Source organism: Streptomyces canus, assembly GCF_001514145.1.
GTDB lineage: Bacteria > Actinomycetota > Actinomycetes > Streptomycetales > Streptomycetaceae > Streptomyces > Streptomyces canus.
This window is the reverse complement of sequence record NZ_KQ948691.1, coordinates 1-40,769: the sequence shown is the minus strand read 5'-3', so window position 1 is coordinate 40,769 and position 40,769 is coordinate 1. Positions and strand designations below refer to the sequence as shown.

37 protein-coding genes, 1 tRNA gene and 6 pseudogenes are annotated in these 40,769 nt (G+C 69.6%); 35 read left to right on the top strand and 9 right to left on the bottom strand.

Annotated features, from left to right (window positions below; genetic code table 11):
• From AQJ46_RS59570 to AQJ46_RS53715, 5 genes and pseudogenes are all read left to right on the top strand, one after another.
• Nucleotides 1–125 (top strand): annotated as a pseudogene (locus tag AQJ46_RS59570) (transcriptional regulator); the annotation flags it as partial.
• Entirely contained in the window at nt 122–262 is a 141-nt protein-coding gene (locus tag AQJ46_RS55970; protein WP_159064257.1) for a DUF397 domain-containing protein, read from the top strand. The pseudogene AQJ46_RS59570 and the gene AQJ46_RS55970, both read left to right, overlap by 4 nt.
• An 80-nt stretch (nt 263–342) precedes the next feature.
• A complete protein-coding gene (locus AQJ46_RS50035; RefSeq protein ID WP_059212029.1) occupies nt 343–1,149 on the top strand; it encodes an SAM-dependent methyltransferase in 807 nt (268 codons plus the stop codon).
• A 291-nt stretch (nt 1,150–1,440) separates the two neighbouring features.
• On the top strand, nt 1,441–2,274 hold the full coding sequence (locus AQJ46_RS50030) for a hypothetical protein (protein ID WP_225887663.1): 834 nt from the start codon (nt 1,441–1,443) through the stop codon (nt 2,272–2,274).
• Between the two features lie 362 nt (nt 2,275–2,636).
• Nucleotides 2,637–3,139 (top strand): annotated as a pseudogene (locus AQJ46_RS53715) (sugar nucleotide-binding protein); the annotation flags it as partial.
• Nucleotides 3,140–3,187: 48 nt separating this feature from the next.
• Here AQJ46_RS53715 and AQJ46_RS50025 read toward each other — a convergent pair.
• Nucleotides 3,188–3,262, bottom strand: a tRNA-Trp gene (locus tag AQJ46_RS50025).
• A 585-nt stretch (nt 3,263–3,847) separates the two neighbouring features.
• A complete protein-coding gene (locus AQJ46_RS58695) occupies nt 3,848–3,970 on the bottom strand; it encodes a hypothetical protein (protein ID WP_263972925.1) in 123 nt (40 codons plus the stop codon).
• Between AQJ46_RS58695 and AQJ46_RS58230 the strand changes: the two are divergent.
• The 9 genes and pseudogenes from AQJ46_RS58230 to AQJ46_RS49980 all read left to right on the top strand — a co-directional run.
• A pseudogene (locus AQJ46_RS58230) lies at nt 3,953–4,174 on the top strand (IS256 family transposase); the annotation flags it as partial. The gene AQJ46_RS58695 and the pseudogene AQJ46_RS58230 sit on opposite strands and share 18 nt — an antisense overlap.
• A 38-nt stretch (nt 4,175–4,212) precedes the next feature.
• Nucleotides 4,213–5,196, top strand: coding sequence for a GNAT family N-acetyltransferase (locus AQJ46_RS50015; protein ID WP_059212027.1), 984 nt, complete (start codon nt 4,213–4,215; stop codon nt 5,194–5,196).
• 422 nt (nt 5,197–5,618) lie between these two features.
• Nucleotides 5,619–5,993 carry a hypothetical protein gene (locus AQJ46_RS50010; protein ID WP_059212026.1) on the top strand — a complete coding sequence of 125 codons (375 nt, stop codon included), beginning with the start codon at nt 5,619–5,621 and terminating at the stop codon, nt 5,991–5,993.
• 147 nt (nt 5,994–6,140) lie between these two features.
• Nucleotides 6,141–6,362, top strand: a complete 222-nt coding sequence (locus tag AQJ46_RS55135) for a hypothetical protein (RefSeq protein ID WP_159064256.1) — start codon at nt 6,141–6,143, stop codon at nt 6,360–6,362.
• A 57-nt stretch (nt 6,363–6,419) separates the two neighbouring features.
• The gene (locus AQJ46_RS50005) at nt 6,420–7,673 is read left to right on the top strand and encodes an IS256 family transposase (protein ID WP_107117516.1); all 1,254 of its coding nucleotides are present in this window, start codon (nt 6,420–6,422) and stop codon (nt 7,671–7,673) included.
• 579 nt (nt 7,674–8,252) lie between these two features.
• Nucleotides 8,253–8,867: a toll/interleukin-1 receptor domain-containing protein gene (locus AQJ46_RS50000; RefSeq protein WP_059212025.1), complete on the top strand. Its 615-nt coding sequence runs from the start codon at nt 8,253–8,255 to the stop codon at nt 8,865–8,867.
• The gene (locus tag AQJ46_RS49995; protein WP_079072850.1) at nt 8,837–10,003 is read left to right on the top strand and encodes an outer membrane protein assembly factor BamB family protein; all 1,167 of its coding nucleotides are present in this window, start codon (nt 8,837–8,839) and stop codon (nt 10,001–10,003) included. The genes AQJ46_RS50000 and AQJ46_RS49995 overlap by 31 nt, the downstream gene beginning before the upstream one ends.
• 241 nt (nt 10,004–10,244) lie before the next feature.
• Complete coding sequence (locus AQJ46_RS58225) at nt 10,245–10,982, top strand: hypothetical protein (RefSeq protein WP_225887661.1); 738 nt, start codon at nt 10,245–10,247, stop codon at nt 10,980–10,982.
• 72 nt (nt 10,983–11,054) lie between these two features.
• Nucleotides 11,055–12,704, top strand: coding sequence for a S1 RNA-binding domain-containing protein (locus AQJ46_RS49980; protein WP_225887660.1), 1,650 nt, complete (start codon nt 11,055–11,057; stop codon nt 12,702–12,704).
• 597 nt (nt 12,705–13,301) lie between these two features.
• Here the strand turns inward: AQJ46_RS49980 and AQJ46_RS49975 are convergent.
• On the bottom strand, nt 13,302–14,204 hold the full coding sequence (locus tag AQJ46_RS49975; RefSeq protein ID WP_059212022.1) for a LysR family transcriptional regulator: 903 nt from the start codon (nt 14,202–14,204) through the stop codon (nt 13,302–13,304).
• Between the two features lie 206 nt (nt 14,205–14,410).
• On the opposite strand from AQJ46_RS49975, the gene AQJ46_RS55965 reads away from it, so the two are divergent.
• From AQJ46_RS55965 to AQJ46_RS49965, 3 genes are all read left to right on the top strand, one after another.
• Nucleotides 14,411–14,557, top strand: a complete 147-nt coding sequence (locus tag AQJ46_RS55965) for a hypothetical protein (protein ID WP_159064255.1) — start codon at nt 14,411–14,413, stop codon at nt 14,555–14,557.
• A 78-nt stretch (nt 14,558–14,635) separates the two neighbouring features.
• Nucleotides 14,636–14,947, top strand: coding sequence for an EthD family reductase (locus AQJ46_RS49970; RefSeq protein ID WP_059212021.1), 312 nt, complete (start codon nt 14,636–14,638; stop codon nt 14,945–14,947).
• A 108-nt stretch (nt 14,948–15,055) separates the two neighbouring features.
• Nucleotides 15,056–15,925 carry a PhzF family phenazine biosynthesis protein gene (locus tag AQJ46_RS49965; RefSeq protein ID WP_059212020.1) on the top strand — a complete coding sequence of 290 codons (870 nt, stop codon included), beginning with the start codon at nt 15,056–15,058 and terminating at the stop codon, nt 15,923–15,925.
• An 87-nt stretch (nt 15,926–16,012) separates the two neighbouring features.
• On the opposite strand, the gene AQJ46_RS59335 is transcribed toward AQJ46_RS49965, so the two are convergent.
• Genes AQJ46_RS59335 through AQJ46_RS49960 form a run of 3 tightly spaced genes read right to left on the bottom strand, consistent with a single transcriptional unit; the run spans nt 16,013 to nt 16,904 of the window.
• Nucleotides 16,013–16,108: a hypothetical protein gene (locus AQJ46_RS59335; protein WP_390671164.1), complete on the bottom strand. Its 96-nt coding sequence runs from the start codon at nt 16,106–16,108 to the stop codon at nt 16,013–16,015.
• Nucleotides 16,109–16,137: 29 nt separating this feature from the next.
• The gene (locus AQJ46_RS58690; RefSeq protein ID WP_263972924.1) at nt 16,138–16,245 is read right to left on the bottom strand and encodes a recombinase family protein; all 108 of its coding nucleotides are present in this window, start codon (nt 16,243–16,245) and stop codon (nt 16,138–16,140) included.
• A gap of 8 nt (nt 16,246–16,253) precedes the next feature.
• Nucleotides 16,254–16,904 carry a DUF6000 family protein gene (locus tag AQJ46_RS49960; RefSeq protein WP_059212019.1) on the bottom strand — a complete coding sequence of 217 codons (651 nt, stop codon included), beginning with the start codon at nt 16,902–16,904 and terminating at the stop codon, nt 16,254–16,256.
• A 620-nt stretch (nt 16,905–17,524) separates the two neighbouring features.
• On the opposite strand from AQJ46_RS49960, the gene AQJ46_RS49955 reads away from it, so the two are divergent.
• The gene (locus AQJ46_RS49955) at nt 17,525–18,073 is read left to right on the top strand and encodes a GNAT family N-acetyltransferase (protein WP_059212018.1); all 549 of its coding nucleotides are present in this window, start codon (nt 17,525–17,527) and stop codon (nt 18,071–18,073) included.
• Between the two features lie 17 nt (nt 18,074–18,090).
• Here the strand turns inward: AQJ46_RS49955 and AQJ46_RS49950 are convergent, their stop codons facing one another.
• Both AQJ46_RS49950 and AQJ46_RS49945 read right to left on the bottom strand, forming a co-directional pair.
• Entirely contained in the window at nt 18,091–19,386 is a 1,296-nt protein-coding gene (locus tag AQJ46_RS49950) for an MFS transporter (RefSeq protein ID WP_208617132.1), read from the bottom strand.
• On the bottom strand, nt 19,310–19,921 hold the full coding sequence (locus tag AQJ46_RS49945; protein ID WP_059212016.1) for an ArsR/SmtB family transcription factor: 612 nt from the start codon (nt 19,919–19,921) through the stop codon (nt 19,310–19,312). Before AQJ46_RS49945 ends, AQJ46_RS49950 begins: the two co-directional genes overlap by 77 nt.
• A gap of 1,055 nt (nt 19,922–20,976) precedes the next feature.
• On the opposite strand from AQJ46_RS49945, the gene AQJ46_RS49935 reads away from it, so the two are divergent.
• From AQJ46_RS49935 to AQJ46_RS49885, 12 genes and pseudogenes are all read left to right on the top strand, one after another.
• A complete protein-coding gene (locus tag AQJ46_RS49935; protein ID WP_059212014.1) occupies nt 20,977–21,375 on the top strand; it encodes a YunG family protein in 399 nt (132 codons plus the stop codon).
• A 151-nt stretch (nt 21,376–21,526) separates the two neighbouring features.
• Nucleotides 21,527–22,770 (top strand): annotated as a pseudogene (locus AQJ46_RS49930) (IS256 family transposase).
• The gene (locus tag AQJ46_RS49925; RefSeq protein WP_059212012.1) at nt 22,767–23,186 is read left to right on the top strand and encodes a VOC family protein; all 420 of its coding nucleotides are present in this window, start codon (nt 22,767–22,769) and stop codon (nt 23,184–23,186) included. The pseudogene AQJ46_RS49930 and the gene AQJ46_RS49925 overlap by 4 nt, the downstream one beginning before the upstream one ends.
• Before the next feature lie 411 nt (nt 23,187–23,597).
• Nucleotides 23,598–23,851: pseudogene (locus AQJ46_RS58220) on the top strand (SAM-dependent methyltransferase); the annotation flags it as partial.
• Between the two features lie 345 nt (nt 23,852–24,196).
• On the top strand, nt 24,197–25,264 hold the full coding sequence (locus tag AQJ46_RS49920; RefSeq protein WP_059212011.1) for an ABC transporter substrate-binding protein: 1,068 nt from the start codon (nt 24,197–24,199) through the stop codon (nt 25,262–25,264).
• 2 nt (nt 25,265–25,266) lie between these two features.
• A complete protein-coding gene (locus AQJ46_RS49915; protein WP_059212010.1) occupies nt 25,267–26,847 on the top strand; it encodes a sugar ABC transporter ATP-binding protein in 1,581 nt (526 codons plus the stop codon).
• On the top strand, nt 26,840–27,793 hold the full coding sequence (locus AQJ46_RS49910; RefSeq protein WP_059212009.1) for an ABC transporter permease: 954 nt from the start codon (nt 26,840–26,842) through the stop codon (nt 27,791–27,793). The genes AQJ46_RS49915 and AQJ46_RS49910 overlap by 8 nt, the downstream gene beginning before the upstream one ends.
• The gene (locus AQJ46_RS49905; RefSeq protein ID WP_059212008.1) at nt 27,790–28,755 is read left to right on the top strand and encodes an ABC transporter permease; all 966 of its coding nucleotides are present in this window, start codon (nt 27,790–27,792) and stop codon (nt 28,753–28,755) included. The genes AQJ46_RS49910 and AQJ46_RS49905 overlap by 4 nt, the downstream gene beginning before the upstream one ends.
• Nucleotides 28,752–30,083, top strand: coding sequence for a M20 family metallopeptidase (locus AQJ46_RS49900; protein ID WP_059212007.1), 1,332 nt, complete (start codon nt 28,752–28,754; stop codon nt 30,081–30,083). Before AQJ46_RS49905 ends, AQJ46_RS49900 begins: the two co-directional genes overlap by 4 nt.
• A complete protein-coding gene (locus AQJ46_RS49895) occupies nt 30,074–30,811 on the top strand; it encodes an MBL fold metallo-hydrolase (protein WP_059212006.1) in 738 nt (245 codons plus the stop codon). Before AQJ46_RS49900 ends, AQJ46_RS49895 begins: the two co-directional genes overlap by 10 nt.
• Nucleotides 30,808–31,626, top strand: a complete 819-nt coding sequence (locus tag AQJ46_RS49890) for an IclR family transcriptional regulator (RefSeq protein WP_059212005.1) — start codon at nt 30,808–30,810, stop codon at nt 31,624–31,626. The genes AQJ46_RS49895 and AQJ46_RS49890 overlap by 4 nt, the downstream gene beginning before the upstream one ends.
• 102 nt (nt 31,627–31,728) lie before the next feature.
• Nucleotides 31,729–33,006, top strand: coding sequence for a hypothetical protein (locus AQJ46_RS49885; RefSeq protein ID WP_059212004.1), 1,278 nt, complete (start codon nt 31,729–31,731; stop codon nt 33,004–33,006).
• 132 nt (nt 33,007–33,138) lie between these two features.
• Here AQJ46_RS49885 and AQJ46_RS58215 read toward each other — a convergent pair.
• A pseudogene (locus tag AQJ46_RS58215) lies at nt 33,139–33,639 on the bottom strand (DNA polymerase III subunit alpha); the annotation flags it as partial.
• Nucleotides 33,640–34,145: 506 nt separating this feature from the next.
• Here AQJ46_RS58215 and AQJ46_RS49875 point away from each other — a divergent pair.
• The 5 genes from AQJ46_RS49875 to AQJ46_RS49855 all read left to right on the top strand — a co-directional run bounded on the left by AQJ46_RS49875 (nt 34,146) and on the right by AQJ46_RS49855 (nt 40,726).
• Nucleotides 34,146–35,327 carry an ROK family transcriptional regulator gene (locus AQJ46_RS49875; protein WP_059212002.1) on the top strand — a complete coding sequence of 394 codons (1,182 nt, stop codon included), beginning with the start codon at nt 34,146–34,148 and terminating at the stop codon, nt 35,325–35,327.
• Nucleotides 35,328–35,746: 419 nt separating this feature from the next.
• Entirely contained in the window at nt 35,747–37,270 is a 1,524-nt protein-coding gene (locus AQJ46_RS49870) for a sugar ABC transporter ATP-binding protein (protein WP_059212001.1), read from the top strand.
• Nucleotides 37,267–38,295, top strand: coding sequence for an ABC transporter permease (locus AQJ46_RS49865; protein ID WP_059212000.1), 1,029 nt, complete (start codon nt 37,267–37,269; stop codon nt 38,293–38,295). Before AQJ46_RS49870 ends, AQJ46_RS49865 begins: the two co-directional genes overlap by 4 nt.
• Nucleotides 38,296–38,393: 98 nt before the next feature.
• A complete protein-coding gene (locus AQJ46_RS49860; RefSeq protein ID WP_059211999.1) occupies nt 38,394–39,443 on the top strand; it encodes a substrate-binding domain-containing protein in 1,050 nt (349 codons plus the stop codon).
• Between the two features lie 68 nt (nt 39,444–39,511).
• A complete protein-coding gene (locus tag AQJ46_RS49855) occupies nt 39,512–40,726 on the top strand; it encodes a Gfo/Idh/MocA family protein (protein ID WP_059211998.1) in 1,215 nt (404 codons plus the stop codon).
• Nucleotides 40,727–40,769 lie beyond the last annotated feature (43 nt).

The window sequence follows — 40,769 nt, the reverse complement described above, 5'->3', positions numbered from 1 at the left end:
CCATGTACCTGGATCAGCGCTCGGACGTGTCGGCGCATCTGGAGGCGCACAACCGCATGTCCCTGCTGGCGTCGGACGCGGACAGCAAGGCGCTGCTGAACCGCATGCGCAAGGAGTACTCATGACCACCGACTGTCACGTCTACAACGGGATGCCGGCCACCGCTCCGGCCGGACCCGCGCTGATCTACACCCCGCAGGAGATCGCCGCGTTCGTCACGGGCATCAAACAAGGCTTCGCCGACCATCTGGCGGCCAGCTGAATCCGGACCGGTGGGACTGAGCCGGCCTCCGGCCCACCTTCCCGGCACCCCCACACACAGCACCGAAAGGTTTGGACAGGATGACCAACTCGCACGCCGCGCGGGAGATCGACACGAGTCGGCCCCACTCGGCCCGGATGTACGACTACTACCTCGGCGGCAAGGACCACTTCGAGGTCGACAAGCAGGCGGCCGAGACCGTCGCGGCGGTCTACCCCGGCATCTTCACCTGCGCCCGGGAGAACCGCTCCTTCATGCACCGGGCCACCCGCGTCCTCGCCCGTGAGCACGGCATCCGTCAGTGGTTGGACATAGGCACCGGCATCCCGACCGAGCCGAACCTGCACCAGGTCGCCCAGTCGGTGGTGCCCGATGCCCGGGTGGTGTACGCCGACAACGACCCGCTGGTCCTCAGGTACGCCGAGCGTCTGATGCGGAGCACGCCCCAGGGCCGCACCACGTACATCGAGGCGGACGTCAACAACGCGGGCGCGCTGCTGAACGCGCCGGAGCTGGCCCAGGTGCTGGACACGGGCCGGCCCGTGGCCCTGTCCCTCAACGCGCTCATGCACTTCGTCACGGATGCGCAGGACCCGTACGGCATCGTGAGCCGTCTGCTGGAGGCGCTCCCCTCGGGCAGCGCGCTGGCCCTGAGCCACTGCACGCCGGACTTCGACCCGGGCACGTGGCAGAAGGTCACGGACATCTACATCAACGCCGGCACGCCCGTGCAGTTCCGCAGCCATGCGGAGGTCGCTCGATTCTTCGAGGGGCTTGAGCTGCTCGACCCCGGGGTCACGGTCGGTCACCGCTGGCGCCCGGACGAGGAGCCCATCGCCTCGGACGCCGAGGTCAGTCTCTGGACCGGCGTGGGCATTAAGCCGTAGCGCAGCAGCGGGCAGCCGCCGTGCGGGAGCTGGATGCACCCGCACGGCGGGGGCGGCTGGATGTCGAAGGGTGCCGCGTAGCCGATGTCGGTGCGATACCGGTGCCGGGCCCTGGAGCCTGGGGCTTCGCGGAGTGGGCGCGTCGCTGGCGTGACGGCGAAGGCTGGTGGGCAGGAGGCATTCGGCACTGGGCATCGCTGCATCTCGTCGGTAACCCGGTCTTGGCGTGTGCGGGTGAGTTTCCGGGGTGCATGGCCGACCTCTGCACGCTGTTCGCTAGCATCCCTGCGCATGACGATGCGGGGGTGGCGACTGGGTGTCGTGGCGGTGCTGGCAGCGATCTGTGTCTCCGGTCCAGGACGCCCGGAAGTCATCCGTACGGCGTCGGACCTCGGCCCCCTCCCGGCCGACCGCTACGACTTCACGCCGCAGGACTATCAGCGATCGCAGCGGGCATCGGCGTTGCTGGACCGGCAGTGCATGCAAAGGCGTGGCCACCCGGACTTCCCGCTCGACCCCCGCGACCCCAGCGACCCCTTCGTCATGACCGCGGTCAGCACCGACTACGGCGCCCTGGATCTCGCTACCGCCCGCCGCTGGGGCTACGGCTGGGACCCGGCAACGTCCCAAGATTTCCGGCCGAAAGGCCGCCGGATGACCAACGCCGAGTATGCCGACTTCCCCGCCTGCAACGCCGAGACGAACCGGCGGCTGATGCGCGGCATCGACCTCAAGCGGGACTGGCTCTACGCAAGTACACGGGCGATCGAGGTCGACAAGGCGGTCAAGCGCGACCCGCGCCTCCGCGCGGCATGGGCTGTGTGGTCCCGCTGTGTGGCGGAACAAGGATTCACGCGCTATACCGACCCCGTCGCGGCGTACACGGACTCAGCCTGGCAGCGGGGCAGCGACGGCAACACCCGCCATACGCAGCGGGAGCGGGCCACCGCCGCCGCGGACGTCACCTGCAAGCGCCGCCACCATACAGCCGAGGTCTGGCACGCTGCACGGGCGCGGAACCAGGCCGTGGACATCGCACGGCACCGCGACCGCTACGCCGCCGGACTGCAGGCGCTGCAGACGTATCGATCCAACATCGCCGATGTGCTGCGAAAGCTCGGCTAGCAGGCGCCGACGCACGACTGTGAGCCCGCGAGAGTTGACGGATATGCGGCCACCCCTCAGCTTGTCGATCAACCACAGGCGTTCGGCGGGGTCGCGGCAACGGTGGCCTGGGCGGTCCAAGACCCGGGGCCCGGGGAGGATCCCAGGTCACGTCGACGCGTACTTCGTGGAAGTCCTGTGCGAGTCCCACCACCATGGCCGCCGCGGCGGCCCGTGCCTCGTCTGGTCCGGCGTTGACCGGAACGTCGGCGAGCCGCCCGCAGAGCACGCCACCTTGAACGTCGCCAGCAGAACGATGCCCTTAGGCATGCCGAAGCGAGGTCGCCTCTTCATCTCCCGCTCTCGACTCAGCGGCATGACAAGGTGTCCGCCTCGTCCACGTGTCCAGTGATGCCGTGTTCTCCGGGGCCCGGGTCCACTACGAGGAGTCCAGGCTGCCTGACCCCATCGCCCCATACGGAGCGGCGAAGGCGGCGGAGACGAGGGTCCTCGCCGTGCACCCGGAAGCTGCAGTCGCCCGCACGTCGCTGATCATCGGCTGACGGGGGATCAGTCCATGAGCGCCTCGTACACGAACTCGCCGCCGGCCCCCGCGACGGCACCCTGTTCACTGACGAGATCCGCTGCCCGGTGCACCTCGCCGACCTGGCCGCCGCCCTCCTGGAGCTGGCTTCGGGCAACAGATCCGGCATCCACCACGTCGCTGGGCCGGAGCGGTGAGCCGCCACGAGCTCGGCGTCTCATCGCCAGGCGGGACGGCCTCGACGCCTCCCGACTGGCCAGCGAGCTGACAGTCCGCCATGTGCGCCTCGGCAGCTGGGCGACCCAGCGCCGCCTGAGCACCACGCTGCGCGGGGCGCTCGAGAGTTCTGCAAGGCTCCGCGCAGCGTGGTGCTCAGGCCGCTCCGCTGTGCAGGGGCGGCAGGATTTGAACCTGCGGCGTGCGGGTTTGGAATCCGCTGCTCTGGCCGGGCTGAGCTACGCCCCTTCGGTAGCTGGAGCCTGGCACGGCGGGGGGCCCGGCCGCGACCGGTTTTCGGGCGCCACGTCTGCGTCCTCGAGGGCACGGACGTCGGCGAGGGTCAGGAACGGGGGGCGCGTCTGGGGCCGTTCCATTGCCGCGCGGAGGGCCGGCGAAAGCACGCGTTCTCCACGGCGTCCCTCTGCCTGGGCTCGATCCTTGTGAGGCGGTTGTCGACGTCGATGGGGATCTCTGAAATCGGCTCTGGCCGCAGTTCCGTGACGGCCTACGCCCTCATGCCGAGTGCTGATGCTTGTGCAGTGCTGCGCCGGCCGGCGCAAGTCCTCCGGCTCAAGCCGTAGAGCGATACGGGCTTGCGCGGCCTCGGCTTGCGGATGGGTGGGTTTTGGCGAATTCATGGGTCCTGACTGCATGTCCAGCTCTCGGAGCCTCATGGCTGGGTGAGGATTCGGGTACGCAGGAGTTCGACCGAGGCTCGGCCATACATGGCTCGCTTGACCGCTTTCACCCGGTTCACGTGTCCTTCGGCGACGCCGGAACTCCAGGGGAGGGTGACGGCGTCGAGGTGGCCGAGGAAGCCGGCGAAACCCGTCAGGGCTTCGGTGCATCCTGCTCGGCCTGGCGGATCCACTCCAGCAGCAGGTATCTGCGTTGGTGGCGGAGCAGGTCGGCGAAGGACCGTGCGAGATCGCAGGCCCGGTGATGTCCGGGCATGCGAGCCGCCTGCGGACCAAGGTCACCCGAGGCGCCGGCTCCCGCACCGCCGCCCTGGCCATGGTCTTCAAGCCGGTCGAGTCCGCGCAGAAGCGGTGGCGGGCCGTGAACGCACCCCACGTCATCGCCCTTGTCGGCGCAGGAGTCCGCTTCGAACGCGGACAGCTTGTTGAACGGCCGCGCAGACGACCGCGGCATGAATAGGGTGGCGGACCTGCCTCGAAGTTCGAGACCATACGGTCATGTCGGATGGAGCGCCAGGACAGGACCTCCAGGTCGGCTTCGGGTTCCGGCCGTATCGCGGCGACGGAGACCACGGCGCCATGGCCGCGGTGCGGCTGGGGTGTGCTGAACGGGACCGGGTCGATGCTCATTCCGTTGTGGAAGGGCTCCCGACGGCGGCCGAGATCGCCGAAGCCTCTGCCAATCTGGAGGAGCCGTCCAAGAACCAGATCCTGGTGGTGCGCGACAGGAGCGTCGTCGGCTACTCGACGATCCGGTGGTGGCAAGAGCGGGACGACAGGTGGCTGTACCTGCACCGCGGCTACCTCTTGCCCGAGCATCGCTGTCAGGGCATCGGCTCAGCCATGCTGAGCTGGGCTGAAGAGCGGATCTGTCAGCTCGTCAAACAGCATGGCACGGCGCGGACGGCAGTGATCGGCGCGAATGCCATGGCCTCCGAGGAGGACGCCACGGCGCTGCTGCTCGCGGCCGGCTACCAAGGTGTCTTCAGTGTCGTCGAGCTGGAGCTGGGCGATCTGCAGCAGTTGCCCGAGCGGGGCAGCGAGCTGCCGGCCGGGATACGGACGGGGCCGATCGGGACAAGCCACTACCGTGCAGCCTGGAGGACGGTGGTCGATTCGTATGCGGACACCGGTTTCACTCAGAAATGGCCTTTCCGGGACTTCGTCGACACCGCCGACCCGGCATGCTGGAGGGCCGCATGGAACGGGCAGGACATGGTCGGCGTCGCCCTATGCTCCATCCGCCGTCACGACCACACCGTGGGCGAGGTCGAAGAGTTGAGTGTCCGGACGGACCAGCGACGCCTCGGAGTCGGCCGGGCCCTCCTGTTGGACGGGCTGCGAAACCTTCGCGAGCAGGGTGCAACGACCGCCCGGCTGTACACGGGCACGGCAAACCCGCATCGGTCCTACGATCTTTACGAGAGCGTGGGGTTCCGGCGGCAGAACGAGTACGTCCGTTACCGCAAGCCGTTTGCTTGACCGACCGGTCATTGGCCTGTTCGGTCAATTCACTTGGCAAGGCGGGCCGCTGGGGAGTACCTCGGGCACTCCCCAGCGGCCCAGGTCAGCGGCTCTCAAGCCAGTGGATGAACCACGCGTACACGCCGCTGGCCAGGCTTGTCCGGACAGTGGGAGCACGTACCCGTGGCTGGGGCGGCGTTCAGCGGCCCCACCAAGGCGACTCCAACTGGACCCGGTTCCAGGGTGATTGGTGATGATCAGGCGTCTTGATTTGGACCCGTGGGGCGTCCCGATTTGGGGCCTTCGCGGTGGCGGAGCGGTGCAATATGGCAGTGGTTGGGTGCCAGCGGCGGCATGATGGCCCGCGTGGCGGTGGTCACCGATGTGGGGAATGACAAGATCAACGTGCCAGATCAGGTGAGATGGGTGAGGAGCACGAAATGAGCGCCGAGGGTCCAAAGCCGGCTTCCGGCCGAACCGGCTGTGGTCAGTTCCCAGAGGTCCCCGAAGAGCGTCGCATCGCCGTCGAGCAGTTCCTCGCCGAGAGGCCCGAGCTCGTGCCGTATGCCAGCAACCTCCTGCGCCGGCCCGACATCGCGCCGCTCGCGGTCGAGATGTTGCTGAAATTTGCGGAGTTCGAGGCGGAGGAGCGGACACAGCGCGAAACCGCGCCCAAGACCCCGAGGTCTGCCGGCACTGGCAGAGGCAACACGTGGCTGGACTACGTTGATGCTTTGTCAGGCGACGACATCCGGCGCCTCGCCGTCGAACTGGACCGCGGGATCAGCCAGCACCGTGACACCACAGATCGATGATCGCCAGATGGTTGCGCTCGACATGAACCGCCACCTGCACCTCGGCCCGCTCCTCCCTCAGTAGCGCACCCCGTATGACAGCTCCAAGCCAACGTCGGACGCGACGACACCTTGATCCTTTCGATTCCAAGCCTGTTCAATCAGCAGATGACTGAGACCGTTGTCGACCTTGGCACCGTCAACGCGCCCTCCGGGATGCTCGTGCTGGGGATGGCGGGCTGGATCGACTACTGGCCGCAGGCCGGAGGAACACTGTCCGAGCGTGCCCGGATCGCAATAGCCGCAGGCGGCGGAGCAATGCTCAAGACCTGTGGATCGGCCTCGGGAGGGGTACCTCGCGGAATGCGGAGGGCGTACCTTCCCGAGTGATCGATTGATGGTCACCGAGTAGACCCGCGTTGCCCCGCGGGTCGGGAGGGCACGCCCTTGCTCAGCGTAGTCAACGACGAGGGAACCACCGAGACCGGATCCCTGATGGACGACATTGTCCGTGAGGGTGCCCGGCGGATGCTCGCCGCGGCCCTGGAGGCCGAAGTCAACCAGTACAGAGCCGAATTGGCCGGTGAGCGGGACGGGGCCGGTCGCCGTCTGGTGGTCCGCAACGGTCATCATCCCGAACGGAATGTGACCACCGCCGCCGGGCCGGTCGCTGTGAAGGTGCCTCGCGTGAATGACAAGCGTGTCGACGTGGAGACGGGTGAGCGCAAGCGGTTCTCGTCGAAGATCCTTGCGCCGTGGTGTCGGAAGTCTCCGAAGGTCAGTGAGGTCCTGCCCCTGCTCTACCTTCACGGACTGTCCTCCGGGGATTTCGTGCCCGCGATGGAGCAGTTCCTGGGCTCTTCGGCCGGCCTCTCGCCGGCGACGGTGACCCGGCTGACGAAGCAGTGGGCCGAGGACCACACCGCATTCCAGGCCCGCGACCTGTCGGATTCCGACTACGTCTATGTGTGGGCCGACGGCGTCCACCCCAAGGTCCGCCTCGGCCAGGCCCACTCCTGCGTCCTGGTCCTGATGGGCGTGCGCCCCGACGGCCGCAAGGAACTCATGGCGCTGGCCGAGGGGCTGCGTGAATCGACCGAGTCGTGGGCGGATCTGCTGCGCGACTGCCGCCGACGCGGCATGCGCGATCCCGAACTCGCCGTCGGGGATGGCGCCATGGGCCTATGGCGGGCCCTGGCAGGGGTATTTCCTCAGGCCAGGCACCAGAGGTGCTGGGTTCACAAGGTCCGCAATGTCATGAACGCGCTGCCGAAGTCGGCCCAGCCCGGCGCGAAAAAGGCCTTGCAGGAGATCTACAACGCCGAGGACCGCGACCATGCCGAGAAGGCGGTCAAGGACTTCGAGCGCGCTTACGGCGTCAAATGGCCGAAGGCGGCCAAGAAGCTCGCCGACGAGACCGACGAGCTCCTCGCGTTCTACGACTTCCCCGCCGAGCACTGGGTGCACCTGCGCACGACAAACCCCATCGAGAGCACTTTCAGCACCGTGAAGCTGCGGACCAAGGTCACCCGCGGGGCCGGCAGCCCGGTCGCGGCCCTTGCGATGGTGTTCAAGCTCGTCGAGTCCGCCCATGCCCGCTGGCGCGCGATCACCGCACCTCACCTCGTTGCCCTCGTCCGCAACGGCGCCCGCTTCGAGAACGGTCACCTCGTCGAACGCTCCGAAGCGGGGGCCGCCTGATGACACGAGAGACGAGCGCCGCTACCCCAAACTCCTGCGGGTTCCCCAGGTAGCAGACGATGTCTGGCTGTCTCAGCCCGAGGCCGCCCGCCAACTGGGCATCGCTCTCTTTCGCATCGGCGCACTCATCGCCTGCGGCCACCTGGCGCCCGCGGAGAACTCGGCTGGGAGGGCGGCAGGGCCCCGGGGAGAGTCACGTTTGCCCGGTTTGATCAGGTAGGGCCGGGGTCGCTGACGTGAAGCGGAACACGGCGCTTGAGGATCGTAGAGTTCTCGACGCTTCAAGATCCGCAAGGTTGCCGTGCTCGTTGTCCCATCACCCCCTGCGTCCGTCGTGCTCGATGCAGCGCCCTCGCTGACGCCCGCCGGGCAGACGGTGGTGCTGGGGCCGCTGGAGGCCTTGGCGAAGGTGCCCGATCCGCGGGACCGCCGCGTGCTCTTCGCACTGGCGACAGTGTTTGCCGTGGGCGTGTGCGCCATGACCAGCGCGGGTCGCAACTCCCTGACGGCGGTCCGCGAACTGGTCCGGTGTTCGAAAAGCGCAAGCCATGGCGTGCCCCCGTGGCGCACCATGAGCCCATGCGCACCCGACTTTCGTACCAGCAACAGGACGAGCGACCGGCTTCCTCGCTGGCGGCCGCGCTGAGGCGTGTCGGGGCCGACCTCGTACTCGACGCGTGGACGACGGCCCCGGACGACTCCCCTGCGTCCCGCAGCATGGCGAACCCCTCCGCCGATACGGACGACGCCGTCGTCCTCCTGTGGTCGGCCGCCGCCGGAACCGCGTGGGGCGAGGCCCTGGCGGAATCCGGCCTGCCGAGCGGGCTCACCGGCACCGGCGAGGCCCGCCTCGTGCCCGTCCGCCTCGACGACACGCCGCTGCCGCCCTCCCTGGGCAGCCTGCGCCACGTACGCCTGGCGGGGGGCACGTACCGTATGACAGACGCGACGGCGGCCATGATCGTGAACATCGGTTCAACCGCCGTGCCAGCGCCCGCCGTTCGGGGCAACATCTCCGAAAACGTCTTGGTCATCAGCGACTTCGGCCGCCTGGGACTTTTCGCGGCCTGTCCGCAGTGCGGCGTGAGCAGTGACCGGCTGCGCTCGTACACGACCGTCGAGCACATCAGCGACCGGGCCCTGTACCTGGTCATCTGCGGCGTGTGCGGCTGGCAGGACGCCTGCGACATCTGACTCCGCTGAACCGGAAGACCTCTGACGAACCCAAAGCACGCGACACGGGGGTGGCCATAGTGGCAAAGCGCAACCGGCGCCAACGGGGAAACGGGCGCCCACGCGAGGGGATCCGGCTCCGCACCCCGGGCCCACTGGCCGCAACCGGGCGAACCGGAACCGTGCGATGGCGGGTGCACGTCGGAAGCGCGGTGTACTCGGCGCCGTACGTCACCGACAAGACCGTCTATGTCAGCGGCCGGGGCCTGTGGGCCGTGGACGCGGCCGACGGATCCGTCCGGTGGACCAACGCCGACGCCGGAGGCATGGGTTCTCCCACCGTGGCCGGGGACACCGTCTATGCCGCTGGGCGCGACTTGTTCGCCCTCGACGCCGCCGACGGCCGGCCCCGCTGGCGCAGGCGGATGTGGTGGAGCTCCCACAGCCAGCCCTTCGTCGCGAACGGGCTGGTCCACTACGTCAACGCCGGCCGGCACCTGCGGACCGTGGACGCGGCGACCGGGCGCCGCCGCTGGAGGGCGAAGTACCAGCGCAGGAGCGGGGGGATGGAGTCGGCGCCCGTGCTCGCCGACGGCATCCTCTACGCGGCCGGCAAGGACGGGATCGTCTGGGCGTTCGACCCGGCCACCGGCAGGGTTCGCTGGAAAGAGCCCATCTACAACCTGTCCCCTGCCACGCCACTGGTGCAGGACAGCACCCTGTACGTGGCAGGACGGAGCCCGTCCGTAAGGGCGCTGGACGCCGCCACCGGTGCACCCCGCTGGCACATGATGGTCGGTTCCCTCGGCAACATCTGGAACACACCCGCGATCTCCGGCAACACCCTGTACGTAGGCTGCCGGGACGACCGGCTGTGGGCGCTGAACGCCACCACCGGCGCCATCAGGTGGCACGTCACCACGGACGGCCCCGTCGGCTCCTCCCCCGTGGTGGCGGACGGCACGGTGTACTTCGGCAGCGACGACGGCCACCTGTGGGCGATCAGCGCGGAGAACGGCCGTTTGCGGTGGAAGGTGAAGACGGGCGGGCCGGTGGAGTCCCCGGTCGTGACGAACGGCGTGGTCTACGTCGGCAGCAGGGACGGATACCTGTACGCGATAGAGGCGAGCCCGGACCCAGGCAGACCGTTGCCGTAGAAGCATGGATACCGCCGCAGAAAGGAGCGGCAGGTTGCACGCGAAGCGGACCGCCGCCGACGGGGACACCGTCAGGTCAAATCAGGATCTTCCCGGAACACTCCGGCCTGGAGAGGGCGGGCGTCACGATCACTGGCATGCAGGCAGAGAGGACTGGCGCGACAGCGCCACATACCGCGCAAAATCCCTTCGTCTCCTCAAGGACACGATCGGCTTCTTCTAACTACCCGGTCCACAGGTCTTGACGATTACTCCAGGCGGCGGCCACCTGCACGGACCTGAGGACACCGAGCCATCCGCATGGATGTGCGAGGCGATCGCCGTAGCAGCAGCCGCCGACCGGCCCCTGCAGGTTCGGGCCCGGACATCAGCCTCACCCTTCGACGGGGAACCGACGATCGCCGTCCTGGAGGTCGACCTCGGCCTGCCCTGGCCCGGCCCCGATGCCGGCGAGCCCCTACAGCTCGGAGACCTGCCGGTCGACCGGTGCGGCATGGTCCTCGGCGACGCCCGGGCGCTGGACGGCTTCACCGGCCTGGACGGCCCGTCCACCGACGGCCTGGCGGACGTCACCTACTGGGGCAAGTACGAAGACACCGTCCATGCCCGATTCGGCGGCGACCGCATCCCGCAGCACTCCAGCGGACACGGCCCGCGCGGATGGCTCGACCTCCCGTTGGACGAGGCCGAAGCTGTCGCCGAACGGCTCCGGACCTGGACCCGCGAAGGACCCGGCGACGGCCTGATGGTCGCCGTCGACGCCCACACCGACTTCCACCGATTCAACCGGGCCGGATGGAGGCACCCACTACTCGCGGGCACCATCGACCTCGACGCCTGCCAAGTCCTCGGTCTCGGCTGGGACCCCGGGGATCACTCCATGCGCCACCGCGGAGAGCGGGCCTACGGTCAGGTCTACCCCGCCACCCTCGAAGCCCGCGCAGGCGGAAGCGGCACTGCGCTGGAGCCTGACCGGTGAACCGCACTCCGACTGGAAGCGCGCCAGAAGAACCCAGTTGAGCGGGATGGTTCGGCGCGGCACACTCGCCCGATGAGGCACACCACGCAGCCAGGCCGCTGGGGCGGGCCCTGGTACCGGGCCGACCTCGCCGAGCTGCTCTCCGTCAGCCGCGCCACCGTCTACCGCGTCCTTGAAGCCGCCAGAACACACCCGCGCCTAGGACCTCGGGCGGGCAGTGACGTGCTGCCCTACGTCTTCCGGGTCACCAAGTACGACCCTGCCGACCGCGACGAGCACGGTAGCTACGTCGGCACCGAGCCGGCATTCAGCGACCACGGACCGGTCGAAGCCGCCTACCTGCAAGCGGTCGCCGCCTTTGCCGAAGCCACCGGCGTCGACCAGCTGGCCGTCCGCGAGCCGGAGATCGGCGGCTTCGCCCACTTCGGCCTGGAGCCACCGGTCGACGGCTACGGCCTGGCAGGCCTCTTTCCGGCCGGCCTCGCCGGGTTCCACGACGGTGCGCTGGTGCCGACCGCGGTCGGCCTGGAACTCGTCCGAGCCATGCTCCGCGACAACGGCGCCTGGTGCCGCCTGGAGGCGGAGGGAGCGTTCGCAGTGCACGTCGGCTGGGACCAGTACCTCTACGTCGGCAGCAGCCGGCCCTGCGAAGCCGCGCTCACCCGCACCCGCGCGCTCGGCCTGTTCCCGGAGTCCCTGGAGAGATCACCGTACGACTTCGCTCCCGAGGACCCCGCATACGTGCAGCGTCCGGCGGACGCCGACTTCTGGGCCCGCCTGCACTGGACCGTCAGCGCCCACCGCGCCGTATTCCTGGAGGAGGTCTTCGCCGCCAACGCCTCCCGGTGGCACCGCCTGACCCGCGACAACATCGAGGCAGTGCGCTCCAAGCTGGCCCCCCGCTCCCGGTTGGCGGTCTGGCCGGATCTGCTCACCGACGTCGACACGGCCATGGCCGCCCTGCCCGACGAAGGCCTGGTGGAGGTCATCTGGGAGGACGAGGACGGGCGGATCACCAGCACGGTTGTGGACGAGACCCAGTTCGAGGCAGTGACTTCCCAGCTCGCCAGCGCGCGTGCTGCCGGCGTCGTATCCATGTATGCCGGTGAAGGTCTCCCGCTGTTCACCGCTGTACTGCCGGACAGCGACGGTGTCCTGCGCGCTCGCTGGCAGACCGAGCCGACGCCAAGCGACCGGGACTGGGCGTTCCTGAAGACCCTGCGCCGTGGCCAGGTCGTCACCGGCACGGTGACGTCCATCGCAAGCTTTGGCGTCACCTTCGTTGACATCGGCGGCTTCACCGCGATGATCAATATTCCGGAACTGTCCTGGCGTCCGTTCAGCCACCCGTCCGACATCGTCAGCGTCGGTCAGGAGATCACAGCCGAAGTCCTCGATGTCGACATGGTCCGGGAACGGGTGCCGTTGTCACTCCGAGCAGTGCAGGAAGACCCATGGCCGCAGGTAGTGCAGAGGATCGGCCAGGTGGTCACCGGACCGGTCACCAAGATCATGCCGTTCGGCGTCTTCGTCCGCATCGAAGAACGAGAGGACGGCTTCGAGGGGCTGGTGCACTCCAGCGAGCTGGATGAATCGTCCGAAGACGTTGTCGAGGTCGGCGACGCCCTCACCGTGAAGATCATCGATGTCGATCTTGCGCGCCGTCGCATTGCCCTGTCGCATGTCCAGGCCCCTGCCGCCAATAGGGAGCCGCATGACTGAGGCGAGAGGAATCCGATGCAGGCCGAGTTGGACGAGGCGCTCGCGCAGCGTGACGCGATCCGGCGCGAGTTCGGCGAACTGCGCGCTTGGCTCTGTAGAGAGCTCGGAATCCTGCGTCAGGAACCGGGACCCCAAGGGATGACTGTCCTGAGTGTCGCGTCCGACGAGGAGATCGTCGCCGCAGTCGCCCAACTGCGGACCGATACAGGGCTGTCACGGCGGATCTGGTCAGACAACTCCTGCTTCGACAAAGGACATCCACACCACCCACCCTCGGCGGACCACAACCACCGTTCCACCGCAAGGCCCCGAGGCGGGGCCACTTCGCCTCGCCATAACCCTTCAGAACCCCCGAACGCCTCCCCGCGCTGGGGCCAGTTGGAGTCGCCTTGGTGGGGCCGCTGAACGCCGCCCTGGCCATACCCGCGAGGTCCTGCGGAACACCGCGCCCGCACAATCCGGCGACCGTGGTGCGCGAGGTCGATGCGGTGGCCCAGTGTGCGCCGCCAGACACGAGTTCGCCGTCATCGTGGCCGCCCGGCGCAAGGTCTTCGGCCTCGCCACCGCAGGCGTCCGTCTCGCTTGACCTCTTGCGCGTCAGTCCGGCAGCCAGTGCAGCTCGTGCGCCAGGGTTTTGGCGACGGCACGGATGCGGCGGTGCAGTGGCGACTGCTCACGTGGGAGGACCAGGTGGATCGTCAGGCTGGGCGCGCCCCGCAGCGGTCGCCAGGTGAGATCGGCCGGTGATGCCGTGACCGCGGCTTCTCCGGCCGGGGCGAGGGTGACCCCGTCGCGCAGGTCGCGCTGAGACATGTCGAAAGAGACTGCGGGCGTGTGGAATCGGGGGTGTGGTCGGGTGTCTCGGAACAGTGCGGACAGCTGATCGTGGATCACGGGGTTGGCCGCACGGTCCGGGAGTCGCAGCGGATACGCGGCCGCGTCGACGATCTCGATCTCCGGGTGTTCGGCCAGCGGATGGTGCTGCGCCAGCTGGACCCCGATGCGCATACGCCGCAGCAGGAACCGGCGCACGCCACGGCCCGGCTGTTCACCGCGGGTGATCCCGGCATCGATGCGGCCGTCGGCGACCGCGGGGGAGATCTCCGGTGTCGCCATCGGGACCGCGCCGACCTCGAGTCCGCTGTTGCCGCGAATCAGCCTGTCCACCAGGGCTGGTGCCGTCTCGGCCCCGGTGCTGAGGCTGTATCCGATGCGCAGCGTGCCCAGTTCACCGGCCGCCGCGCTCCGGGCGGTGTCCCATGCCCGGTCCAGCGCCGCCAGCGCGGGCGGTGCGGACTCCGCCAAAACCGCACCGGCCGTGGTCAATACGACGCTACGCGTGTTGCGGACCAGCAGGGCCGTACCGAGTTCCGCCTCCAATCGGCGCATCCGGGCGCTGAGTGCGGGCTGTGCGATACCGATCCGTGCGGCCGCGCGGGTGAAGTTCAACTCGTGCGCCAGCACCAGGAAGTACCGCAGGCTCACCGTATCCGGCGCCACGTGCCCTCCCTGCCGATTGATAACGATCCGTTCTGAGTCTATCCCGTACCGGTCTTTCCCTCGATCGCACATCAAGCCCTAACCTGCGCATATGGCGATTCAACTGACCGCAGTACTGGACATCGCACTCACGCACACCGCCGATTTCGAGTCCGCCCTCACGGCTCTCGCGAAGGCCGCGGCCACCGAGCCCGATGTGCTCGACCATGGACTCTGGCGCGACCCGACCCACGCGGGCCCTCCCCGATGTCGTGGCCTTCGGCGGCGACCTCCCGCTGTGGCTGGCCACCGACTCCCACGCGCTCCTCGAAACCACCTCCGTCCTCACCCAGATCCCGATGCTCCGCACCTAGCGAGGCCGGCGGCAGTTCTTAGCAGGAGCTCCCAAGTCACCCGGAGTGTTACGGCCTCGTCTCTGGACGGAGGTCGTCATGCATAGGTTGCTGGTCCTGTATTCCAAGCCCGCCGACCCTGACCACTTCCGCGACTACTACGTGACCAACCACCTTCCACTGGTCATGAACTGGCCCGGCCTGCTTGCGTGGCGCTACAGCTTCGACGTGGCGGCGACCAAGGGAGAAGCGCCGTATTTCGCGGTCTTCGAAGGCGACTTCGCTGACGCCGCCGCCATGGCCGCGGCGCGGGCGTCGCCACACGGCCAGCGGTTGGCCGCCGATGTAGTCAACTACGCCACCGGCGGTGCGGTCGTCATCCACTATCCGGTGCCGGACGGCACCGGCTGATGCAGGCCGGTACGCTCCGGGACGCGTTCGGTCGGCCGTTGCGGCCAGGTCCGGCTATCGGCGGACGCCGTTCGCGGTTGCGGTTCGTTGAGCGTGGAAGGTGGGCCGATGTACTGGCCGGATGTCACGGTGGTTGATGCGTGCGTGCGGCGCGACGGCCGGGGCGGTAGCCCCACGTCCGTCACCGACGACGACCCGGCGGCGACGGACGCGGACCGGCGTGCGGTCGCTGCTGCGGCCGGCACCTCGCACGCGGCGTTCCTCGGCCCGGGGCGGACGCCGGACGGTGGCTGGCCGGTCCGGTTCTTCACCGCCACTGCCGAACTGTCCGGCTGCGGCCACGGCACGGTTGCCGCGCAGGCCGTCCGGTTGACCCGCGCCGCGCTGGGCGAGCTGAACGACCGCCAACACACCGGCGGGCGCACGTTCGACACCGTCGCGATCCGCCGCCCCGCCGGCATCGAGGTGTGGTTCGACCAGGGCCTCGTCGCGCTGCGTCACCCGGCACCGGACGAGCGCGCCGCGATCGTCGCCGCGCTCGGGCTCACCGCGGACGACCCGCATCCGACCGACGCGCCACGGATCGCCGCGCCCGGCGCACCACGCATGCTGGTACCGGTCCACGACCGGTCGGCGCTGCTCCGAGTCCACCCAGACCTCGGCAGGCTGACAGTGGCGTGCCAGCAGTACGGGCTCCTCGGCTGTTTTGTGTACGTACCGCCGGTGGGCGACCGACCGGGTGCGGCGCGGATGTTCGCGCCGGCGATCGGTGTCGACGAGGACGTCGCCAACGCCAACAGCACCGGCTGCCTGGCCGCCCACCTGCTCGACACGACAGGGGCGCAGACGGTCGCGATCGAGGTGGAGCAGGGCGACACCCTCGGTCGACCGGCCAGCGTGCTCGCTTCGGCCCGACGCGGGCCGGGGGGCATCACGACCCGGGTCGGCGGGTTAGCGGTGGTCCGCGACGGACACTGAGGCGACGACTGGACCGTCCTCTTCTGCGATCCGCGCATGGGACTGGGGCTGTCCGCCGCGGTCAAGCGTGGGCACCCGGTGGCGGCGTCAGCGGGACGCGGTGTCGAGGGCGCGGCTGAGTGTCCATCGGGAGACGCGCAGCTTGGCGGCGACGGCGGTTCGGGTTTGTCCGGCGCCGAGCAGGATGCGGGCGTCGGCGATCTGTTCGGAGGTCAGGGCGCGCAGCCGCCGACGCGGCCTCGGGCGCGGGCGGCGTCGAGGCCTTCGCGGGTGCCTTTGACGATCTGCTGACGTTGGAACTTGGCGATGGCGGCGAACACGGTGAAGATCAGTTCGCCGCACGTGTCGTCGCTGGTGTCGACAACGATGCTGTCAAGGGTGTGTCGGCGCATTCGTCGATGACGGCGCAGGCAAGGCGAATGCCGCCCAGGTAGGTGGAGATGCCGTGATCGCCGTGCATGTGGGGCGCCTCCTGGAACCACTGCCGCCACAGGCCGCCCTCTTGGAGGAAGTGGCCGGCCCGGTCGCTGTGCAGGACGGAGTCGGTGTACGCCAGGGCGCCCATGGCTGTCGGCTGGTCGTAGGCGAGGTCGGGCCGATGCAGGTAGCGATCCAGGTAAGCGGCGAGCAGGTCGGCGTCCCGTGCGGTGCCGAAACTCGCCAACGCCACGCAGTAGGCCGCACCCGCGCAGCAGACCTCGCTCTCCAGCAGCAGTGCTCCCAGACGCCCGCGGAATTGGTCACGGCGCGAGATGGCGGCGAGCCATGCCGCGGTGCGCCGCTCGCGCCAGCTGCCCTCGAAGAGGATGGTGAGCTCGGCGTCGGTAACAGCCCTCGCATCACGGGCCAGGGCATGAACGAACGGCTCGTACTTCTCGCGCGACATGCGAAGTACCGCTCCGCCAAGCTTCAGGTAGCGGCGCGCAGGGAGGCAATAGCGGCGGTACAGAGCCTGTATCTCGGGGTCGTAGCGGATCACCACCCCATCCTCTCGCGACGAGCACGCAGCTGAGGGCGTGGGGCGGAATGCGCCTGCAGTGTCCCCGAGACGGGTGGGACCCGACTTGGGACCCAGGTCGGGTGAGCAGGGTTTCGACAGCAGCACTGGCGCGGAGAGGTTGCTGGGGTGCGATGGCCGACGCCGTCGGGGTCTGGCGCCCTGACCGCATCGGTGCGTCGGCTTCAGGCAGGTGGAAGTGGCCCGGCGACGGTCACCGTGCCGGTCCACCAGTCCGGTTGATCGGGTGCGTGCCAGGGGACGTCGAGCCGGCGGTGGGTGAGTTCCTCCGCCTTCTGAACCAGGGCCGCCTGCGCGATGTCCGGCTCGGACGAGGGCGGAGGACCAGCGGGCACTCCGTCGGCGATGCCGGCCGGCCCGGGGAAGTGGACGGCGTACCCCCTCCGTCCGGGGTCCGGTACACGACGCTGATCGGCGTCCCGAGGGTGCGCCAGTACGGCCGCCGATTGCTCGCCATGCCGGCACGGTACCGCGCACTCACCGCCCTGCGGCGCGTCCGGTCTCACCGCGGACGTACGCACTCCCGACCGTCCGGATAAACGGATGGCTGGGTGCGAGCGTGACGCGGCAGGATGCTCCGCATGACCTTGCCCACCCCCGAGCTGCACACCGCCCGCCTGCGACTGCGGCCGTTCGCCGACGCCGACGCGGCGTCGCTCTACGCGCTGCACAGCAGCGCCCACGTGCTGCGCTACTGGGACTCCCCGCCGTGGACCGAACCAGCCCGCGCCCAGCGCTTCATCGCGGCCTGCCGGACGATCGAGGAGGAAGGCACGGGAGCGCGGGTGGCCGTCGACCGCGTCTCCGACGGCGCGTTCATCGGCTGGTGCGGCTTGACCCGCTGGAACCCGGACTTCCGCAGCGCGTCCCTGGGCTACGTCTTCGACGCCGCCGCGTGGGGCCACGGCTACGCCACGGAGACCGCGCACGCCGTCCTGCGGTGGGCGTTCGACACCCTGGACCTGAACCGTGTCCAGGCCGAGACCGACACCCGCAACGTGGCGTCCGCCCGGGTCCTGGAGAAGCTCGGCTTCGTCCGCGAAGGCACCCTCCGCGAGGACTGCGTCGTCAACGGAGACGTCTCCGACTCCTGGGTCTTCGGCCTCCTCCGCCGCGAAACGGTGTTGTGACGCCTCGGCGGCAGGCGTCACAACACGTTGGGTGCAGTCTCCTGGGCGGGACCCTTGTGTGCCGGGTGATCTGGAGCGTCGGCCGGGGCAGCGGCACGCAGCGCCGCTTCGACCCGGCGGTTGCTGGTCATGGATGCCGTGATGGCCGTCATCGCCAGGAGGAGGACGGCGGCGGCGTAGAGCGGGGTACGGATGTCGTACGTGGTGGCCAGCCAGCCACCGAGAAAGGCCCCGATGGGGGCGGCGCACATGGCCAGCATGCGGGAGGTGGAGGCGACCCGGCCCATGAGGTGGGCCGGGACGATCGCCTGCCGGAGGGAGGGCCCGAGCACCATCGTGGCGCCCATACCGGCCCCGCAGACGGCGAGCGCCAGTCCGGCCACGAACGGGTTCGCGGCAGCGGCCAGGCTCAGGATGGCAAGCCCTTCGACGGCGGCTGTGCAGGTCAGTGCGGTGCCGGTGCCGAGTTGTCGGCCAAGGTAGGAGGCGATGCCTGCGCCGAGCAGGCCGCCGGTGGCCTCCGCTGTGAGGAGCAGGCCGAAGCCGTAGGTGTCGATCCCGAGGCGGTCGTACGCGAAGAGGGCGAGGACGGTCTCCACAGCGAGGAAGGCGACGTTCCCGACCGCCGGGCGGAGGGCGAGACCGAGGAGCAGCCGGTCCCGGAAGACGTACGAGGCCCCGGCTCGCGCCTGTTGAAGCAGCGAGTCGCGGACCTCCGGTACGGGCCGGGGCATGGCGGGCAGCGTACGTACGAGCAGGGCGGACAGGGCGAACGAGACCGCGTCGGCGAGCAGCGGAACCGCCCGCCCGAGTGCGAGCAGCGCACTGCCCGCAGGCGGCCCCGCGAAGCCGGACATGGCGGTCTGGGCGCCACGCAAGCGGGAGTTGGCGCGCTCCAAGAGTGCGGGGTCGCGGCGGAGCAGATCCGGCAGGTAGGCCGTGGCGGCGGTGTCGAAGAAGAGTCCGCCGAGGCCGAGGAGGAAGGCGACGGCCGCGAGCAGCGGAATGCTCAGCACGTCGAGCGCGGCCGCCGCCGCGGGTATCGCGAGCAGCACCGCACGTGCCGTGTCCGCGAGCCACATCGTGCGCCGGCGGTCCCAGCGGTCCACCAGGGCACCGCCGAGCACCCCGAAGAGCAGCCACGGCAGCGTTCCGGCGGCCGTGACGACGGCGAGCGCCATCGGATCCCGCGTCAACGTCAACGCGATCAGCGGCAGCGCGGCATGCGATACCCCGTCACCGAGCGAGGACACCGTCTGCGCGGTCCACAGACGTCCGAACCCGGTCGGCAACTTCCTTATGTCCGAGGTCACTCAGCGCCCCCTCGGCCTGCCGGCGCGGTGCCGGGTGGAACAGCGCGAAGACGAGTGACGCGTCCGGCAGCGACGGATCGGACAGCTCCCGGTACTCGTCCGCCAGTGCCTGCAGCCGTGCCCCCAGCTGCGCGAACTGCTCCTCGGTGAGCCGCAGATGCGCCATCCGTACATGCCGTTCGCCATCCACCGGCGACGCCTCCAGGTCCGCCACCGCATGGCGCATCAGCACATCCGGTCCTCCCTCGCCCGGATCCGGCAGCGTGATCGTCCGCGCGGCCATCGCGTAGTACCGCTCGGTGACACCTCGCACCTTCCTCGTCCGCACCACCTTCACCAGACCGGCCCGCTCCAGCAGCCGCACGTGATAGCTGGAACTTCCCTTCGCAAGACCCACCCGTTCGGCGATCTGTGTGATCGTCGCCGGCTCGAAGCGCAGCACGGCCATGATCCGGTGGCGCGTGAGATTGGAGACGGCGCGCAGTTGCTCGTCCGTGGTGACGTGAAACGTCTCGGGGAGATCAGCGGTAGGCATGCGAGCAATGGTCAACGACTCTTGACCATTGGGCAAGGGGATTTCGCGAGGACCCCGAGAATCTGCCGCCGAAGCGCGTTGCCTGCCGTCAAAACCAGTCGTGGAAAGCGTCGTTGGGCCAGGTGCAGGCGGTTTCGGTGGTGACGCAGCGCATCCGCAGGCCAGGCCCGGCCTGGCTGCTCCCGCCTCGGCGAACGGAACATCAGCAGCAGCGGGGCCACGCCGTGCTGATCGACCCGACCGTGTTCGTCTCCGAGTCGTAAGCCGTACGGGTTTCTCGGTGCCGGTCTTCTTGGGGATCGCCTTCTCCTGGTCCAGGCGCTGGTGGGCTGAGGGAGCCGGGAATGAGTGGCGCGAGGTGAAACCCCCGGAACGGCTCGAGGTCACGCAAGGTCCGTACCGTGCCCGTATGTACCCTTTCGGTCGGGCATGGGACGAAATGAGACCGGCGACTCGTCGGTATTGAGGACAAAGCTTGGGTTGGCTGTCATTGATGAGTCGCATCGGGACCGGTACAAGTGACGGGTGACAGAACCTTGTGCCCCGCGCCCTGGCCACCTCCCCTCCAGGCCGGGACGGTGGACCCGGCAGTCGGCGGGTGCGACGTTCGCCGCCGTCGCAGCATTCCTCATCACCCGCGACGCCACGTTCGGGTTCATCAGGCAGGCGCTGCCCGAGAGGGCGTACACCGCTACGGTCCTCGCGGGACTTGCCGTGTCGGCTGTCGCCTACGGCCTTGCCGTGTTGTGGCTCAGGCGATTGCCCTAGCAGGACGGCTCACGGCAGGCTTCAACGTTGCTGCTCGGGCCGACTGGGCCAGCTGCTCGGAAGCGGAACCGAATCGTTCGGTCTTTCCGCATCCACCCCCGAAGCTGTCCACGGACAGCGGGACATCCGAGTGAGCGGACACTTCAGGTCCTTGTTGACGGACAGTCGATCTCCCTGTCTGGTATGGCTATTCGTCCCCTGTTCGGCTGTATCCGTGCATATTCGGGACAGTCTGCCTTGGCGCCTGGGCCATCTGTGATGTCAGTGGTGGCTGCGATGCTGGTGGCATGACCGCTTGGAACCTGCTTGATCTCGACAAGGCCCTGCGTGCCGGCTGGGCTGCCGACACCTGCTCGCCCGACGACCAGGCCGGCTGGCAGCCGGGCAACCCGGCCTGGGGGCACTGCGACATCACGGCTTTGATCGTCAACGACGTCTTCGGCGGTGATCTCGTGGTCGGCGAGGTGCATCTTGACGGGACCCAGCACGGTTTCCACTGGTGGAACCGGCTGCCGAGCGGTGTGGAACTCGACCTGACCAGTGAGCAGTTCCGGCGCGGCCAGACGGTCACGGCTGCTCGTGTCGTCGTGCGGCCGCCGGGCCCGCTGCCTCGCCGTTGGGAGGAGTACCTCCTGCTGCGTGAGCGTGTGATCAAGCAGCTTGGTCCGCTTCCGGAGCCCGTCTGAGGAGACAGAGGTCACTGGGCCGGGGCAAGGAGAAATGCTCAGTACTTATGGATCGGCGTCGGGGGGCACGCTGAGGGCGTACCGTCCCGAGTGATCGGTTGAAGGCCACCGAGAGGCTGGTGTTCGTAGCACCGGTCGGGAAGGCACGCCTGTGCTCGCGGTCGTCCATGCTGACGGCTCCGCGCCAAACGGCTTCCTGATCGACGAGATCGTCCGCGAGGGCGCTCGGGGATGCTCGTCGCCGCGTTGGTGGCTGAAGTCAACGCTTGCACAGCTGAGTTGGCGGATCGGCTCGACGGGTTGGGCCGGCGCTTGGTGGTCCGCAACGGTTGCCATCAGGCGATGTCGGTGACTACCGTCGCCGGAGCAGTCGAGGTCAGGGCGCCGCGGGTCAACGCCAAGGGCGTCGTTGAGACCACCCGCAGGCGCAAGTGGTTCTTCTGGTCGGTCCTGCCGCTCTGGTGCCGCATGTCCCCGAAGATCAGTGAGGTGCTGCCGGTGCTCCATCTGCTCGGCGTGTCCAGCGGGGACTTCGTTCCCGCGCTTGAGCAGTTCCTCGGTTCCTCGGTCGGCCTCTCGCCAGCCAGAGTCACCCGGCTGTCGTGGCAGGCCGATCACAAGACATTCGGCGAGCGCGACCTGGTCGACAGTGAGTACGTCTACGTCTGGGCAGACGGCATCCACCTGCGGATACGCCGGGAAGAGGCCAGGGCCGCCGTCCTGGTGGTAGGGGTACGGGCGGACGGCACCAGGGAACTGATCGCCATGGCCGACGGCTCCCGCGAGTCGACCGAGTCCTGGGCGAACCTGCTGCGAGACTGCGCCCGCCCGGGCATGCGGGCTCCTGTCCTGGCCGTCGGTGACGGCGCCCTCGGCTTCTGGAACGCGCTGAACGAGGTCGTTCCCGGAACCCGCCACCAACGCTGCCGGGTGCACAAGACAGCCAACGTCCTCGACTGCCTCGCGAAGTCGCCCCAGCCTGCGGCGACGAAGGCCGTCCAGGACATGTACAACGCCGAGGACCGCGAGCACGCCGCGAAGGTGGTCAAGGTGTTCGCTCAGCAGTACGGCGCGAAGTTTCCCAAGAGCGTCAAGAGAATCGTCGACGACGAGGACGAGCTGCTGGCCTTCTACGACTTCCCGGCCGAGCACTGTATCCACCTGCGGACCACCAACCCCATCGAGTCAGCCTTTGCGACCGTGCGGCTGCGGACGAAGGTGACCAAGGGTGCCGGTTCCCGCGCGGCCGCCTTGGCGATGGTCTTCAAGCTGGTCGAGTCGGCCCAGGCCCGCCGGCGGGCCGTGAAAGCGCCTCATCTCGTCGCGTTCGTCCCCGCCGGTGCCCTCTTCGAACGCCACCACCTCGTCGAGCGCTCCGAGGTGGTGGCCGCATGAGCCGGCCAACACACGGCACGCTGCATCACGTCGAGCTCTGGGTGCCGGACCTCAACCGCGCGCTCGCCTCGCTCGGCTGGCTGCTGGAGGCGCTGGGTTACGCCCCCTTCCAGAGCTGGGACGCCGGCCGCAGCTGGCGGCTCGGACCGACCTACCTGGTCATCGAGCAGTCCCCGGCCCTCACCGCCGAACAGCACGACCGCTGCCGCCCAGGACTGAATCACCTGGCCTTCCACGTCGAAGACGCCGCCACCGTCGAGAAGTTGACTGCGAACGCCAGTCAGCACGGCTGGCACCTGTTGTTCCCTGAGCGGCATCCATACGCCGGGGGCGGACAGCACTACGCCGCCTACCTGGAGAACGACGACGGCTTCGAGGTCGAACTCGTCGCAATCGAGTCACCCGACCGAAACTGAGATCAACCGCCCCACAGGTCTTGACGATTACTCCGGGGCGAGGAGGGCGGCGCCCTGACCGCTGGTGGCCTGGATCAGACGCAGAAGCGCCGATCATCGGGTCTGTCCTTCGTGGATACCCCGGCCTTCAGGCCGGGGAGGAAACGAAGCTTGTTCCCGAACGCCGTCTGAAGATGGCGCAGCGCCTGCTGCAGCGGGACCGAGGACACCTCCGTCAGGACCGGTCGGCGTCGCGAGCGAGAACCGGAAGCTTCGTCGGCGTGCGACCGTCGACCTGCTGAACATCTGGACCCTCGACACGTAGGTCTGCGGGCGAAGCCCGCTACAGACCCGTGCCGTGTCTGCGGCGGCCGCGCCATGTCCGCCGATGCCGGGGCTCCATCCAGTTGAAGCGGTGTCAGGTGCCGAGTTGGTCTCGGCGCGGTGGGGAGCTGGGTCGAGCTGATCGAGACGAGTGGGCCGCTGGTGACGTTCTGGTGGACCACGCTTCGCGGCGTACGGGCAGGTGCTGACGTCGGACTCGACCTTGCGTTCTCGCGGGCGGGCGATCGAGGCGGGCCTGACCGCCCAGGGGTTCGCGGTGGACGAGATGCGTGACGCCACCTGACGGCTCCCGCCGGAAGTTCGTCTTTCTCACACGGCGGTCGGCGGCGGTGCGGGTGTGAGCCCGGGCGCGGGCCGGGTGGGCGACCGAGTCCAGTGCTGGCTTTCCCAAGCCGGGGAGGTCTGGCGTTCGTAGAGGCACTGATATCGGAAGACCGGAGGCCGCCGCAGCCCTCGGAGCGGCCATGTTGTGCAATGCGAAATTAAGTGTTGCAGACGTGGTGCGAGGCCGCGCGAGCCTTCTACGTTGCCGTCTCAACAGATCGGTCCTCATCGGGCGAAGCGCCCCCACCGGCCGGACCACCGTTGTTCCGGCGCGCGGGCCTCGCGAAAGACCGCTCCCCAACTCACCGACACCCGGCCCACTCGTCCGGCCCGGCGTCTCCCGAACGAACTGAGGAGCTTCCATGAACGCAGGTTCTGTACGCGGTGCGGTGGCAGTCGCAGCCTCCCTGTGCGCGCTGGCCGGGATCAGCGCGTGCGATGTCCAGTCCGACAGCTCCACCGCCAAGAGCGGCGCGAGTGCCTCCGCGGCGACGGCCAAGGACCTCAAGGTCGGCTGGTCGACCATCTACCTGACACCGTCATGGATGCAGCAGACCTTGAAGATGATGGAAGGCGACGTCAGCAAGCTGAAGTCGGCCGGCAAGGTGAGCGCCTTCAAGACCTTCAACGCCAACGGCGACACCTCGCAGCAGATCGCGCAGATCCGCGCCATGATCCAGCAGAAGTACGACGTGATCATCGTCGACGCCGGTTCCTCCACGGCGCTGAACCCGGCACTCGAACAGGCCGTCGCGGCCGGCATCACCGTCGTGGCCTTCGACTCCCTGCCGACCAGCACGAAGGTCATCAGAGTCGGCACCGACCAGAAGGCGTGGGGCTCGATGATGGCAACCTGGCTGGCGGACAAGCTCAAGGGTAAGGGCAGCGTCATCGCCATGAACGGCCCGGCAGGCGTGGCCGTCAGCGAGGACCGCTGGGCCGGGGCCGCGGCCGTCTTCAAGAAGTACCCGGACATCAAGATCGTCAGCAACGTGCACAGCGAGTACAACCTCGCCCCGGCCGCCCAGGCCTTCGCCTCCGCCTACTCCGCGCACCCGGACATCGACGGTGTCTTCTCGCAGGGCGGCGCCCTGTCGGCAGCCGCGCTGCAGACACTGGTCAAGCAGGACAAGAAGCTCGTTCCCGTCACCGGAGAGAACTACAACGGCTTCCTGAAGATGTGGCGGTCCCACCAGAAGGACGGCTTCTCCTCCCTCGCCACCGCACAGCCCAACTACCTCGCGGTCATCGCCCTGGAAGCGGCGGTCGCCAAGCGGGAGGGCGTGTCCGTCCCGCAGGACATCACCGTCCCGCTCCCCGAGATCACGGACAAGAACCTGGCCGACTACGTGAAGCCGGACCAGCCGGACGACTCCTACCCGATCAACGACCTGCCGCAGTCCGAGATCGACAAGCTCATCGGGAAGTGACCATGGCGCCGTTGCTGAGCGTGGAAGAGCTGTCCAAGTCGTTCGCCGGGAACCAGGTGCTGCGGGAGGTGAGCTTCACCGTCGAGCCCGGAGAGGTACTGGCGCTCGTCGGTGAGAACGGGGCCGGCAAGTCCACCGTGCTCTCCCTCGTCACCGGGCTCCTGGTGCCCGATTCCGGCCGGATCGTCCACGACGGCGCTCCCGTCTCCCGGGCGTGGTCTCCCCACCGCGCCCGGGCCGCCGGGATCGGCTCCGTCCATCAGGAGCTGAGCCTGAACCCGCACCAGAGCGTCGCGGAGAACATCTTCCTCGGCGCCTGGCCCAGCCGGCGCGGCCTGGTGCGGGGCCGTGACCTCGCGGCGCGGGCCCTGCCCCTGCTGGAGCGGGTCGGCCTGGACATCGACCCGCGTACCCGGGCCGGGCGTCTGCCGCTCGGCTGCCGGCAACTGGTCGAACTGGCCAAGGCGCTGGCCGGCGAACCCCGTCTGCTGATCCTCGACGAGGCGACCTCGGCGCTCGACGAGGAACAGGTCGGTGCCGTCTTCCGGGCCGTGCGCGAACTGCGCGAACGCGGCGGCTCGGTGATGTTCGTCAGCCACCGCATGGCCGAACTCTTCGCCATCAGCGACCGGTTGACCGTACTGAAGGACGGGGCGGTGATGGCGACCCGGGAACGGGAACAGACCGACCACGACGACATCGTGCGGCTGATGGTGGGGCGCGAACTCTCGGACCTCTTCCCCGAGAAGGTGACCGGTCCCACCGGTGAGCCCCTGCTCCGGGCCCGCGACCTCACCGTCGACGGCGCCTGCTGTGCCGTCGACCTGGACCTGGTGCCCGGTCGCATCCTCGGCCTCGGCGGACTCCAGGGTCAGGGCCAGCGCGAGGTGCTGCGCGCCCTGTTCGGCCTGGCCCGCCACACCGGGCACGTCACACTCGACGGGCGGCCGGTGCGGCTGCCCTCGCCCCGTGACGCGATCCGGCACGGCATCGCCTACGTCCCCGAGGACCGCAAGACCGAGGGCGTCCACACCGCGCGCAGCGTGCGTGACAACCTCGCCCTGCCCAGCCTGTGCTCCCTCGCCCCCGGACGCCGCCTCGGCACCGTCGACCGGGCCGCCGAGACCCGGCTGGTCGGTGAACTCGTCGAGCGGCTGCAGGTCAAGGCCACGTCCCCGGCGCAGGAGGCCCGCCGCCTGTCGGGCGGCAACCAGCAGAAGGTGGCGCTGGCCAAGTGGCTGCCGACCGGGCCCCGCGTCCTGCTCCTCGCCGAACCCACGCGAGGCATCGACATCGGAACCAAACGCGAGATCTACCACCTACTGCGCCGCCTGGCCGACGACGGCCTGGCCGTGCTGGTCACCTCGGGAGACACCATGGAACTGGTCGGCCTCTGCGACGAGGTCGCGGTGCTGTACGAGGGCAAGGTCGTGGACCGCCTCACCGGCCCGGCCCTGACGGAGGAACGCCTGGTACGGGCATCCGTGATGGGCACGGGCATGGGCACGGACCCGGACGTCAAGCGGGTCCTGGCCCCGGATGCGGACCCGAAGACAGAGCCCGGGAGTGTGGCCCATGCGTGACCGGATCACCTCGGCTGTCCGGGGAAACACCGACCTCGTGGGCCTGCTCGTACTGCTGCTGGTGGTGCTCGTGGCTTACCAGCACTACGACTCCAGCCTGCTCGACCCCGCCTCCGTCACCATCCTGTCCGCGCAGTTCCTGCCGTTGATCCTGGCCGCCGCGGGGCAGACGACCGTGATGCTGCTCGGGGGGATCGACCTCTCCCTGGGCGCCGTACTCGGGCTCGCCATGGCCGTGTTCGCCACCTACGACGCGCACGGCGCGGCCGGCGTCGTGACCGCGGCCGTCGCCGCCCTGTGCGCGGCCGTCGCGGCCGGCGCGGCCAACGGAACACTCGTGGCGTACGCCGGCCTGCCCCCGATCGTGGTGACGCTCGCCGTGTCGTTCCTGTGGAGCGGCGTCACCCTCATCGTCCTGCCGCAGCCCGGGGGACATGTCCCGGGCGGACTGGTGAACGCGTACAACAACGGGTGGAACGGCCTCGCGGTACCCGCCCTGGTCGTCGCCCTCGTGCTCGCCGCGTGGAAAGTGCTGCGCACCACCCGGTACGGGCTCGCCCTCTACGCCGTGGGCGGCAACGAACACGGCGCCTACGCCAGCGGTCTGCACACCCGCGGTACGAAGATCGCCGGATACGCGCTGGCGGGAGCGTTCACCGGACTCGCCGGGATCGGGCTGGCCGTGCAGACCGGCTCGGCGGATCCCACCATCGGCACGCCGTACACGCTCAACTCGATCGCCGCGTGCGTACTCGGCGGCATCAGCTTCTTCGGCGGGGTCGGCCGGATGCGCGGCACCGTGCTCGGCGCGCTGGCCATCGGCCTGCTCACCAATCTGCTGCTGTTCACCGGGATCTCGCCCTTCTACCAGCTCATCGTGCAAGGAGTGATCCTCGTCGTGGCGCTCGCCCTGAAGACGTACCTCACGAGGGAGGCGGCCGTATGACCGGCATGACGGGCACGGTCCGCACCGAAGCGGCCGCCGCGCTGCGCGGCAGCCGCGCGGCCTGGGCGTTCGGTGTCCTCGGGGTCACCTGGCTCGCGGCGATCCTGTTCGCGGACGGCTTCGACAGCGTCGCCAACGTCCGCTACCTGGTGCAGACGGCGTCGTTCCTCGGCATCGTCGCGGTCGGCCAGACCCTCGTCGTGATCATGAGCGGCATCGACCTGTCGGTGTCCGGCGTGGTCGCCCTGTCCGCGGTCGTCTGCGCCAAGGTCGCCTCCGGCACGGGCGGCGGCGCGAGCGGCATCGCCGCGGCCCTGGCACTGTGTGCGCTGGTGGGCGCCGTGAACGCGGCCGGCGTGGTGTGGCTGCGGGTGCCGCCGATGGTGATGACCCTGGCCACCGGCACCGTCCTGTCCGGCGCCCTGCTCGTCTACACCGACGGCTCACCCAGCTCGGCCCACCTGCCGCTGCTGGACTCGCTCGCCAACGGCCGCCTGCTGGGGGTGCCCTGGGCGTTCGTCCTGTGGCTGGCCGTCACGGCCGTCGCCGGCTGGCTGCTGCACCTGTCCCGCACCGGCCGGTACGCGTTCGCGCTCGGCGCCGGCGAGGACGCGGCACGTGCCTCCGGGGTGCCGCTCGGCGCGACGGCATTCACTGCATACGTGTCGTGTGCGGTGCTCGCCGGAGTGGCCGGACTGGTACTGCTCGGCTTCACCGGAACCAGCTCGCTCACGATGGGCAACCCCTACCAGCTCCTGTCCATCGCCTCCGTGGTCCTCGGCGGCACCTCCATCCTCGGTGGCCGGGGCCACCTCCTCGGCACGGTCGGCGGCGCCCTGCTGCTCACCCTGCTGACCGCCCTGCTGATCTCCTGGAACCTCTCGGAGGGCGTACGCCAGGTCGTCCTCGGCGTGCTGATCATCGGCCTGCTTCTCGTCTACGCGAGGGAGCGCAGGACATGACGTCCCCGGCGTCCCGGGACGCGCCCGACGCCGTACGGGACCTCGTCCGCGATCTCGTCCGTATCCCCAGTGTGAACCCCCGGGGCGCGCCGGGCGACGGGGGAGAGACGGCGGTGGCCGCCCATGTCCGCGACTGGCTGGGCCGGCACGGCGTACAGGCCGAGATGCACGAGGTGCTGCCAGGTCGGTGCAACGTGGTGGCCGTCGTTCCCGGCCGGGACCAGGCGGTGGTGCTGCTCGAATCGCACCTCGACACGGTCGAGACGGACGGCATGACGGTCCCGCCCCACGACGGCGAGGTCCGCGACGGCCGGCTGTACGGGCGGGGTGCCTGCGACGCCAAGGGGCCGCTCGCCGCGTTCATGCTGGCCGCCGCCGAACTCGCCCGCGGCGGGCCGCCGCCGCTCACGGTCGTACTGGCCGGGGTCTGCGACGAGGAACACGCCTACCGGGGTGTCCTGCACCTGCTCGAAACGCTGGCCGGCCGCCATGTCGTCGGCGCGCTGGTCGGCGAGCCCACCGGGCTGGTTCCGGCCACCGCCCACAAGGGAGTCGTGCGCTACACCGTGCGCACCACGGGCCGGCCCGGACACAGTTCGCGGCCCGAGGAGGCGGTGAACGCGATCTCGCTGATGGCCCCCGTCATCGCCCACCTCGCCGCCACCCGCCCCGCCGTCACACCGCACCTGCTCCTTGGACCCGCCACACGGTCGGTCACCCGGATCCGCGGCGGCACCGGCCCCAACACCATCCCCGGCAGCTGCGAGGTGGACATCGACCGCCGTACGCTCCCCGGCGAGGACCCGGTGGCTGTCTGGCACCAGGACCGCGACGAACTCACCGCCCTGGGCACCGAGGTGGACCCCCCGTTCACGGTCGACCCGGCTCTGGACACCCCACCCGACACCCCTGTCGTCACCGCGCTGCGCGCCGCCCTCGCCGCCCTCGGCCGCCCCTGCGACATCCAGGGCATGCCCTTCGGCACGGACGCCAGCAAACTGGCCCGCGCCGGGATGCCGTCGGTGGTGTTCGGCCCCGGCTCGGTGACGGACGCCCATGCCGCGACCGAGTCGGTGGACCTGGCAGAGGTCGAACTGGCCGCGCGGATCGTGGTGGCCACCGTCCGCGAGACGGGCAGGCGACTTCACGAGGGCCCACCGTCCTCCGTGGACGTCCCGCCGCTGGAGCGAGGCGGCGGTGACTCTCGCGCGGACGTCCCGCTCCGGGAGCCAACCCGCGCGGATACCCCCGAGGACGCTCCGCCGCAGGAGCGAGCCCGGAGTTCCTCAGGTGTGGGCATACCGCCACAGGGGCGGCCATGCAGCTGACCGAACACGTTCATCTCCTCGCCAGCGGAGCCGCCGGGTTCGATCTCAGCGACCCGCTGGACTGCCACGTCTACCTTGTGCGCGGCAGCCGCCGCAGCGTCCTCGTCGACGCCGGTGCCGGCCGGTCCGCGCACAGCATCCTGCGAAAGGCGGGCAGCACGGGCACCGATCCGGACCACCTCCTGCTCACCCACGGCCACGCCGACCACGCGGGAGGAGCCGCCGCACTCGCCGAGCAATTGCCCGGGCTGCGCGTGCTGGCCGGGGCCGCGGCGGTGCGCTGGATCGCCGAGGGCGACGAGCAGGGTCTCAGCGTGGACCGGGGCAGGGCCGCCGGGGTCTACCCGGCCGACTACGCTTTCCGGCCCTGCCCCCGCGTCGAATCCGTCGCCGACGGCACACAGATCGATCTCGGCGGAGGAGTCACCGTCCGGGCCGTCGCCACCCCCGGCCATGCCGACGGCCACACCTGCTACCACCTGCGGGCCCCGGCCTACCAGGCACTCTTCTCCGGAGACTGCGTCTTCACCGGAGGACGCATCTCGTTGCAGAATCTGCATGACTGCCGCGTGCCCGCGTACGCGAACAGTCTGATGCGGCTGGCCGCGCTCGACGTCGACGCGCTCTTCCCCGGCCACCACGAGATTTCACTCGCCCGTGCCGGGAGGCACCTGGCCACCGCCCGCGACACCGTCGCCCGCGGCCTGCTGCCGAGGAGTACGACATGACCGCACCGGTCCGCCGCAACCAGGCCACCTCGCTGCGCCGCGCCCTGACCGTCCTCGAGTACGTCCGCGACCACTCCGGGACCGGCCGGGGCATGTCCCTGACCCGGATCGCGGAGGATCTCGGCATCAACAAGAGCACGGTGCTGCGTCTGGCCTCACCGCTCATGGAATCCGATTTGCTGGTCCGTGACCGGGAGACCGGCTGGTTCAGGCTCGGCCACGGCACCCTGCGGCTCGGCCAGGCCTACCTGTCCTCACTCGACCTGCGGACGGTCGCCGCGGAACCGCTGCGGCTGCTCCAGCACCTGGTGGGGGAGACCTGCCACCTCGTCGTCTACGAGCCGCCGGACGTCGTCTACATCGACAAGGTGGAGAACGAGACCAACGTCCGTATGGGCTCCCGCATCGGCAGCCGCGTCCCCGCCTACCGGACCGCTGTGGGCAAGGCCATCCTCGCCTGGCAGGGCGAGGAGGCATTCCGCGTCGTGGTGGCTGCCGGAATGCCGCCGGTCACTGTCTATACGGTCACCGACGCCGAACGGCTGCGCCTCGAACTCGACCGGGTCCGACGCCGGGGCTACGCGATCGACGACCGGGAGAACGAACCGGAGGTGCGGTGCGTCGCCGCACCCGTCTTCGACCACACCGACGCCCCAGTCGGTGCCCTGAGCGTGTCCGGACTCACCACCCGGATGACCCCGGCCCGGGTCCGGGAGGTCGGCCCCATGGTCGTCCGCACCGGCATGGAGATCTCCCACGTCCTCGGCTCGTCCCGCGTGCGGGTCGGCGGCCAGCACAAGGCCGCCGACCACTGAAGATCACCACCCGCTCTTTCGACCGCCCACCGGACTGACCGCCGCTCTGGCCGAGCGCCTACCCAGGACCTCCCCACCGCCCCGGAAGCCGACAGGATCCCCATGCACTTGAGCCCCAAGACGTTCCCGGCGCGATCGGCGCCCTCGGTCGTCCCGTCCACGTCCTCCGTCTACGCCTTCGTCGAAGACCTCCGCGCGGAAGGTGTGGACGCCGTCCTGGACCGGGTCCTCGGGACGTACGGCTGCGACACCCTGACCGTCGCCGCCGCTTACCACCGCGCCCGTGACGTCACCCCGCACGGCCCCGCCCGGGTCACCCTGCGCCAGGACGGCACCCATGTCCCGCCGCCGGCCGACCTCTTCGGCGGGGTGCGCCTGACGCCGCCGGTGCAGCCCGGCGCCGAACGGGAGCCACTGCGCGAACTGCGCCTTCGTACGGCGCAACGCGGCGCCGCCCTGCACGGCTGGACCGTCTTTCTGCACAACACCACGCTGGGCCTGGCCCACCCGGACGTCACCCAGGAGAACTGCTTCGGCGACCGCGCCGCCCCGGCCGACCTGTGCCCCGCCAACCCGGACGTGCGGGCGTACGCCGTCGCGCTGGCCCGTTCCGTGGCCCGGCAGGGGGTGGACGCGGTGGTGTCCGAGTCACTGCACTTCGGCTCCTTCGGCCACGGCTATCACCACGAGCGCAGCTTCGTGCCGCTCGGCCCGGTGGAGGAGTTCCTGCTCGGCCTGTGTTTCTGCCCGTCTTGCGTCGAGCGTGCCGACGGCACGGGAGTGGACTGCGCGGCGGCCCGGGCCGAGGCCACGCGGATCGTCGGCCGGCTCCTCGACGGCGCCGACCCGCTGCCGGGCGCGCTCGTCCCCGGGGAACTCGCGGACGTGGCCGGGGAGTCGGTCGCCGCGTATGTACGAGCTCGCTGCGACACTGTCACCTCACTGGCCGCCGCCGTGGCCAACGCGGTGGCGAGCGAGGGTTCCCGTCTGGTCTTCCTCGACCTGACCGGCGCGGTCAAGGGCTACGCGGTCGGCCTGCCGACCGGCCCGCTCGCGGCCGAGGAGGCCTGGCGGATCGGTGTCGACCCCGCGGCGGTCGGAGCCGTCGTCGACGACTACGCCGTCCTCGCCTACGCCCGCGACCCGGCCCGCGTCGCGGCCGACACCGCCGCCTACCGGGCCGCCCTCCCGGACAGCTGCAGCCTGCGGACCGTACTGCGCCCCGGTGCGCCGGACACCGCCTCCGCCGACGCGCTCGCGGAGAAGACGGCGGCGGCGACCGGTCCCGGAAGGGCGGACGCCGTGGACTTCTACCACTACGGTTTGCTCCCGTTCCCCGTCCTGGACCGCATTCCCACGGCACTCAAGGCGCGCGGCTGACGCCACAGCGAGGCGCCCAGGCGCAGCCCACTCACGCCAGTCCACTGGCACGGGACCCTGGCGCGCCTGCGACAGGATCGATCGCGGATCCGTCATGGCACCTCCGCAGGACCGGGAAGTCCGTCCAGGAGATTCTCCGCTCGGGGACGGACGCACGCCACGCCGCCCCACTGCGGAAACTCCGGCACTGAGGACCTTCTGTCCAGGCACCATGGCGCGCAGGTGGACGGCGTCGGTCGCTCCGAGCTCACGCAGCAGCTGGTGTGGTGCTGCATCAGATGCTGACTCACGTCGATGGAGAAAGGTGTCGAGTTCGGCACCGAGTTTGTCGCGGCCTGTCATCTCCGCCAGTCCGCTCGGGGTCGTGGCACCAGCTCGCCGCCCAGCGGCAGCTGCCCGTCGGTGGCGGTGCGGTTGCGGGACTGCCGGTGTGCTTCGGTGGCCTGCAGCAGGTCCCTGCGGGTCGGGCTGAGGGAGAGGGCGCCGATGCGGACCGGGCGCTGGGTCAGTGGCAGGGAAGGACGGGCTCGCTGTCACACGTCCTGCAGGCCGGTGCACGGGCTGGTCGGCCACCAGGCGGGCGGTCTCGGCCGCGCTGATGCCCTTGACTGTGGAGAACGCCAAGCGCACCCCCAGCACGGACTACTGCACCCGCCTGGAGCAGGGGCTGCTTCCGCACGTCTCCGAGCCCGTGCTCGCCTCCGTCGCCCGCGCTTTGGGGCTGGATGATGCCGAGTGGGACCACCTGTTCGCTCTTGCCCTCCTTGCCCCGTCGGCCTGCAGCGTCGAGGCGCGTCCCGCGCGGAGCGCACCCGTCCCGGTCCACCGGATACCTCAGCCACCGCCGGACTGGTGGCTGCTGCGCCACTACGGCAGCCCGGACACCTCTCATCACACGGCGCCGCCGTCGCGGACGACGACGAGCGCCCTGAGGCTGCAGGGTGGCGATCATGTCGCGGTGGCTACGAGGGAGAAAAGACTTTGTCCTGTGTGTGGAGAAAGAAGGCCCCTACTCCTGCGTAAGTACTTCCCAGTCTGGAAAATCGTTGTTACGTTCCTCTCCGACAGCCTGACGACGCGGTCGGCGGAGACAGGCGTCCGGGACCCAGTCGTGGGGGAGGGGAGGGATCGTGAGACGGATGACCGCTCGACCTGAGAACACCCATCAGGCGCGACTGCTTCGTCTGCTGCGTGACAACGGGTCCAACTCTCGTGCCCAGCTGGGCGATCTGGTGGACCTGTCCCGTTCGAAGCTGGCAGTCGAGGTTGACCGACTGCTGGAGACGGGGCTGGTCGTCGCGGACGGGCTGGCCCCGTCCCGGGGCGGCCGCCGGTCGCACAACATCCGGCTCGCTCCGACGCTGCGTTTCCTCGGCGTCGACATCGGTGCCACGTCGATCGATGTCGCTGTGACGAATGCGGAGTTGGAGGTCCTGGGGCATCTGAATCATCCGATGGACGTCCGGGAGGGCCCGGTCGCGGTCTTCGAGCAAGTCCTGTCCATGGCCGCGAAGTTGAGGGCCTCGGGGCTCGCGGAGGGTTTCGACGGCGCCGGCATCGGCGTCCCGGGACCGGTCCGCTTCCCCGAGGGCGTACCGGTGGCTCCGCCGATCATGCCGGGCTGGGACGGCTTCCCCGTGCGGGAGGCGCTCAGCCAGGAACTCGGCTGTCCGGTCATGGTCGACAACGACGTGAACCTGATGGCGATGGGGGAGCAGCACGCGGGTGTCGCACGCTCCGTCGGTGACTTTCTCTGCGTGAAGATCGGCACCGGCATCGGCTGCGGCATTGTCGTCGGCGGTGAGGTGTACCGGGGGACCACCGGCAGTGCCGGCGACATCGGACATATCCAGGTGGAACCGGAAGGCCGCGCGTGCGCGTGTGGCAACCGGGGCTGCCTGGAAGCCCACTTCAGCGGTGCCGCCCTGGCCCGTGACGCGGAGCAGGCCGCGCGTGAGGGCCGCTCGGCATACCTCGCCGCCCGGTTGGAGACAGCCGAACGTCTCACGGCCGAGAGTGTGTCGGCTGCCGCGGCGGCCGGGGACCCGGTGGCTCTGGAGCTGATCCGGGAGGGCGGGAAACGCCTGGGGCAGGTCATCGCAGGGCTCGTCAGTTTCTTCAATCCGGGGCTGGTGGTGATCGGTGGCGGCGTGACCGGGCTCGGGCACACGTTGCTGGCCAGCGTCCGGACCCAGGTGTACCGGCAGTCGTTGCCGCTGGCCACGGGCAACCTGCCGATCGTGCTGGGGGAGTTGGGACCTGCTGCCGGAGCCATCGGCGCAGCCCGGCTCATCAGCGACCACGTCTTCTCACCGGCCTGACCGCTGCCCGCCTCCGTCGCCGGTGGATCACCAGGCGCGCCAGTACAACCCGGGGGCGCCACCAACCAAGCGCCGCCCCCGAACAAGCGCCGCCGCCACCAAGCGTCAGCGCAACCGCCTTGGCGATCCCGCACTCCGGGTGCGCTGCGGCAACCCCCGTGACGTCCCGGCACCAGCAGCGCCACGGGCGCACCAGTAGCGTCACCGCAACAGCCACAGCACCGCCGTATCCGCCCATGAAGCGCCGGCGGCCGTCACCCCCTGCTTGCCGGGCACTCAAGCCTGCCCTGCCCTCCTCAGCCTCTGGGCAGGCCCGGCGCAGACGACGCCAGGGCTCCCACAACCGCCCACGCAACCGAGACATCCAACCCAGCCCTGCCCTGCCCACTCACGGCCCGCATCCGCCGAGGGGATTCCTCATGGCACCACAACCACCCCTGCTCACCATGTCCGGTATCACCAAGTCGTTTCCGGGCGTTCGCGCCCTGGACGGCGTGGATCTCGAGGTCCAGGCGGGCGAGGTCCACTGCCTGCTCGGCCAGAACGGGGCCGGCAAGTCCACTTTGATCAAAGTGCTCGCCGGGGCTCACCAGCCGGACAGTGGTGAGATCACCTGGCGGAGTGAGCCCGTGACCCTGGGGTCGCCAATCGCCGCCATGCGTCTGGGCATCGCCACCATCTACCAGGAACTCGACCTGATCGAGGGGCTCTCCGTGGCGGAGAACGTCTTTCTCGGACATGAACCCACGTCGGCCGGGTTCGTGGTGCGTGGCTCCGCCTCCCGTACGGCGACCGCGGAGCTGCTGGAACGCCTGGGGCACTCGGAGATAGAACCCTCGCGGCTCGTGGGCGAGTTGTCCGCGGCGCAGCAGCAGATCGTCTCGATGGCCCGCGCGCTGTCCCACGAGGTTCGGTTGATCGTGATGGACGAGCCGTCGGCGGCGCTCGACCCCGAAGAGGTGGACAACCTGTTCAGGATCGTGGGCGATCTGACGGCCGACGGCGTCGCCGTCATCTACATCTCCCACCGTCTTGAGGAGATCCGGCGCATCGGCGACCGGGTCACGGTCCTGAAGGAGGGCCGGTCGGTCGCGGGCGGCCTGCCTGCCAAGTCCACACCGACCCATGAGGTCGTGGCCCTGATGACCGGGCGGAACGTGGAATACGTCTTCCCCGAGCGGCCCGAGGCCGGATTCGCCGCGCAGCGAGAGCCTGTGCTGAAGGTCGAACGGCTGAGCAGACGAGGGGAGTTCGCTCCCATCGATCTTGAGCTGCGGCCCGGTGAGATCGTCGGTCTGGCCGGGCTTGTCGGGTCCGGGCGCAGCGAGATCCTGGAGACGATCTACGGCGCTCGCAAGCCCGACGAAGGCCGTGTCCTAGTCGACGGCGCACCCCTGCGCCCCGGCAGTGTCCGCGCCGCCGTCAGTGCCGGCATCGGTCTCGCGCCCGAGGAACGCAAGGCGCAGGGACTGCTGATGCTGGAGTCCGTCAGCAGCAACGTCTCGATCTCCACACTGTCCCGGTTCGCCCGCGCCGGCTGGCTCGACCGGCGCACCGAGCGGGCCGCGACGCACAAGGCGGTGCGGGAACTGTCCCTGCGGCCGGACAATCCCGACGCCGCCATCAGGACCCTGTCCGGCGGCAACCAGCAGAAAGCCGTGCTCGCCCGCTGGCTGTTGCGAGGCTGCAAGGTGCTGTTGCTGGACGAGCCGACCAGGGGTGTCGACATCGGCGCCCGGGCGGAGCTCTACGCCGTGATTCGCCGGCTGGCCGACGAGGGCCTGGCCGTACTTCTCGTGTCCAGTGAGGTGCCAGAGGTCCTGGGTCTCGCCGACCGGGTGCTGGTGCTCCGTGAAGGCAGCGTCGTGCACACGGCGGACGCCCGGGAGCTCGACGAGCACCGCGTACTTGATCTTGTGATGGAAGGGAGCCTGACGCCATGACGCAGCCGGCCACTGCGGCGCACAAGGATGCGCCGACGTCCGCCGCCAAGTCCGCGGGGGAGCAGGGGGGTTCGCGCCGATCGGGTCCGCGGTGGGACGTGCGCACCCTGTCGTTGCTCGGAGTCCTCGCCGTCCTCGTTGCGGTCGGTGGGATCACCGCACCGGACGAGTTCCTCGCGACGAGCAATCTGCAGCTCGTCCTCACTCAGGCGTCCGTGATCGGCGTCGTCACCGTCGGCATGACGTTCGTCATCACCAGCGGCGGCATCGACCTGTCGGTCGGCGCGATCGTGGCGCTCGCCTCGGTGTGGGCGACGACCGTGGCCACACAGGAGTTCGGCTTCGCGGGCATCCTCTTCACCGCGGTGATCGTCGGTGTGGGCTGTGGTCTCGTGAACGGTCTGCTGATCGCCTACGGCAGGATGGTGCCGTTCATCGCGACGCTGGCCATGCTCGCCTCCGCCCGGGGCCTCGCGCTGCAGATCACGGACGGCAGCACTCAGATCGTGAGCGTCGAATCGGTGCTCGATCTGGGTGCCAGGGACTCCTACATCCTCGGCATCCCGCCCCTTGTCCTGATCTTCGCCGCAGTCACCGTGATCGGCTGGCTGGTGCTCAACCGCACCACCTTCGGCCGCCGCACCGTCGCGGTCGGCGGCAACGCGGAAGCGGCCCGCCTCGCCGGTATCGACGTGCGCCGCCAGCGCCTGTACCTGTACCTGCTGTCCGGGCTGTGCTGCGGGATCGCCGCGTTCATGCTGATCGTGCTCGCCGGCTCGGGCCAGAACACCAACGGCAACCTCTACGAGTTGGACGCCATCGCCGCGGCGATCATCGGCGGCACCCTGCTCAGCGGCGGCCGCGGCACCATCATCGGCTCCGTCCTCGGCGTTCTGGTCTTCACCACGATCACCAACATCTTCGCTCTGAACAACCTCGAGACCGCTGTCCAGCAGATCGCGAAGGGCGCCATCATCGTCGCCGCCGTCCTGGTCCAGCGCCGCTCGCTGCACGGCGACACCTGACACCGTGGAGCACGCCGGACGGCGGCCCCTGACACCGCCGTCCGGCACCCCGTCTCCTCCATCTGACGCACACCGCCCAGTCGAAGGGTCGATCCGCCATGCCAAGAACCCCCGCCACCAGCCGCAGAGCACTGTTGTTCGGCACCGCTGCCGTTTCCGCCGGCGCGCTGCTGACGGCCTGTACCAGCAATGAGCCCAAGGACCAGGAACAGGCCGCGGACAACGCCGCCCCGGTCGCGGACGACAAGCCGGGCAAGGCCGTCACCGTCGGCTTCGCCGGGCCCCAGGCCGACCACGGCTGGCTCAACGCCATCAACTCCAACGCCAAGTCGCGTGCGAAGAAGTACTCGGACGTCACGCTGGAGATCACCGAGGGCTCGAACGACACCGCCCAGCAGATCGGCCAGGTCCAGACGCTGATCAACAAGAAGGTCGACGTCCTGGTGATCCTGCCGGCCGACGGCAAGGCGCTCACCCAGGTGGGCCTGCAGGCCATGAGGGCGGGTATCCCCGTCGTCAACCTGGATCGTGTCTTCGCCTCCCCGCAGGCGTACCGCTGCTGGATCGGCGGCGACAACTACGGCATGGGCCTCAACGCCGGGCACTACATCGGCGAGCAGCTCAAGGGCAAGAAGAACGCCAAGGTCGTCGAACTGGCCGGACTCGACAACCTCGAACTGACCCAGCAGCGCACCAAGGGCTTCGACGACGCCCTGAAGAATTACCCCAACATCCGCAAGGTGGCCCGCCAGGCCGCCGACTTCACGGTGGAGTCCGGTCAGGCCAAGATGGCACAACTGCTGCAGGCCCAGTCGGGCTTCGACGCGCTGTGGAACCACGACGACGACCAGGGCGTGGGCGCGCTGCGCGCCATCGACCAGGCCGGCCGCGACGACTTCCTGATGGTCGGCGGCGCGGGCGCCAAGTCCGCGATGGACGCCATCAAGGCCGGCAACAGCGTGCTGAAGGCGACGGTCCTGTACCCGCCGACCATGGCCGCCTCCGCCATCGATCTCGCCCGGGCGCTCGGCCAGGGCAAGGGCGTCGATGGCCTCGCCGAGTTCGAGATCCCGTCCTCGCTGACTCTCTACTCGGCCGTGGTGACCAAGGACAACGTCGACCAGTACCTGCCGACCGGCTTCATCTGACCGGACCGGGCCGCGGGCACCGCGAACACCACGATGAGTCAGTGACACTCCGAAGAGGAGAAATCCGTATGGAACAGAGGGACAGTCGGACCGCACCGCCGATACTCGGCGTGGGGATGGTCGGCTACGCGTTCATGGGCGCCGCGCACTCACAAGGGTGGCGCACCGTAGGGCACGTGTTCGACCTGCCGCTGCGGCCGGTCCTGGCCGCGATCGCCGGCCGCGACACGCACGGTGTGCGGGCAGCGGCCGACAAGCACGGCTGGGCCGCGGCAGAGACCGACTGGCGCGCCCTCATAACCCGCGACGACGTGCAACTCGTCGACATCTGCACACCGGGCGACAGCCATGCGGAGATCGCGATCGCGGCGCTGGAGGCGGGCAAGCACGTGCTGTGCGAGAAGCCGCTGGCGAATTCGGTCGCCGAGGCGGAGGCCATGGTCGCAGCCGCCGAAGCGGCCCGCTCGCGCGGGCAGTTGGCCATGGTGGGTTTCAACTACCGGCGCGTGCCGGCCCTCACCTACGCGCGCGGCCTTATCGCGGACGGCAGGCTCGGCTCGCTGCGCCACGTCCGTGTCAGCTACCTCCAGGACTGGCTGGTCGACCCCGACTTCCCGCTGACGTGGCGGCTGCAGCGGGAGCACGCGGGATCGGGGGCGCTCGGCGACCTCGGCGCGCACATCGTCGACCTCGCCCAGTACCTGGCGGGCGAGGTCCTGGTCGGTGTCTCCGCCCAGATGGAGACCTTCGTCAAGGAACGCCCCCGCCTCGACGGTGCGTCCTCCGGCCTGACGGCATCCGGCGGCCCCCGGCGCGGGCCGGTGACAGTCGACGACGCGGCCGTCTTCACGGGCCGGCTCGCCTCGGGAGCGCTCGCCACGTTCGAGGCGACCCGGATGGCGTCCGGGCGCAAGAACGCCCTGCGTCTGGAGATCAACGGTGAGTTCGGTTCGCTCGCGTTCGACCTGGAGCGGCTCAACGAGCTGTCCTTCCACGACCATCGGGAGCCCGCCGCCACGGCGGGGTTCCGCAGGATCGTCGTCACCGAGGCCGAACACCCTTACCTGGAGGGCTGGTGGCCGCCCGGCCACGTGCTCGGCTACGAGCACACCTTCGTCCACCAGGCCCGCGACCTCGTCCACGCGATCGCGTCCGGCACCGACCCGAGGCCGTCGTTCGCCGACGGTCTGCAGGTGCAGCGGGTGCTCGCCGCGGTCGAAGAGAGCGCGCAGAAGAACTCCGTCTACACCCCTGTCCAGGCCGTCGCGGCCGAAGTCCGGTAGAGATCCCGCCAGGAACCCCGCTCGGAGGCACCATGCCACGCCC

Excerpts from the sequence above, each read along its gene's own strand:
- AQJ46_RS55970 (WP_159064257.1), top strand. The coding sequence starts at position 122 with ATGACCACCGACTGTCACGTCTACAACGGGATGCCGGCCACCGCTCCG.
- AQJ46_RS50035 (WP_059212029.1), top strand. The coding sequence starts at position 343 with ATGACCAACTCGCACGCCGCGCGGGAGATCGACACGAGTCGGCCCCAC.
- AQJ46_RS50030 (WP_225887663.1), top strand. The coding sequence starts at position 1,441 with ATGACGATGCGGGGGTGGCGACTGGGTGTCGTGGCGGTGCTGGCAGCG.
- AQJ46_RS58695 (WP_263972925.1), bottom strand. The coding sequence starts at position 3,970 with ATGCCCGGACATCACCGGGCCTGCGATCTCGCACGGTCCTTCGCCGAC.
- AQJ46_RS50015 (WP_059212027.1), top strand. The coding sequence starts at position 4,213 with ATGTCGGATGGAGCGCCAGGACAGGACCTCCAGGTCGGCTTCGGGTTC.
- AQJ46_RS50010 (WP_059212026.1), top strand. The coding sequence starts at position 5,619 with ATGAGCGCCGAGGGTCCAAAGCCGGCTTCCGGCCGAACCGGCTGTGGT.
- AQJ46_RS55135 (WP_159064256.1), top strand. The coding sequence starts at position 6,141 with ATGACTGAGACCGTTGTCGACCTTGGCACCGTCAACGCGCCCTCCGGG.
- AQJ46_RS50000 (WP_059212025.1), top strand. The coding sequence starts at position 8,253 with ATGCGCACCCGACTTTCGTACCAGCAACAGGACGAGCGACCGGCTTCC.
- AQJ46_RS49980 (WP_225887660.1), top strand. The coding sequence starts at position 11,055 with ATGAGGCACACCACGCAGCCAGGCCGCTGGGGCGGGCCCTGGTACCGG.
- AQJ46_RS55965 (WP_159064255.1), top strand. The coding sequence starts at position 14,411 with ATGGACTCTGGCGCGACCCGACCCACGCGGGCCCTCCCCGATGTCGTG.
- AQJ46_RS49970 (WP_059212021.1), top strand. The coding sequence starts at position 14,636 with ATGCATAGGTTGCTGGTCCTGTATTCCAAGCCCGCCGACCCTGACCAC.
- AQJ46_RS49965 (WP_059212020.1), top strand. The coding sequence starts at position 15,056 with ATGTACTGGCCGGATGTCACGGTGGTTGATGCGTGCGTGCGGCGCGAC.
- AQJ46_RS49955 (WP_059212018.1), top strand. The coding sequence starts at position 17,525 with ATGACCTTGCCCACCCCCGAGCTGCACACCGCCCGCCTGCGACTGCGG.
- AQJ46_RS49945 (WP_059212016.1), bottom strand. The coding sequence starts at position 19,921 with ATGCCTACCGCTGATCTCCCCGAGACGTTTCACGTCACCACGGACGAG.
- AQJ46_RS49935 (WP_059212014.1), top strand. The coding sequence starts at position 20,977 with ATGACCGCTTGGAACCTGCTTGATCTCGACAAGGCCCTGCGTGCCGGC.
- AQJ46_RS49925 (WP_059212012.1), top strand. The coding sequence starts at position 22,767 with ATGAGCCGGCCAACACACGGCACGCTGCATCACGTCGAGCTCTGGGTG.
- AQJ46_RS49920 (WP_059212011.1), top strand. The coding sequence starts at position 24,197 with ATGAACGCAGGTTCTGTACGCGGTGCGGTGGCAGTCGCAGCCTCCCTG.
- AQJ46_RS49915 (WP_059212010.1), top strand. The coding sequence starts at position 25,267 with ATGGCGCCGTTGCTGAGCGTGGAAGAGCTGTCCAAGTCGTTCGCCGGG.
- AQJ46_RS49910 (WP_059212009.1), top strand. The coding sequence starts at position 26,840 with ATGCGTGACCGGATCACCTCGGCTGTCCGGGGAAACACCGACCTCGTG.
- AQJ46_RS49905 (WP_059212008.1), top strand. The coding sequence starts at position 27,790 with ATGACCGGCATGACGGGCACGGTCCGCACCGAAGCGGCCGCCGCGCTG.
- AQJ46_RS49900 (WP_059212007.1), top strand. The coding sequence starts at position 28,752 with ATGACGTCCCCGGCGTCCCGGGACGCGCCCGACGCCGTACGGGACCTC.
- AQJ46_RS49895 (WP_059212006.1), top strand. The coding sequence starts at position 30,074 with ATGCAGCTGACCGAACACGTTCATCTCCTCGCCAGCGGAGCCGCCGGG.
- AQJ46_RS49890 (WP_059212005.1), top strand. The coding sequence starts at position 30,808 with ATGACCGCACCGGTCCGCCGCAACCAGGCCACCTCGCTGCGCCGCGCC.
- AQJ46_RS49885 (WP_059212004.1), top strand. The coding sequence starts at position 31,729 with ATGCACTTGAGCCCCAAGACGTTCCCGGCGCGATCGGCGCCCTCGGTC.
- AQJ46_RS49875 (WP_059212002.1), top strand. The coding sequence starts at position 34,146 with ATGACCGCTCGACCTGAGAACACCCATCAGGCGCGACTGCTTCGTCTG.
- AQJ46_RS49870 (WP_059212001.1), top strand. The coding sequence starts at position 35,747 with ATGGCACCACAACCACCCCTGCTCACCATGTCCGGTATCACCAAGTCG.
- AQJ46_RS49865 (WP_059212000.1), top strand. The coding sequence starts at position 37,267 with ATGACGCAGCCGGCCACTGCGGCGCACAAGGATGCGCCGACGTCCGCC.
- AQJ46_RS49860 (WP_059211999.1), top strand. The coding sequence starts at position 38,394 with ATGCCAAGAACCCCCGCCACCAGCCGCAGAGCACTGTTGTTCGGCACC.
- AQJ46_RS49855 (WP_059211998.1), top strand. The coding sequence starts at position 39,512 with ATGGAACAGAGGGACAGTCGGACCGCACCGCCGATACTCGGCGTGGGG.